The sequence below is a fragment of the Mesorhizobium sp. B2-6-2 genome, assembly GCF_006440615.1.
Lineage (GTDB): Bacteria > Pseudomonadota > Alphaproteobacteria > Rhizobiales > Rhizobiaceae > Mesorhizobium.
The window spans coordinates 223,022-277,634 of the sequence record NZ_VFUG01000005.1; the positions used below are offsets into that span (position 1 = coordinate 223,022).

55 protein-coding genes and 1 pseudogene (1 of these 56 only partly in view) are annotated in these 54,613 nt (G+C 64.2%); 28 read left to right on the top strand and 28 right to left on the bottom strand.

Translation table 11 applies throughout. The features are described 5' to 3' along the window. From FJ419_RS13580 to FJ419_RS13590, 3 genes are all read right to left on the bottom strand, one after another. Nucleotides 1-123 carry the 5' end (the start) of a DUF1013 domain-containing protein gene (locus FJ419_RS13580; RefSeq protein ID WP_140545101.1) on the bottom strand. 570 nt of this gene lie to the left of the window's left edge, so only the first 123 of its 693 coding nucleotides appear in the window; its start codon is at nucleotides 121-123; the stop codon falls past the left edge of the window. A gap of 253 nt (nucleotides 124-376) precedes the next feature. Beyond that, on the bottom strand, nucleotides 377-517 hold the full coding sequence (locus FJ419_RS13585) for a DUF1127 domain-containing protein (RefSeq protein ID WP_095767350.1): 141 nt from the start codon (nucleotides 515-517) through the stop codon (nucleotides 377-379). A 356-nt stretch (nucleotides 518-873) separates the two neighbouring features. After that, nucleotides 874-1,884, bottom strand: coding sequence for an NAD(P)H-quinone oxidoreductase (locus tag FJ419_RS13590; protein ID WP_140693170.1), 1,011 nt, complete (start codon nucleotides 1,882-1,884; stop codon nucleotides 874-876). Nucleotides 1,885-2,099: 215 nt separating this feature from the next. Between FJ419_RS13590 and FJ419_RS13595 the strand changes: the two genes are divergently transcribed. The 3 genes from FJ419_RS13595 to FJ419_RS13605 all read left to right on the top strand — a co-directional run bounded on the left by FJ419_RS13595 (nucleotide 2,100) and on the right by FJ419_RS13605 (nucleotide 3,931). Further along, nucleotides 2,100-2,294 carry a DUF1192 domain-containing protein gene (locus FJ419_RS13595; RefSeq protein ID WP_140693186.1) on the top strand — a complete coding sequence of 65 codons (195 nt, stop codon included), beginning with the start codon at nucleotides 2,100-2,102 and terminating at the stop codon, nucleotides 2,292-2,294. 81 nt (nucleotides 2,295-2,375) lie between these two features. Beyond that, complete coding sequence (locus FJ419_RS13600; RefSeq protein WP_140693195.1) at nucleotides 2,376-3,623, top strand: MFS transporter; 1,248 nt, start codon at nucleotides 2,376-2,378, stop codon at nucleotides 3,621-3,623. 32 nt (nucleotides 3,624-3,655) lie between these two features. Beyond that, nucleotides 3,656-3,931 carry a metalloregulator ArsR/SmtB family transcription factor gene (locus FJ419_RS13605; protein ID WP_140545095.1) on the top strand — a complete coding sequence of 92 codons (276 nt, stop codon included), beginning with the start codon at nucleotides 3,656-3,658 and terminating at the stop codon, nucleotides 3,929-3,931. 52 nt (nucleotides 3,932-3,983) lie between these two features. On the opposite strand, the pseudogene FJ419_RS31165 reads toward FJ419_RS13605, so the two are convergent. Both FJ419_RS31165 and FJ419_RS13615 read right to left on the bottom strand, forming a co-directional pair. Then, nucleotides 3,984-4,070, bottom strand: a pseudogene (locus tag FJ419_RS31165) (glutathione S-transferase family protein); the annotation flags it as partial. 24 nt (nucleotides 4,071-4,094) lie between these two features. After that, a complete protein-coding gene (locus FJ419_RS13615; protein WP_140693198.1) occupies nucleotides 4,095-4,922 on the bottom strand; it encodes an alpha/beta hydrolase in 828 nt (275 codons plus the stop codon). Between the two features lie 86 nt (nucleotides 4,923-5,008). Between FJ419_RS13615 and FJ419_RS13620 the strand changes: the two genes are divergently transcribed. Continuing rightward, nucleotides 5,009-5,527, top strand: coding sequence for a helix-turn-helix domain-containing protein (locus FJ419_RS13620; RefSeq protein ID WP_140693203.1), 519 nt, complete (start codon nucleotides 5,009-5,011; stop codon nucleotides 5,525-5,527). Nucleotides 5,528-5,644: 117 nt separating this feature from the next. Here the strand turns inward: FJ419_RS13620 and FJ419_RS13625 are convergent, their stop codons facing one another. The 3 genes from FJ419_RS13625 to FJ419_RS13635 form a co-directional block, all read right to left on the bottom strand. After that, nucleotides 5,645-6,046: a hypothetical protein gene (locus FJ419_RS13625; RefSeq protein ID WP_140545089.1), complete on the bottom strand. Its 402-nt coding sequence runs from the start codon at nucleotides 6,044-6,046 to the stop codon at nucleotides 5,645-5,647. A gap of 230 nt (nucleotides 6,047-6,276) precedes the next feature. Further along, nucleotides 6,277-6,459, bottom strand: a complete 183-nt coding sequence (gene rpmF / locus FJ419_RS13630; RefSeq protein WP_006203806.1) for a 50S ribosomal protein L32 — start codon at nucleotides 6,457-6,459, stop codon at nucleotides 6,277-6,279. Between the two features lie 153 nt (nucleotides 6,460-6,612). Beyond that, on the bottom strand, nucleotides 6,613-7,320 hold the full coding sequence (locus FJ419_RS13635; RefSeq protein WP_181170695.1) for a transglycosylase domain-containing protein: 708 nt from the start codon (nucleotides 7,318-7,320) through the stop codon (nucleotides 6,613-6,615). Nucleotides 7,321-7,490: 170 nt separating this feature from the next. On the opposite strand from FJ419_RS13635, the gene FJ419_RS13640 reads away from it, so the two are divergent. Both FJ419_RS13640 and FJ419_RS31170 read left to right on the top strand, forming a co-directional pair. After that, nucleotides 7,491-8,366 carry a polyprenyl synthetase family protein gene (locus tag FJ419_RS13640; RefSeq protein WP_246679207.1) on the top strand — a complete coding sequence of 292 codons (876 nt, stop codon included), beginning with the start codon at nucleotides 7,491-7,493 and terminating at the stop codon, nucleotides 8,364-8,366. Between the two features lie 218 nt (nucleotides 8,367-8,584). After that, a complete protein-coding gene (locus tag FJ419_RS31170; RefSeq protein WP_246679203.1) occupies nucleotides 8,585-8,797 on the top strand; it encodes a tautomerase family protein in 213 nt (70 codons plus the stop codon). A gap of 76 nt (nucleotides 8,798-8,873) precedes the next feature. Here FJ419_RS31170 and FJ419_RS13650 read toward each other — a convergent pair whose 3' ends face one another. Further along, nucleotides 8,874-9,848, bottom strand: a complete 975-nt coding sequence (locus FJ419_RS13650; protein ID WP_140693221.1) for an alpha/beta hydrolase — start codon at nucleotides 9,846-9,848, stop codon at nucleotides 8,874-8,876. A gap of 238 nt (nucleotides 9,849-10,086) precedes the next feature. Here FJ419_RS13650 and FJ419_RS13655 point away from each other — a divergent pair, with 238 nt between their 5' ends. After that, entirely contained in the window at nucleotides 10,087-10,659 is a 573-nt protein-coding gene (locus FJ419_RS13655; protein ID WP_140693226.1) for an HXXEE domain-containing protein, read from the top strand. Nucleotides 10,660-10,676: 17 nt separating this feature from the next. On the opposite strand, the gene FJ419_RS13660 is transcribed toward FJ419_RS13655, so the two are convergent. Continuing rightward, nucleotides 10,677-12,680, bottom strand: a complete 2,004-nt coding sequence (locus FJ419_RS13660; protein ID WP_140693231.1) for a PAS domain-containing sensor histidine kinase — start codon at nucleotides 12,678-12,680, stop codon at nucleotides 10,677-10,679. A 95-nt stretch (nucleotides 12,681-12,775) separates the two neighbouring features. Here FJ419_RS13660 and FJ419_RS13665 point away from each other — a divergent pair, with 95 nt between their 5' ends. From FJ419_RS13665 to FJ419_RS13675, 3 genes are all read left to right on the top strand, one after another. Further along, nucleotides 12,776-13,099, top strand: coding sequence for a hypothetical protein (locus FJ419_RS13665; RefSeq protein WP_140693234.1), 324 nt, complete (start codon nucleotides 12,776-12,778; stop codon nucleotides 13,097-13,099). Nucleotides 13,100-13,113: 14 nt separating this feature from the next. Continuing rightward, nucleotides 13,114-13,332: a hypothetical protein gene (locus tag FJ419_RS13670; RefSeq protein ID WP_140693237.1), complete on the top strand. Its 219-nt coding sequence runs from the start codon at nucleotides 13,114-13,116 to the stop codon at nucleotides 13,330-13,332. A gap of 186 nt (nucleotides 13,333-13,518) precedes the next feature. Further along, on the top strand, nucleotides 13,519-15,852 hold the full coding sequence (locus FJ419_RS13675) for a response regulator (protein WP_140693240.1): 2,334 nt from the start codon (nucleotides 13,519-13,521) through the stop codon (nucleotides 15,850-15,852). Nucleotides 15,853-16,085: 233 nt separating this feature from the next. On the opposite strand, the gene FJ419_RS13680 is transcribed toward FJ419_RS13675, so the two are convergent. The 3 genes from FJ419_RS13680 to FJ419_RS13690 all read right to left on the bottom strand — a co-directional run bounded on the left by FJ419_RS13680 (nucleotide 16,086) and on the right by FJ419_RS13690 (nucleotide 18,621). Beyond that, nucleotides 16,086-16,946: a lytic transglycosylase domain-containing protein gene (locus FJ419_RS13680; protein WP_140693244.1), complete on the bottom strand. Its 861-nt coding sequence runs from the start codon at nucleotides 16,944-16,946 to the stop codon at nucleotides 16,086-16,088. A 4-nt stretch (nucleotides 16,947-16,950) separates the two neighbouring features. Further along, the gene (gene ispG / locus FJ419_RS13685) at nucleotides 16,951-18,201 is read right to left on the bottom strand and encodes a flavodoxin-dependent (E)-4-hydroxy-3-methylbut-2-enyl-diphosphate synthase (RefSeq protein ID WP_140693248.1); all 1,251 of its coding nucleotides are present in this window, start codon (nucleotides 18,199-18,201) and stop codon (nucleotides 16,951-16,953) included. Nucleotides 18,202-18,441: 240 nt separating this feature from the next. Next, nucleotides 18,442-18,621 carry a YdcH family protein gene (locus FJ419_RS13690; RefSeq protein WP_042641511.1) on the bottom strand — a complete coding sequence of 60 codons (180 nt, stop codon included), beginning with the start codon at nucleotides 18,619-18,621 and terminating at the stop codon, nucleotides 18,442-18,444. 239 nt (nucleotides 18,622-18,860) lie between these two features. Here FJ419_RS13690 and FJ419_RS13695 point away from each other — a divergent pair, with 239 nt between their 5' ends. The 3 genes from FJ419_RS13695 (at nucleotide 18,861) to FJ419_RS13705 (ending at nucleotide 20,886) form a co-directional block, all read left to right on the top strand. Then, entirely contained in the window at nucleotides 18,861-19,064 is a 204-nt protein-coding gene (locus tag FJ419_RS13695; protein ID WP_040985243.1) for a DUF465 domain-containing protein, read from the top strand. A gap of 251 nt (nucleotides 19,065-19,315) precedes the next feature. Next, nucleotides 19,316-19,813, top strand: a complete 498-nt coding sequence (gene purE, locus FJ419_RS13700; protein WP_140633234.1) for a 5-(carboxyamino)imidazole ribonucleotide mutase — start codon at nucleotides 19,316-19,318, stop codon at nucleotides 19,811-19,813. Then, nucleotides 19,810-20,886 (top strand): 5-(carboxyamino)imidazole ribonucleotide synthase, encoded by a 1,077-nt coding sequence (locus FJ419_RS13705; protein WP_140693253.1) that lies wholly within the window; start codon nucleotides 19,810-19,812, stop codon nucleotides 20,884-20,886. Before purE ends, FJ419_RS13705 begins: the two co-directional genes overlap by 4 nt. 7 nt (nucleotides 20,887-20,893) lie before the next feature. Here the strand turns inward: FJ419_RS13705 and FJ419_RS13710 are convergent, their stop codons facing one another. Then, nucleotides 20,894-21,316: a lysozyme inhibitor LprI family protein gene (locus FJ419_RS13710; protein ID WP_140693256.1), complete on the bottom strand. Its 423-nt coding sequence runs from the start codon at nucleotides 21,314-21,316 to the stop codon at nucleotides 20,894-20,896. Nucleotides 21,317-21,559: 243 nt separating this feature from the next. On the opposite strand from FJ419_RS13710, the gene ykgO reads away from it, so the two are divergent. The 3 genes from ykgO to FJ419_RS13725 all read left to right on the top strand — a co-directional run bounded on the left by ykgO (nucleotide 21,560) and on the right by FJ419_RS13725 (nucleotide 23,654). Continuing rightward, on the top strand, nucleotides 21,560-21,685 hold the full coding sequence (gene ykgO / locus FJ419_RS13715; protein ID WP_006203764.1) for a type B 50S ribosomal protein L36: 126 nt from the start codon (nucleotides 21,560-21,562) through the stop codon (nucleotides 21,683-21,685). Between the two features lie 153 nt (nucleotides 21,686-21,838). Next, a complete protein-coding gene (locus FJ419_RS13720; RefSeq protein WP_140693259.1) occupies nucleotides 21,839-22,456 on the top strand; it encodes a hypothetical protein in 618 nt (205 codons plus the stop codon). Between the two features lie 136 nt (nucleotides 22,457-22,592). Beyond that, nucleotides 22,593-23,654 (top strand): alpha/beta hydrolase, encoded by a 1,062-nt coding sequence (locus FJ419_RS13725; RefSeq protein ID WP_140693262.1) that lies wholly within the window; start codon nucleotides 22,593-22,595, stop codon nucleotides 23,652-23,654. 162 nt (nucleotides 23,655-23,816) lie between these two features. Here the strand turns inward: FJ419_RS13725 and pyk are convergent, their stop codons facing one another. Further along, nucleotides 23,817-25,244 (bottom strand): pyruvate kinase, encoded by a 1,428-nt coding sequence (pyk, locus tag FJ419_RS13730; RefSeq protein ID WP_095767318.1) that lies wholly within the window; start codon nucleotides 25,242-25,244, stop codon nucleotides 23,817-23,819. Beyond that, the gene (locus FJ419_RS13735) at nucleotides 25,241-25,729 is read right to left on the bottom strand and encodes a DUF1036 domain-containing protein (protein ID WP_095767317.1); all 489 of its coding nucleotides are present in this window, start codon (nucleotides 25,727-25,729) and stop codon (nucleotides 25,241-25,243) included. The genes pyk and FJ419_RS13735 overlap by 4 nt, the downstream gene beginning before the upstream one ends. A gap of 235 nt (nucleotides 25,730-25,964) precedes the next feature. Here FJ419_RS13735 and FJ419_RS13740 point away from each other — a divergent pair, with 235 nt between their 5' ends. From FJ419_RS13740 to FJ419_RS13755, 3 genes are all read left to right on the top strand, one after another. After that, entirely contained in the window at nucleotides 25,965-26,762 is a 798-nt protein-coding gene (locus tag FJ419_RS13740; RefSeq protein ID WP_140693265.1) for an N-formylglutamate amidohydrolase, read from the top strand. A 23-nt stretch (nucleotides 26,763-26,785) separates the two neighbouring features. Beyond that, entirely contained in the window at nucleotides 26,786-27,094 is a 309-nt protein-coding gene (locus FJ419_RS13745; protein WP_140693268.1) for a DUF1244 domain-containing protein, read from the top strand. 323 nt (nucleotides 27,095-27,417) lie between these two features. Continuing rightward, nucleotides 27,418-28,599 (top strand): MFS transporter, encoded by a 1,182-nt coding sequence (locus tag FJ419_RS13755; RefSeq protein ID WP_140693271.1) that lies wholly within the window; start codon nucleotides 27,418-27,420, stop codon nucleotides 28,597-28,599. Here the strand turns inward: FJ419_RS13755 and FJ419_RS13760 are convergent. After that, a complete protein-coding gene (locus FJ419_RS13760; RefSeq protein WP_140693274.1) occupies nucleotides 28,557-29,471 on the bottom strand; it encodes a LysR family transcriptional regulator in 915 nt (304 codons plus the stop codon). The genes FJ419_RS13755 and FJ419_RS13760 overlap by 43 nt on opposite strands. Before the next feature lie 97 nt (nucleotides 29,472-29,568). Here FJ419_RS13760 and FJ419_RS13765 point away from each other — a divergent pair, with 97 nt between their 5' ends. Then, on the top strand, nucleotides 29,569-30,525 hold the full coding sequence (locus FJ419_RS13765; RefSeq protein WP_140693277.1) for an SDR family oxidoreductase: 957 nt from the start codon (nucleotides 29,569-29,571) through the stop codon (nucleotides 30,523-30,525). A gap of 369 nt (nucleotides 30,526-30,894) precedes the next feature. Here FJ419_RS13765 and FJ419_RS13770 read toward each other — a convergent pair whose 3' ends face one another. The 5 genes from FJ419_RS13770 to FJ419_RS13790 form a co-directional block, all read right to left on the bottom strand. Further along, entirely contained in the window at nucleotides 30,895-31,053 is a 159-nt protein-coding gene (locus FJ419_RS13770) for a DUF3309 family protein (RefSeq protein WP_140544656.1), read from the bottom strand. A 96-nt stretch (nucleotides 31,054-31,149) separates the two neighbouring features. Continuing rightward, entirely contained in the window at nucleotides 31,150-34,326 is a 3,177-nt protein-coding gene (locus FJ419_RS13775; protein ID WP_140693280.1) for an efflux RND transporter permease subunit, read from the bottom strand. A 74-nt stretch (nucleotides 34,327-34,400) separates the two neighbouring features. Then, nucleotides 34,401-35,567 carry an efflux RND transporter periplasmic adaptor subunit gene (locus tag FJ419_RS13780; protein ID WP_140693285.1) on the bottom strand — a complete coding sequence of 389 codons (1,167 nt, stop codon included), beginning with the start codon at nucleotides 35,565-35,567 and terminating at the stop codon, nucleotides 34,401-34,403. A gap of 86 nt (nucleotides 35,568-35,653) precedes the next feature. Then, nucleotides 35,654-35,887 carry a hypothetical protein gene (locus FJ419_RS13785; protein ID WP_140693288.1) on the bottom strand — a complete coding sequence of 78 codons (234 nt, stop codon included), beginning with the start codon at nucleotides 35,885-35,887 and terminating at the stop codon, nucleotides 35,654-35,656. A gap of 46 nt (nucleotides 35,888-35,933) precedes the next feature. Continuing rightward, the gene (locus FJ419_RS13790) at nucleotides 35,934-37,355 is read right to left on the bottom strand and encodes a coniferyl aldehyde dehydrogenase (protein WP_140693291.1); all 1,422 of its coding nucleotides are present in this window, start codon (nucleotides 37,353-37,355) and stop codon (nucleotides 35,934-35,936) included. A 293-nt stretch (nucleotides 37,356-37,648) separates the two neighbouring features. On the opposite strand from FJ419_RS13790, the gene FJ419_RS13795 reads away from it, so the two are divergent. Continuing rightward, nucleotides 37,649-38,533 carry an AraC family transcriptional regulator gene (locus FJ419_RS13795; protein WP_140693294.1) on the top strand — a complete coding sequence of 295 codons (885 nt, stop codon included), beginning with the start codon at nucleotides 37,649-37,651 and terminating at the stop codon, nucleotides 38,531-38,533. 95 nt (nucleotides 38,534-38,628) lie between these two features. Here the strand turns inward: FJ419_RS13795 and FJ419_RS13800 are convergent, their stop codons facing one another. Next, complete coding sequence (locus FJ419_RS13800; protein WP_140693299.1) at nucleotides 38,629-39,759, bottom strand: patatin-like phospholipase family protein; 1,131 nt, start codon at nucleotides 39,757-39,759, stop codon at nucleotides 38,629-38,631. 511 nt (nucleotides 39,760-40,270) lie between these two features. Then, complete coding sequence (locus FJ419_RS13805) at nucleotides 40,271-41,356, bottom strand: citrate synthase/methylcitrate synthase (protein ID WP_140693305.1); 1,086 nt, start codon at nucleotides 41,354-41,356, stop codon at nucleotides 40,271-40,273. Between the two features lie 89 nt (nucleotides 41,357-41,445). Here FJ419_RS13805 and FJ419_RS13810 point away from each other — a divergent pair, with 89 nt between their 5' ends. Continuing rightward, nucleotides 41,446-42,591, top strand: a complete 1,146-nt coding sequence (locus FJ419_RS13810) for a citrate synthase family protein (RefSeq protein ID WP_140693308.1) — start codon at nucleotides 41,446-41,448, stop codon at nucleotides 42,589-42,591. 256 nt (nucleotides 42,592-42,847) lie between these two features. Here FJ419_RS13810 and phaR read toward each other — a convergent pair whose 3' ends face one another. Continuing rightward, nucleotides 42,848-43,441 (bottom strand): polyhydroxyalkanoate synthesis repressor PhaR, encoded by a 594-nt coding sequence (phaR, locus tag FJ419_RS13815; protein ID WP_095767308.1) that lies wholly within the window; start codon nucleotides 43,439-43,441, stop codon nucleotides 42,848-42,850. Nucleotides 43,442-43,745: 304 nt separating this feature from the next. Here phaR and FJ419_RS13820 point away from each other — a divergent pair, with 304 nt between their 5' ends. The 6 genes from FJ419_RS13820 (at nucleotide 43,746) to FJ419_RS13845 (ending at nucleotide 51,938) form a co-directional block, all read left to right on the top strand. After that, nucleotides 43,746-44,933, top strand: a complete 1,188-nt coding sequence (locus tag FJ419_RS13820; RefSeq protein ID WP_140693311.1) for an acetyl-CoA C-acetyltransferase — start codon at nucleotides 43,746-43,748, stop codon at nucleotides 44,931-44,933. Between the two features lie 119 nt (nucleotides 44,934-45,052). Then, entirely contained in the window at nucleotides 45,053-45,775 is a 723-nt protein-coding gene (locus tag FJ419_RS13825; RefSeq protein ID WP_140693314.1) for a beta-ketoacyl-ACP reductase, read from the top strand. Between the two features lie 705 nt (nucleotides 45,776-46,480). Continuing rightward, nucleotides 46,481-49,885, top strand: a complete 3,405-nt coding sequence (locus FJ419_RS13830) for a helicase-related protein (protein ID WP_140693671.1) — start codon at nucleotides 46,481-46,483, stop codon at nucleotides 49,883-49,885. Between the two features lie 172 nt (nucleotides 49,886-50,057). Further along, nucleotides 50,058-50,444 carry an RNA-binding S4 domain-containing protein gene (locus FJ419_RS13835; protein ID WP_140693319.1) on the top strand — a complete coding sequence of 129 codons (387 nt, stop codon included), beginning with the start codon at nucleotides 50,058-50,060 and terminating at the stop codon, nucleotides 50,442-50,444. A gap of 203 nt (nucleotides 50,445-50,647) precedes the next feature. Then, a complete protein-coding gene (fdxA, locus tag FJ419_RS13840; RefSeq protein ID WP_095767304.1) occupies nucleotides 50,648-50,986 on the top strand; it encodes a ferredoxin FdxA in 339 nt (112 codons plus the stop codon). 370 nt (nucleotides 50,987-51,356) lie between these two features. Then, the gene (locus FJ419_RS13845; RefSeq protein ID WP_040991750.1) at nucleotides 51,357-51,938 is read left to right on the top strand and encodes a CarD family transcriptional regulator; all 582 of its coding nucleotides are present in this window, start codon (nucleotides 51,357-51,359) and stop codon (nucleotides 51,936-51,938) included. 265 nt (nucleotides 51,939-52,203) lie between these two features. Here the strand turns inward: FJ419_RS13845 and FJ419_RS13850 are convergent, their stop codons facing one another. The 3 genes from FJ419_RS13850 to FJ419_RS13860 form a co-directional block, all read right to left on the bottom strand. After that, nucleotides 52,204-52,974, bottom strand: a complete 771-nt coding sequence (locus FJ419_RS13850) for an amino acid ABC transporter ATP-binding protein (RefSeq protein WP_140544636.1) — start codon at nucleotides 52,972-52,974, stop codon at nucleotides 52,204-52,206. Further along, the gene (locus tag FJ419_RS13855; protein WP_027166691.1) at nucleotides 52,971-53,651 is read right to left on the bottom strand and encodes an ABC transporter permease subunit; all 681 of its coding nucleotides are present in this window, start codon (nucleotides 53,649-53,651) and stop codon (nucleotides 52,971-52,973) included. Before FJ419_RS13855 ends, FJ419_RS13850 begins: the two co-directional genes overlap by 4 nt. A 158-nt stretch (nucleotides 53,652-53,809) precedes the next feature. Beyond that, entirely contained in the window at nucleotides 53,810-54,583 is a 774-nt protein-coding gene (locus tag FJ419_RS13860) for an amino acid ABC transporter substrate-binding protein (RefSeq protein ID WP_140693324.1), read from the bottom strand. Nucleotides 54,584-54,613 lie beyond the last annotated feature (30 nt).

Below are 54,613 nucleotides of genomic sequence, written 5' to 3' on the forward strand. Positions count from 1 at the left end.
GGCGATCGCCTTGACCTCCAGCGGATGCAGCCCGCAGAACTGCGCGATCTGCTCGAAGGAGAGCGCGGTGTTGTCGACCAGCCAGACGGCGGTCGCCTTGGGCATCAGCAGCGAATTGGCCATATCAAAAATCCTTCTCGTTCGCCCGCGTTCCCGCGCGGGCGGTGGTTTTAGAGCCACCAAAATGGGAAATTCGCGGCCTGTATAAACGCTCCCTCCAATTTTCGCAATGTTTTTTGGGAAGGGCCGATCAAGGCCCTAAAAAGACAAAACCCGCTGGACGAGGTCCAGCGGGTTTGGAACCGGAAACAAGCAAGCGTCTCGACGGCTCTGGCTTGCATGTCGCAGCCCGACCGCGAGGCCGGGCTGCGTCTGATTACACCGCCTGGCGGGCGATACGCTCGATGTCGGCCCGGTTGATGCCGAGGTCGCTAAGCTGGCGGGCATTGAGCTTGTTCAACTCGCGCACGGTCTCGTTGTACATGCGCCACTTACGGAAAGCACTGATCGGGTTCATGATGGTTCTCCAGTCGTTTGGTCAAATCGTTTGATGCCGCGTAAATAGGCACTCCTGCCCACAAATTGAACGGACGCTTTTGCATGGCCGCAATGCGTTTTGTGCAATGCAGCATTAAGGTTTCGTTCAGCTTGGAACGGGGACACGCGCCGACGCCAGGATGGGTCGAGATTCAGGTCAGGCCGAGTCGAAAATGGTGGACTTCGAGAACCGGAGCGGAGCGTACTTCCGCATGTCCCGGAAAAGTGGTTTTCCGGTTTTCCGATCAGGACATGCGGCAGCTGGAAACCACGTGAGCACCGGAAGCACAGAAGCCCGGCATTTGCAGGCCGGCCTCACCTGAATAACGATCCATCCTACTCCACGTCGAGGACGATCTTGCCGATATGCTCGCCCTCTTCCATCCGCTCGTGCGCCCGCCAGGCTTCGGTCAGCGGAAAGATCATGTCCATCACGGGCGCCACCTTGCGGGTGCCGAGCAGTGGCCACACCTGCGCCTCGAGCGCGGTTGCGATCGCCGCCTTGAACTCGACGGTGCGCGGGCGAAGCGTCGAGCCGGTGTGGGTCAGCCGCTTCACCATGATCTTGGAGAAGTCCGCGCTGGCCACGGCGCCGGCCTGCACCGCGATCTGCACGATGCGCCCTTCGACGGCCGCGGCATCGTAATTGCGCCCGACATAATCGCCGCCGACCATGTCGAGGATGACGTCGGCGCCCTTGCCATCGGTCGCATCCTTCACGGCGGCGACGAAATCCTCCTCGCGGTAGTTGACCGCCCGGCCGGCGCCGAGCTTCAGGCAGGCGTCGCATTTCTCCTTGCTGCCGGCGGTGGTGATCACAGTGGCGCCGAAAGCCGAGGCGAGCTGGATGGCGGTGGTGCCGATGCCGGACGAACCGCCATGGACAAGCAGCGTCTCGCCTTTCTTCAGGCCGCCGCGCTCGAATACATTGTGCCAGACGGTGAAGTAGTTTTCCGGAACCGCGGCGGCTTCCGAATGCGTGAAACCCGCCGGCAGCGGCAGCACGCTGCCGGCATGAACCTTGACATATTCGGCATAGCCGCCGCCCGGCGTCAGCGCGCAGACCCGGTCGCCGATGCGCCAGCGCGATATCTCGTCGCCGAGCGCCGCGATTTCGCCTGACGCTTCGAGGCCGGGCAAATCGGATGCACCGGGCGGCGGCGGATAGGCGCCCTTGCGCTGCTGGACGTCCGGCCGGTTGACGCCGGCCGCGTGCACCCGGATCAGCACTTCGCCGGGGCCGGGCACCGGCACGTCGCGCGTTTCCGGCTTGAGCACCCTTGGCCCACCCGGTTGCGAGATCGCGATGGCCGTCATCGTCGCGGGAATCTTCTGTCCGTCTGCCATGATATTGTGTTCTCCCTGTATCCCGGTCTATCGCCGCCCGTTTGCATCGGCGCCCCTGCCTGGAGCAGTTCGGCGCTTGAAGAAGCGGCAACCTGCTCCAACTCTTTGTTCCTACGCCATTCCGGACGGAAAACCGCTACGCACTTTTCCCGGAATTGCTCTATGTATGCCGATTGCCAAATCAGGCAAATGGCCGAGTAAGAGAGGAGCGACGGATGGCGATCTTCGACGACGAACCCAGGAAAAAGCAGCGCCCGCACGAGATCGGCCAGGACCTGTCTTTGCTGTCCGTCGACGAATTGTCCGAGCGCATCGCTTTGCTGCGCGACGAGATCGCCAGGCTGGAAGCCGAGCGCAGCGCCAAGGGCGCCACCAAATCCGCCGCCGAGTCGCTGTTCCGCCGCGGATAAATTGTTCGGCGTGCTCGCTCGCCGCCGAAAAGCCCGATTACATCTGTCTTCAGGCCCTGCGTCTCGAACCCGGATCAAGCGATGTTTGCAACCTACAGACCGATCCTCTCGCTGCTGCGCGGCACTGCGTTCCTGCTCGCCGCATCCGGCCTGCACGGTCTGCTCCTGCCGCTGCGCGGCCAGGTGGAAGGCTTTTCGACCGCATCGCTCGGCCTGATGGGCACGGCCTGGGCCGGCGGCTTCGTCGCCGGCTGCTTCTTCGCACCGCGTCTCGTGCGCCGCGCCGGCCATGTCAGGGCTTTCGGCGCCTTCGCCGCGTCGGGCGCGATCGTCGCGCTGCTCACCGGCCTCATCATCGACGAATATGTCTGGATCCTTTTGCGCGCCTTCACCGGCTTCACCATGGCCGGCGCTTTCATGGTGATCGAGAGCTGGCTTAACGAGAAGGCCACCAACGAGAACCGCGGCACCGTCTTCGGCCTCTATATGATGGTCACCTATGCCTCGATCATGGGCGGCCAGATGATCGTCGCCGGCGGCGATGTTCGGTCGGCCTCGCTGTTCATGATCACCGGCATCCTGTTTTGCCTGTCGCTCATTCCGACGGCCGTGTCGACGCAGTCGCATCCCAAGCCCCTGCAGGACGTCAAGCTCGACGTCAAAGGCCTTTACGCCAACTCGCCGGTATCGGCGGTGGCTTGTCTGCTGATCGGCATCGCCAACGGTGCCTGGGGCACGTTGGGCGCCGTCTATGGCGCGCGCGTCGGCATATCGACCGCCGAGATCGCGCTGATGATGAGCCTGGTGGTCATTTCCGGTGCCGCCATGCAGCTACCGGCCGGGCGCCTGTCGGATACAACCGACCGGCGCTTCGTGCTGGCCGGCGCGGCCTTCGGCGCAGCCCTGGTCGCGATGCTGATCTTCCTGATCGCACCGCGTTCGGGCGTCTTCATCATCGTGATGACCGCCGCCTATGGCGCTTTTGCCTACACGCTCTATTCGATCGCCGTCGCGCATGCCAACGACCACGCCCGCTCCGAGGACTTCGTCAAGGTTTCGGGCGGTCTGCTCTTGCTCTACGGCTTTGGCACGATGATCGGCCCGCTTTTGGCCGCGGCCTTGATGGGCGCGGTGCGTCCGGAGGGGCTTTTCCTGGCAACCGCGCTCGCGCATCTCAGCCTTGCCGGTTACACGCTGCTCCGCATCCGCGCCCGCGCGCCGGTGCCGATCGAAGACCGCGATGCCTTCAAGACGCAGCCCGCGGACCGCGCGGTCACGCCCGAGGCCACGCGGCTCGATCCGCGCAGAAAGGTTGAAACCGATAGTTGAGATTCGCGAGACTTTGCCTCACAAATAAAGGCATGATGTTTTCTGACGCCTTTATGGCGATAGCCGATCCCAACCGGCGCCATCTCTTGGAAGAACTCCGGCGCGGCCCGAAGACGGTGAACGAATTGGCGGCCGGATTGCCCGTCTCACGCCCAGCGGTTTCCCAGCATCTGAAGGTCCTGCTGGACGCCGGCCTGGTCAATGCCAAGCCCGAAGGCACGAGGCGCGTCTATACCGTCAGCAGCGCCGGCTTCCTCAGGCTCAACATCTGGCTCGATCAGTTCTGGGAAACGGCGCCGGGAGAATAGTCCCTGGCCATCAATGCATGCCGCTCAGAAGGCGCCGTCTGCAGGGCTGCGCCGCGTCGTCATGCAGCGCTGGCATCTTGCCGGTCGGCGACACCTTCAGGAAGGCCGCGCGCGAAGCTTCATCGCCGAGGTCGACGACGGTGAAGCCGGCGTCTTGCCGGCGCTAGCCGTGTGCGGCGATGGCTTCGACGATCTGTGGCCAGTCGTTGCGATGCAGTTCGTGGCCACCGCCTTCGATCTTGACCAGCCTCGCGCCGGGAATGGCCCCAGCCAGAGCTTGGCCATGCTCGATCGGGAAGAGCGGATCGGCAGTGCCGTGGATGACGAGCAGCGGCACGCGAAGATCCCGCACCGTCCGCTGCGGGCCGCCGCCCTTGAGCAGGAAATGATTGGTCGCGCTGGCCAGCCCACCGGAACGGCCGTAGTCCTCCTCGATCATCTTGCGCGTCCGCCCCTCGTCGAACGGATGGCGAGTGCTGGCAATCGCACGGGCGTCCTTGACCATGAAGTCGATCACCTGCTCCCGATTCGACCAGTCGACATTGCCGCCTTGGGCCGAGTGCTGCTTGTAGGCCTCGGTCGTTCCGGGCAGGCCGGACGTATCGACGCCAAGCGGCGAGCAGGAGATCACGGTAAGGGCGCTGACGCGTTCGGGATATTTCAGCGCCAGGCTTTGCGCGAGCATGCCGCCCATCGACATGCCGGCGACATGCGCCTTGGCGACGCCATGGTCGTCGAGCACGCGCATGGCGTCGTCCACCATGTCCTCGAATGTGTAGGGCGGCGCGCCCGGCGGATATTTGGTCGATAGGCCCGTGTCGCGGTTGTCGTAGCGGATAACGAAGCGGCCGCGCCCGGCAAGCTGCCGGCAAAAGGATTCGGGCCACCACAGCATCGAAGCCATGGCGCCCATGATCAAAAGGATCGCTGGATCTTTCGGACTGCCGAAGCTTTCCGAAACGATGTCGGGGCGCTGCGCTGCGGTGGTCATCTGCTCCCCCATTCCGCTTGCATTTTGCAATTGGTTGCACGATAATAAAACCGATATCATAATGCAACTGGTTTTTGGAGATCGTTATGACCGCCGAGCATCGATCCGGCTGCCCGATCAATCTGTCGCTCGAGGTCTTTGGCGACCGCTGGAGCCTGATCATCCTGCGCGACATGATCTTTGGCGGCAGGCGCCATTTTCGCGAGTTGCTCAACGGCTCGCTGGAAGGCATTGCCTCCAACATCCTGGCCGACCGGCTGAAGCGGCTGATGGAGCTCGGTCTGCTGACCAAGGCCGACGACCCCAGTCACAAGCAGAAGGCGATCTACAGCCTGACCGAGATGGCGATCACGCTGGTGCCGATCATGGCGCAGCTCGGGGCCTGGGGACGCGTCTGGCTGCCGGTTACGGAAGAATTGTCGATCCGAGCCGAGCTGCTCGAAAAGGGCGGTCCGCCGCTATGGGACCAATTCATGGACGAACTGCGTCACGAGCATCTGGGCGCACCATCCAAGTCGCCGTCGGGCACGCCGACCGTGCGCCAGCAACTGCGCGCTGCCTACGAGGAAGTGGTCGCACGAAAAGCTGAGGCTACTGTGGATTGACCGCTTTCGTATCGGGGGTTTTGGAGATTAGCCGGAATGTTCCTCGCATCGTCATTCTATGGCGGAGCAAGGAGCGAAGCGACGCGCGCAGACCATGGAATGACGACATTGGAAGACCTAATTCAAATTGATATCCCGGCTGGCCGACCGCATCGACACCGAGAAGCCGGCCAGCACGTCGAACAGCGCGATGACCATCAGCGTGAAGAAGACGGAATGCGCCGCGCCTTTCACCAGCAGGAATTCGACTAGGAAGGCGATGAAGACCAGCGTCGACAAAAGATGATCGAGGATCGAGGCGTTGGTGGTGCGCACCGATTTTGAGATCTCGACGAACAGGAAGATCAGGCCGATCAGCACCATCAGGCCACCGAGCGTCATCGAGAACACGCCGCCCGACATCATGCGGAAGGAGAACATCTCGGTCGTCCAGGGATCGTCGCCGCCGCCGAACAATCCGAGCAGGCCGAGATTGTAGAGGACGAAGGGCACGATCAGCAGCGGGATGGCACCGAACATCTGGGCGACTCCAATGGGGCACCCCTTTGTAAAATCCGCGGCAGGCGCGCCGTCAAGGCTTTTCGCCGGCGGCGGCGAACACGCTCTAAGACCTAATGAAATAACAATGTCAGCCGGTTGTCCGGCTTTTCTGCGGCCTGCGAGGCCCAGGTCTCCCTCAACCGAGGGCCGCACGCAAAAAGACCGGCCAAAGGCCGGTCTTTTGAAACGTCACGAACCGCGGAAGCTTCTCAGCTTTCCTTCGGCTCAAGAACTTGGCGGCCGCGATACATGCCGGTCTTCAGGTCGATGTGATGCGGGCGGCGCATTTCGCCGGAATTCTTGTCCTCGACATAGGTCGGGGCCTTGAGCGCGTCGGCCGAGCGGCGCATGCCGCGCTTCGACGGAGAGGTTTTTCTTTTTGGAACGGCCATGGATATGCTCCACTACATGGTCAAAATGCCCCGGCAACCCTCGCGAAAGGGCCGCATCGAGGCCATAATCTGAGAAAGTCGGGTGCCTATACACGCCCTGCGCCGTTTTGGCCAGCGCCGGCGCAAATTTTTTTGAGCCGGCGCCGCTTCGTCCTAGTCAAGGCAGCCGACATAGGCGCCTGATCGGCTCGCGCGCCGCTCGATCAGCGAGGCCAGCCGCCGCAGGCCCGGCCCCGGCCTGGCGGGATTGCGCGCGATCGGGTTGGGCAGGCTGACGGCAAGCAGCGCCGCCTGCCGGCGCGACAATTGCTTGGCAGAGACGCCGAAATGATGCCTGGCGGCGGCCTCGATGCCGTAGATGCCCGGCCCCCATTCGGCGATGTTGAGATAGATTTCCATGATCCGCCGCTTCGACATCACAGCATCGAAATAGACGGCCAGGGGCAGCTCGACCACCTTGCGCACGCTGCCCAATGGCCGCGACCACAGAAAAAGGTTCTTCACCGTCTGCATGGTGATGGTGGAGGCGCCGCGCGTCGCCTCGCCGGCCAGCGCGTCGTCGACCACGCCGCGCAACTCGCCCAGATCGACGCCGCGATGAAAGCAGAACTGCCCGTCCTCCGACATGATCACCGAATGCGCCAGCACCGGCGCCACGTCATCGATCGAAACCCAGCGCCGGTCGTAGCCGGAAAAAGTCACGAGGTCCTTCAGCATCAGCGTCGAGACCGGATGCACGAAGGGTGGCAGATAAAGGAAGGTGAGCACGACCGGTATGACCGCCAGCACGAGCGCCACGACCAGGCAACGCCGGCCAAGCCGCTTGAGACCGGCGCGGTTCAGGCGCCGACGTCGCGCCATGTCCAGCCCTTCGCTTTCATATTCGACGATCGGTTCCGTCAAGCCGTCCCACCCGTGCCTCGCCTCCTCCGGCATAAAGGCGCGAGCCTGCTTGCGCAATGTCTGAGTGTCGGCTACCGCTCCCGGCCATGGGCAAAGACGACCAGATCGCCTTCGAATCCGCGCTTTTCATGCGCGCCGCTGCGGTCGAGACCGAGCTGCGGCGGATCCTCGACGCGCGTCCGCTCACCAGTGAGATCATGCGACCTGAGCGCCTCATGGCGGCCATGCGCCATGGCGTGCTCAATGGCGGCAAGCGGCTGCGGCCTTTTCTGGTCATGGAAAGCGCCGCGCTGTTTTCGGCCGAGAGCGAGGCGGCGCTGCGCGTCGCCGCAGCGCTCGAATGCGTGCATTGCTACTCGCTCATCCATGACGACCTGCCTTCCATGGACGACGACGATTTGAGGCGCGGCCAGCCGACGGTGCACAGGGCCTTCGATGAGGCGACCGCGATCCTCGCCGGCGACGCGTTGCTGACCTTGGCCTTCGACCTCGTCGCCGACGACGCGACGCTGCTGTCGGCGGAGCGCCGCGCCACCCTGGTTCTCGCCCTTGCTCGTGCGGCCGGTGCCGGCGGCATGGTCGGCGGCCAGATGCTGGACCTGGAAGCCGAGCGCGAACGGCCGGACGAGGCGGGCATCATCACGCTGCAGGCGATGAAGACCGGCGCGCTGATACGCTTCGCCTGCGAGGCCGGCGCGATCGTCGCCGGCGCGCCTGCTGCCGACCGCGAGCGGCTGGCGGAGTTCGGCTCGGCGATCGGCCTTGCCTTCCAGCTCGCCGACGACCTGCTCGACCTGACCGCCGACGCAAAGCAGATGGGCAAGGCGACGAACAAGGATGCGGCCGCCGGCAAGGCGACGCTGGCAGCACTGCACGGACCAGACTGGGCGCGCGGTCAGCTCCACGGCCTCATCGAACAGGCGCATGCGCTGCTCGAGCCCTATGGCGAGCGGGCTGAGCTGCTCAAGCAAGCGGCGACCTTCGTGGCGACGCGCAGCAACTGAACGGTGGCGCGGCGGGCGGCAATTGCCGAAGCCGACAACAGCTCCGATTGTTCGCAATGTTCGAATACTGCTGTCGATGGCCGGGTGATTATCCGGCATCCGCAGCAGCCTATATCCGCTCCAGGACAACGAACGGACATCATCGGTCCGGCCGCCGACGCCTCCCCGGCCCTTCATCCAGAGCCGTGAAATCCACCGGAAGGAACCTGGAATGCCCTTTGCCAACTTCAAGATGCCCCGAGGCCGCCCTCACAAAGGCGCAGAAGGAAGACCTCGTCCACAAGGCCACGCAGAAGTTCGTCGACTATTTCGGCGAAGCTGTACGCCCCTACACTATGGTGCTGATCGAAGAAGTTCCCGACGGAGGCTATGGCCGCGCCGACGAGGTCTTCATTCTTCCCGACGCCTACCGGGCCGAGGATAGTGCCTGACTTGAACCGGGCGAGTCGCTTGCCGAGCGGCACGCCCAACTTTCCGTGTCGGAGCCGATACTCGCTTTCCCTTGGATCAGCCCCGGTTCGGCAAGCTCCGCAGGAAATCGATCATCGCGGCGTTGACCTCGTCCGGGCGCTCCTGCTGGGTCCAGTGCCCGCAGCCGGGCAGCATCAGCGTATCGCGGATTTGCGGGACGAAGTTCCTGAGATTGGCCAACAGTTGATCCATGCCGGGGAAGGCGACCACAAGGTCGCGGTCGCCCGCTGCGTAGAGAGCGGGAACCTTGATCCGCGCGCCGGCAAAGGGCGCCATCAGTTCCCAGTTCCGGTCGATGTTGCGGTACCAGTTGAGACCTCCGGCAAAGCCGGTGCGCTGGAACTCGCCGGCGTAGAAATTGCTGTCGCTTTCGCTGAGCCAGTGCGGCAGACTTGCAGGAACCTCGGCGGCTTGCAGGAGGCCTCCGCCGTGCGGGACCATGGCAATTCTGGCACCGCCGTCCGAAGCGTCTCCCGAGACCGCGTAAAGTATGGCGCGCACCGTGGCCCGCGGGTCCCGTTCCAGCTCCGCCTCGGCAATGCCGGGTTGCTGGAAATAGAGCTGGTAGAACTGGGACTCCGCCGTTCGCGGCATGAGGCTGGTCGGACGCGCATTGCCGCGCGGCCGGAACGGCACGCTGAGGCCGACGACGGCATGGAAGCGGTCCGGCCGTAGCAGCGCGGCATGCCAGGCCACCACCGCACCCCAGTCGTGGCCGACGATGACGGAGCTGGGGACATCGAGGGCGTCGAGAAGACCCACCATGTCGCCGACCAGATGAAAGAGCGTGTACTGGTCGATCGCTTCCGGCCGGTCGCTCTTGCCGTAGCCTCGCATGTCGGGGGCGACGGCACGGAAGCCCGCCGCTGCGAGCGCGCCCAGCTGATGCCGCCAGGAATACCAGGATTCGGGGAAGCCATGGCACAAAAGCACCACCGGCCCTTCCCCCTGCTCCGCGACATTGAGGCGGATGCCGTTGGTCTCAATTATCCGCTGTATAGGTTCGCTCACGGCCGCTTCTCATGCTCGCGTTCCACCTCTGATCAATGGCGAAAGGCCAGACGCCGCAACGGGTGGCCGAGCCAGCGGGGTGCCAAGTTTTGGAGGCGCGCATCTTCCATTGACTGTCTCAGGGGCGGTCGCGGCAGTCAATATCCGACACGTAGCGCCACGGCGTCCACGCACTTGAATAGTTCTGGCGATGCGCGTCCATTCGTGCAGGATCGCTGACTGAGGAGGCGGGGAACCAATGCTTAAGCTGCAACGCTGGCTAGCCGACTATTGGGTCGTGGGCGCAGGGTTCATGGCAGCATCGCTCATAGCGGCCGCGCCGGTCGTATCGCTTCCACTGCCGGTGTTCCTGATCTTCCTGCACAGCCCGTTTTACATGGTCCACCAGGTCGAAGAGCACGCCGGCGACCGATTCCGCAAATTCGCGAACGAAAATGTCTTCGGCGGCCGTGACGCCCTTACCGTCGCCTCGGTTCTCGTCATCAACCTACCATTTGTCTGGGGCATCAATCTGCTGGCTCTTTATGCGGCGTTCCTGTGGGGACCCGCCTGGGGCCTGGTTGCCCCCTATGTCATGATCGTGAACGCGCTTGCGCACCTCGTCACATCGGCGCGGCTCGGCAAATACAATCCCGGCCTCGTCACCAGCGTCATTTTGTTTTTGCCGCTGAGCGTCGTCACGATCTGGATGATCGGCAGGACGGAAGGTCTTGTCCCGCAATTGATCGGCGCAGCTCTCGCGATCCTGCTTCACCTAGCGATCATTGCGGTCGTGGCCGCCCGATACCGCTCTCTCGTCGTCACCTCATAGCCTCTGAGGCGACGTCATCAGTCTTGATCACCGGCAAAACGGCCCCTTGTCCTCAACGGCACCACATTTGCGCTGGCCGGCTGTTCCGACTCCGCGCTCTGCACGGCGACTGCCATATCGGCCCGGGGCAGATAGATCTTCACCGTCGTGCCCTTGCCGACTTCGCTGTCAATCGTGACCGCGCCGCCGGACTGCTGCGCGAAACCGTAGACCTGGGCGAGGCCGAGGCCTGTACCCTTCTCGGGCCCTTTGGTCGTGAAGAACGGTTCGAAAACCTGCGGAAGCACGTCTGGCGCAATGCCGATGCCTGTGTCGGTGACCCGCAACGCGACGAATTCACCTTGCTGGCCGGCTGCGTTGTCCTCGCTCGACAACAGCACGTTCTCCGCCGTTATCGTTACCAGGCCACCGTCGGGCATGGCGTCCCGCGCGTTGAAGGCAATGTTGACGAGACCAAGCTCCAGTTCGCCGGGGTCGACCTTGACTGGCCAGGTTTCGGGTCCGACAGCGGCGACCAATTTCACCGATTTGCGCATGGAGCCCGCTATCATTGCGCGGACGGCTTCCACTCGCTCTGCCAGCGAGACGACCTCGGCGCGGGCAGCCTGCTTGCGCGAGAAGGCCAGCAACTGGCGTGTCAATGCGGCGCCGCGCTGGAGCGCAAGTTCCACGGATTCGGTCGCCCGCTTCATTTCGGGATCGGCGCCGACTTTCTTGCCCAGGCGAACATAGCTTTCGACCACCGTCAGGAGGTTGTTGAAATCATGCACGATGCTGCCGGTCAGTTGGCCGAGCGCATCCATTTTCTGCGTATGAACGCGTTGCGCTTGCGCCTGCCGGAGTGCGATCTCAGCATCGCGTCGATCGGTAATGTCGCGCGTGATCTTGGCGAAACCGATCAGCTCTCCCCGCTCGTCGCGGATCGGATCGATCACGACATTCGCCCAGAACAGCGTCCCGTCCTTACGGACGCGATGGCCCTCGGTCTCGAAGCGTCCATCCCGTGTTGCCGTGTAGAGCGCGCGGCCAGGTAAACCGGCGGCGCGGTCGTGCTCCGTGTAAAACCGAGAGAAGTGCTGACCGATGATTTCCTCGGCCGCATAGCCCTTGATGCGCTCCGCACCGGCATTCCAACTGGTCACCAGCCCATTTGGATCAAGCATGTAAAGCGCATAGTCGGTCACGCCGCCCACCAGAAGGCGGAACTGGCGCTCGCTTTGACGCAAGGCTTCGTGCGCCGCACGGCGTTCGGTGATGTCGCGCGTGATCTTGGCGAATCCTTCGAGCTGGCCTGCGTCATTGTGGATCGGGGTGACGACTATCGATGCCCAGAAACGGCTGCCGTCCTTGCGTACGCGCCAACCCTCGCCTTCATATCGCCCGTTCTGCACGGCTGCTTCGAGGACACGGAGCGGCGTGCCTTTTGCGCGTTCTTCACGGGTGTAGAATTTGGAAAAATGCTGGCCCACGATTTCCTCGGCAGCGTAGCCTTTCAGCCGCTCGGCGCCAGCGTTCCAATTGGTGACCATGCCGCTTGGATCGAGCGTGTAGATGGCATAGTCGGTCACGCCGTCGACAAGGATGCGGAAGCGCCGCTCGCTCTGCAGCAGCGACTCATGCGCGGCGACGCGCTCCGTGATGTCTCGCGTGATCTTCGCGTAACCCAAAAGAACGCCGTTGCGGTCCAGTACCCGTTGAACAAGGCCGCTCGACCAGAACCTGGTTCCGTCCTTGCGCACCCGCCATCCTTCGGCCTCGTATCTTCCCTCCGCCTTTGCCGCGGCAAGCATCCTGCTCGGGACCCCATTCGCCTGATCTTCGACTGTGAAAAATCGGGAGAAATGCTGCCCCAGAACTTCCGAAGCCGCGTAGCCTTCTATCTTTTCGGCGCCGGCATTCCAGCTGGTGATGAAGCCATCCGCATCGAGGGTGTAGATCGCGTAATCGGCAACAGCGTCGATGAAGAGTTCGAGGCGCCGGCTGTCGGAAAGATGTTGCGCGTCGGCTGGGGTCAGTGGCATTGTCGAACCCGCGCTACGCTCGCATTAAGCAGTTCGTCCGGTGACACGTTTGCAACATAGGCGTGCCTATCCCGCATAGCAACAAGCTTGGACCAATGGCGACATATTCATCCGCTCTCGCAGCCAATCTCGGAAACCCGGGCCATTTGTACAGCTTTGCTCCGGAAAACGAGCCTGGAGATGACGAGGAGAATCCCGTCTCTCGCGAACCCGGCTCTGCCGAGCACGACGAACTCCCGTATAGGGTCGAATTGTGGAACGCCGCCAAGAATGGTGTCGAACAAGTCCTCGCTGTCACGGCAAATGCCAGTATCGGCTACGCTGCCTATTATGCAGCGACGCGTGAGCATCCGGATCGCTACGTCACCTTGCGGCACAAGAACAATTTCGTTTCGAGATGGAACGGCCCGACGAATTAGGCAGAGGCCTGTCTATGACACGGAGCGCCAATTCTTCCCGTTCGGCTGAAGCGCTGCCCTATCGTATCGAACTCTGGCGGGCCGACACCCATGAGATCATCGAACGGGTCCTCGCACGCGCCGCTACGGCCCAGCTTGCCCGCGCCATTTTTCAAGCCGCGAGAGACGAGCATCCTCGACGCCGGATCACGCTGCGCAAGGGAAACGGGATTCTCTCCGATACATCGGATTGACGATCTGCCGTCCGGTTTCGAGGCGCTGTCCGGAAGTCCAGCGCGCTCAACCTGTCTGTTACGGACAGCGATACGTCGCCTTTGTATCAGAAGCTGCTACAAGGCCACCCTCCCTCCAACGAAATCTTAATGTAAATCAAGCGTAATCCCGACCATTAAAATTGTGCGTATGTGTTGGGGTTGCGCATGCCGGAATATTCTTCCTTCCTCCGGTCGATCCGGATCCGCTACATTTCAGGATTGCTTGTCTTCGCGCTGGCTTCGGCCGCCGTCATGTTCGCGCTCAATCGTGTGAATTCGTACCGCCACGAGGTCGATGCTCTCAGCGGCAATTTCGTCATCTTCGCCCGCGACCTGCGCAACGCCACCAATTTCGCCGAGACCACCGGCACCGCCTGGCGCAGCGAGACGCGCGATGCGTTGGCGACCGCCGCGCGCGGCCATTCCGAACGCCTGATGGGCGAGATCGGGATCCTGAACGGTCAACTCGCCGCGATCAGGCCTCGCCTGTCGAACAACACCGTCAACGCGCTGGACACCGCTTCGGTCAATGACGACCTGTTCTGGTCGGCGCGCGACATGGTGCGCAACTTCAACCTGATGGCGGTCGCCCAGAAGGTCGACGAGTGGAGCTACCGCGAGATCCGCAACCAGAACGACCTTTTCGCCCAGCCGATGCTGGTGAAGGTGCGCACCGCGCTCGACGAGGAGCGCCGCCTCGCCGATGCTTCCAGCGACCGGCTCCTCCTGTGGGCGAGCGGCCTGCTGTTCGCCGTGCTCGCAATCGCGGCGTTTCTGATCTTCCGGCCGATGGAGAATGCGATCCGCCGCGCCTTCGCCGAGACCGCCGCATCTTTGTTCAAGGCCGAGGCCGCCGACCGCGCCAAATCCGAATTCCTCGCCAATATGAGCCATGAGATCCGCACGCCGATGAACGGCGTGCTCGGCATGGCGGAGTTGCTTGCCAAGACGGAGCTGACGCCGCGCCAGAAGACCTTCACCGACGTCATCGTCAAATCCGGCAACGCGCTGCTCACCATCATCAACGACATCCTCGATTTCTCGAAGATCAATGCCGGTCAGCTGACGCTCGACCCCGCCCCCTTCCGCCTGGCGGAGGCGGTCGAGGATGTGGCGACGCTGGTGTCGGCGCGCGTTGCCGAAAAGAACCTTGAGCTCATCGTGCGCGTCGACCCGCGCCTGCCGGCCTTCGTCGTCGGCGACGCCGGGCGCTTCCGCCAGATCGTCACCAACCTGCTCGGCAACGCAGTGAAGTTCACCGAAAAGGGCCATGTCCTGATCGACGTCGGCGGCGACGTCGTCGACGGTGTGGTCCAGCTCAAGGTCCGCGTCGAGGACACCGGCATCGGCATTCCAGCCGAAAAACTGCAAAGCGTGTTCGAGAAATTCGCCCAGGTCGACGGCTCCTCGACCCGCCGCCATGAAGGCACCGGCCTTGGCCTCGCGATCGGCGCCCGGCTTGTCGACCTGATGGGCGGCAAGATCGGCGTCGAAAGCGAGATCGGCCGCGGTTCCGTGTTCTGGTTTGCCGTCCCGCTGCCGGCGCATGACCAACAGGCGCGCGACGAGCTGGTGCCGGTCGACGTCACCGGCGCCCGTGTGCTGGTCATCGACGACAATCCGGTCAACCGCGATATCCTGCTGGAGCAGCTGAGAAGCTGGAGCTTCGACTGCGCGGCCGCCGAAAGCGGCGCGGTCGGCCTCGCCTTCCTCGACCGCGCCCGCCAGCTCGGAGCCTCGGTCGACTGCATCATCCTCGATTACCAGATGCCCGGCATGAACGGCGCCGATGTCGCCAGAGCCATCGCCGCCGACAGCCGCCTCTCCTCCATCCCAGTCGTGCTGCTCACCTCGGTCGACCAGGTCGATTTCGGCAGAATGGTGATCGATTTTGGCATCGTCGCGCATCTCACCAAGCCGGCGCGTTCGGCGGTGCTGCTGGGCACCGTGATCGCCGCCATCCAGAAGGCGCGCACGCAAGGCGCCAAGGCGCATTTCGTGCGCGAGCCGGTCGCGGCCCAGGCGGCCCCGCCGGCCTTCACCGTCATCCGCGGCCCGGCCGTCCCGGTCCCGGCAGCACCGGAATCGACCGCCGCGCCGAGCGGCCCGATCGATATCCTGATCGCCGAGGACAATGACGTGAACCAGCTGGTCTTCGGCCAGATCCTCAATGGTTTGGGCCTCAGCTACCGCATCGCCGGCAATGGCCGGACCGCGGTCGAGATGTACCGCTCGTTGCGCCCGCGCCTGGTGTTGATGGACGTCTCCATGCCGGAGATGAACGGCTATGAGGCGACCCGCGCCATCCGCGCCATCGAAGCGCAGAACGGCGACCACACGCCGATCATCGGCGTCACCGCGCATGCGCTCAAGGGCGACCGTGAAAAATGCATCGAGGCAGGCATGGACGACTATCTGCCGAAACCGGTCTCGCCCGACCGCCTCGGCGCCAAGATCGGCACCTGGCTCAGCGAGACGGTGGCGGCGAAGACGGCGTAGGCCGGCAGCTGTATGGTGGCCATCGGCCGCCGCCGAGTTCCTTCGCGCCCCCCTCTGCCCTGCCGGGCATCTCCCCACTTGGAGGAGATCAGCAGTTCCGGCGCTTCGCCCGTCCGATGGAGATTGGCGAAAGCAAACGTGACGGCCAATCTCCCCCCTTGTGGGGGAGATGTCCGGCAGGACAGAGGGGGGCGCTGTCCCGCCAGCGTTTCCGAATTTCTTTGCGATGCGAGCTACCGGTTGCGCAACACCATGCAGGCGCCGCCGACGCTTTGCAGCTTGTCGCAGATACCGTTGGCCTCGCCGCGCGAGTCGGCGCCGATCCTGACCGCGTAGATGCCGCGCCGGCCGATCGGCGTGCGAACCCGGCTCACCACCGGATCACGGCTGGCGAGCAAGGCCGGGAACCGGCCCCTGACCCGCAGCCATTGGCCTATCGCCGCCGAGCGGCGGAAATTGCCCGCCACCTGCACGCCCCACGGCTTCACGTTGATCGAAGCCATGGCGACGGTCCGCGACATGATCACCGGCAGCCTGCGGCAGGCAACCGCGAAGCTCATCTTCGGGTCGAGCGGCTGGACGGTGCCGGCATAGGACTTGTCCGAGAACTTGTCGACGGGCTCGCCCATGACGTCGAAGACATAGCTTTCCGTCTCCATCGGCAGGAAGCCGCCCGAGCTCAGCCAGCGCGACACGCGGTTCTCGCCGGCATTGTAGGCCGCGGCCGCGAGCCCGAGATTGCCGTAGCTGACCTTCATCTCGGCGAGATATTTCGCCGAGGCCGGGATGGCCTGCCCGATGTCGAAGGGATCGGCGAGCCCGCGCATCTTCGCGGTGCCCGGCATGAATTGCGCGATGCCTTCGGCGCCGACCGGGCTCACCGCGCCCGGATCGAAGCGGCTCTCCTTCCAGATCAGCCGGGCGAAGAAATCCTTGGGCAGGCCGTTCTGTTGAGCCTGGGTCTCGATCAGATCGCAGACGCGCGAAATCAGGCGCTTGGCGGCCGACTTCGACTGCGGCGGATCGGCGAATGCGTGGGCGGCCGGGATCAGCACGAAAAACAAGAGCAGCGTTGCCTTTAGGAAACGCCGCATCGGTTCATTCCGCGGCGGCTTTGCCGTGTCCGTACCGCTGCTCGATATAGTCGCCGACCATCTTCTCGAAATCCTGCGCGATCGAATGGCCGCGCAGCGTCGCAGCCTTCTTGCCGTCGATGAAGACAGGCGCCGTCGGCGTCTCGCCGGTGCCGGGCAGCGATATGCCGATATCGGCGTGCTTGGATTCGCCGGGGCCGTTGACGATGCAGCCCATCACGGCGACCTTGAGGTTCTCGACGCCAGGATATTTCTCGCGCCACACCGGCATGTTCTTGCGGATATCGGCTTGGATGCTCTGGGCAAGTTCCTGGAACACGGTGGATGTGGTGCGGCCGCAGCCGGGGCAGGCCGCAACGATAGGCACGAACTGCCGGAAGCCCATGGTCTGCAGAAGCTCTTGCGATACCTGCACCTCGCGGGTGCGGTCGCCATTCGGCTCCGGCGTCAGCGAGATGCGGATCGTGTCGCCGATGCCCTGCTGCAAGAGGATGCCCATCGCGGCGGAAGAGGCGACGATGCCCTTGGTGCCCATGCCGGCTTCGGTGAGGCCCAGATGCAGCGCATGGTCGGAGCGGGTGGCAAGCTCGGTGTAGACGGCGATGAGGTCCTGCACGCCGCTGACCTTGGCCGACAGGATGATCTTTTCGCGGCCAAGCCCGATCTCTTCCGCCATCTCGGCCGACAGGATCGCCGACTGCACGATCGCCTCGCGCGTGACTTCCTGCGCGGTGAGCGGCGAGCCCTTCGCCTGGTTGTCGTCCATCAGCCGGGTCAGCAGCTCCTGGTCGAGCGATCCCCAATTGACGCCGATGCGTACCGGCTTGTCATATCTGATCGCCATCTCGACGATCGCGGCGAACTGGCGGTCCTTCTTGTCCTTGAAGCCGACATTGCCGGGATTGATGCGGTATTTGGCCAGCGCTTCGGCGCAGGCCGGATGATCGGCGAGCAGCTTGTGCCCGATATAGTGGAAGTCGCCGACCAGCGGCACGTCGATGCCGAGCCGCGACAGCCGCTCATGGATGCGCGGAACCGCCGCCGCGCTCTCGTCGCGGTCGACCGTGATGCGCACGATCTCCGAGCCGGCACGATGCAGCGCCGCGACCTGGGCGACGGTCTGGTCAACATCGGCGGTGTCGGTGTTGGTCATCGATTGCACGACGACCGGTGCGCCGCCGCCGACCATCACGCCGCCAATCGATACGCCGACCGACCGGCGACGCGGGAAGGGAGAAGAAAAATATCCGGTCATGCCGGCCGCCTTCATCTGGGAGTTTCGGCATGAGGTGGCGGAGCAAAGATGGCTTGTCAATGGCAAGCGGCCAGCCAGCCTGCAAATCGGCTGGAGCCGTGCGAAAAATAACAGCCCGGCCGACAGCAAGATTTGCGGCCGAGTTCTCCGGCGATTTCAGTTAAAAGCACCGACCCGGTGGCATTTCTTGCCACCGGAAATTCACCGCGGCGGGTTGCGATGATGGTGCCTGGAAGAACTTCAGTGTGTCGTCGGACTAGCTTTCAGCTTTTCAATCTCGTCCTTGATTGCCAGCTTGCGTCGCTTGAGATTCACGATTTCGAGGTCGTCGACCGAAGGATGGTTCATCGCATCGGTGAGCTCACGCTCGATGTCACCGTGTTTCCGCTGCAACTCATCAAGATGGGATGCAAGAGACATGAATGGTTCTCCCTTTCATGGTTTCCTCGATTGCAGCCGTCGCAGGGGCCTCCACCGCAGGTTGCGACTGTGACGGCACCATGACAGTTTGCCACCAACCGATCTCGATGTCGAATGCCACGTGGTAGCATTCCACGACAAAGTGAAATGTGGTAAGGGCTGCCCGCCGGTCACAAACCCGCAAGTCACGGCCCCGCCCAAACAGCCCGATTGGGCGATGCATTCGCAGACGGTAGATAATGTCCGAACAGGAACAGGCTGAAATACGCCTCGAATATTCCCGGCTCAAACAAGAACACGCCGATTTCGACGCCGCCATCAACGCGATGATCGCTACCGGCTGCGACCCGCTTCAGATCCAGCGCATGAAGAAGAAGAAGCTGATGCTGAAAGACCGGCTGTCGGCGCTTGAAGACCGCATCATTCCCGACATCATTGCTTAGCGCAATTCCGAAAAGCGTGAGCGGTTACGCTGGCGACGTCGCCGTAGCTTCTCGTTTGGAATTGCGTCAAAACAAAGCGATTGAGCGGTTCGCCGTTTCCGTGAAACGGTGAAACGCTCCAGAGCCGAATGCAGGATCGCGGCCACGAGGCCACGGACCGCGCCGGCAGCGAAGCGGCGGCCATTGCGACAATCCTTGCGGCCCTTGGCGAATTCCGCTAAGGCGCGCCTTTGCCGCCGCGGAGCCACACCTTGACCGATCAGCGTGCCGACGTCGCCATCATCATGGGTAGCCAGTCCGACTGGGCGACGATGCGCCAGGCGGCGGAAACGCTGGAGGCGCTGGGCATCCCGCACAAGCGGCTGATTGTCTCCGCGCACCGCACCCCCGACCGCCTCTATGAGTTCGCCAAGGGCGCCAAGGCGGCTGGCTATAAGGTGATCATCGCCGGCGCCGGCGGCGCGGCGCATCTGCCAGGCATGACGGCGGCGATGACGCCGCTGCCCGTTTTCGGCGTTCCGGTTGAATCAAAGGCGCTGTCGGGACAGGATTCGCTTCTCTCCATCGTGCAGATGCCGGCCGGCATCCCGGTCGGCACTTTGGCGATCGGCAAGGCGGGCGCCGCCAATGCAGCCCTGCTCGCAGCGGCGGTGCTGGCGCTGAACGACGACAAGCTCGCCGCCCGGCTCGACGCCTGGCGCTCGGCGCAGACCGCCAAGGTCGCCGCCGAGCCGACGGACGCGCCGTGAACCTGACGCCGGGATCGACCATCGGCATCATCGGCGGCGGCCAGCTTGGCCGCATGCTGGCGATGGCCGCGGCGCGCCTCGGTTATCGCATCGTCGTGCTGGAACCGCAGCCCGACTGCCCGGCCGCCCAGGTCGCCAACCGGCAGATCGTCGCCGCCTATGACGATCCGGCGGCGCTCGCCGAACTCGCCGGCGCCAGCGCCGTCGTCACCTACGAATTCGAGAACGTCCCGGTCGCCGCCGCCGAAACGCTGGCGGCAAAAGTCCCGGTCTATCCGCCGACACGCGCGCTCGAAGTCGCGCAGGACCGCGTGACCGAAAAGAATTTTCTCAACGGCATCGGCATCCCGACGGCGGCATTCCACCCGGTCGACAATGACGACCAACTGACCGAGGCGTTGAAGACGGTCAACGGCAGCGGCGTGCTCAAAACCCGCCGCATGGGCTATGACGGCAAGGGCCAGCGCGTCTTCCGCAACATGGAGACAGCCGGCTTTGTCGGCGTCTGCGAGGCGATGGGCAATGTGCCGCTGATCCTGGAATCGCTCGTTGCTTTCGAGCGCGAGATTTCGGTAATCGCCGCGCGTGGGCTCGACGGAAGTATCGCCGTCTTCGATCCGGCCGAAAACGTCCACCGCGAGGGCATATTGCGCAGCTCCACTTTGCCGGCGGCCATCCGCCCGGAAACGGCAGCCGCCGCCAGGGATGCCGCTTCGACAATCCTTTCCGCGCTCGGCTATGTCGGCGTCATCGGCGTCGAGTTCTTCGTGCTGGCCGACGGCGCGCTTCTGGCCAACGAGCTGGCGCCGCGCGTGCACAATTCCGGCCACTGGACGGAGGCTGCCTGCGTCGTCTCGCAGTTCGAGCAGCATATCCGCGCCGTCGCCGGCCTGCCGCTGGGTTCGCCCGCCAGGCATTTTGACTGCGTGATGGAAAACCTGATCGGCGACGACATGCTGAAAGTGCCGGCGCTGCTGGCTGAGCCCGATCTGACGCTGCATCTCTACGGCAAGGCCGAGTCGCGCCCCGGCCGCAAGATGGGCCATTTTACACGCATCATCAGGCCCCGATAACCATCGCTTACTGCATGTCCTGGTCGTCGTCCCCCTCTGGGCCGGCGCAGCTCGGATCGCTCAGCTTGCAGTTGGCGTCGGATGTCAACTGCTTGATGCGTTCATTGGTCAGCGTCGTCAGGCACTGCGAAACCTCCATCGGATGAATGGAGCCGCCCTCGCTGTCGGCAGTCGAATAGGCGCATTCGGCGTCGCGAAAGCCGATCCAGGCGCGTTGCGCCGTCTGCAGGAGCTTGTTCGAGGCCTGATCGTTGCTGCCGACGATGTTCTTATAGGCGGCATTGAGCTTGGCATCGGCGGCCTGATAGTCGGCATCGGAGCAGATGTTGAGCATCGACTGGCTGTCGTCATTGCGGTCGCAGTCCTCGGCAAAGGCTGCCGGGGCCGTTGCGAGCAAGGCAAGACAGGCAGGCAAAAACAGGCGGCGCATGTGCAATCTCCGGTCGTTTCGGCGAGACCGCACCATCTCAGCCGCCCTTGAGTCGCGCAATGCCGTGCTGCCGGATGGCGAATATTTGATCTGCCGGCCCACTTGTGGCATTCGGGGCACGCGCACGTGGTTGACACGGGCAAGGCACCTCGTTTATGAGCCACGCAAGTTCAAAGGCGCGCTTTTTCCGGGCGCGCCTTTAAAATTCGGCCCGGGACGGGCCCTGACCGAACAGGCAAGACCATGAAGATCAAGAATTCGCTCAAGGCGCTCAAGGCGCGTCACCGCGACAACCAGCTGGTTCGCCGCAAGGGACGCATCTACATCATCAACAAGACTGCTCCGCGCTACAAGGCGCGCCAGGGCTGAGACTTGAGCGCAGCTTGCTGTCGCTTGAGCGCAGCTTGCTTGCTGTCGCTTGCTGCGCGGCGTCTACGCCGCGCTGATGTTGACTGCCGGTTCGCCGGCGCTCTCACGCTAAAATCACTTTGACGATCCGCCGTCCGGGACTAGATTCCGGCGATGCGGATTCGTTTTGCATTTCTCGCCGCCCTTTTGCTCTCCGGCACGGCTTTGCCGGCAGGGGCAGAAACGGTGCCAGGCGCGCTGCCGCCAGATGCCGCGCCGCCCGCCGCGACGCCGCCGGCCGCTCCGACCAGGCAGGGCCGCCTCGACCAGCTCTTCGCCGAGTTGAAGCGCGAGCGCAATGAAAAGGCTGCCGAGCGCATCGCTGGCCGCATCTGGAACGAGTGGAACCAGTCGGGCAGCGCCTCGATCGACCTGATGATGCGATGGGCGCAAAAGGCGACGGAAGACCAGAAATTCGACGTCGCCCTCGACTTCCTCGACCAGGTCGTGACCTTGCAGCCCGACTATGCCGAAGGCTGGAACCGCCGCGCCACCGTCCATTTCATGATGAAGAATTACGGGAAGTCGATGGCCGACATCGACCGCACCCTAGAGCTCGAGCCGCGCCATTTCGGCGCGCTCTCTGGCCTCGCCCAGATCATGGCCGAAACCGGCCACAAGCAGTCGGCGCTGGAGGCCTGGCAAAAGGTGCTGGCGATCTACCCTATGATGCGCAGCGCCCAGAACCAGGTCTCGACGCTCTCGGAAGAGCTGGCCGGCGAGGGGATTTAGGCAGTTGGAATTGGGCAGTAGGCAATAGGAAAGAGAGCAACATACTGCCTACTGCCTACTGTCTACTGTCTACTGCCTACTCCCCTACTCCCCTACTCCCCTAAACTAATTCCGCCCTACCCCCGTATCTCCCCGCATGAACCTCATCTGCGCCATCCTCCTTTTTCTGGTCGCTCTCCTCTTTGCCTTCGCCGGCTTCACCCGCGCCGGTGTCTGGCTGGTCGAGCGACGCAGTCCGCCTATCGGCGCGTTCGCCGAGATCGATGGCGCGCGCATCCATTACGTCCATATCCCGGCGCCCGCCGGCGCCGAGCTGCCGCCGGTCGTCTTCATCCATGGCGCGAGCGCCAATCTCAAGGACCAGATGCTGCCGCTGAGGCCACTGCTCGAGGGTCGCGCCGAAATGCTGTTCCTCGACCGCCCGGGGCTCGGCTGGTCGGAGCGCGGAGACAATGAGACGTTGGCGACGCAGGCGGATACTATTGCCGCGCTGATGGACCGGCTGGGAATCCGCGACGCAGTCATCGTCGCCCATTCCTTCGGCGGCGCGATCACCACGGCCTTCGCCCGTCAGCATCCGGAAAAAACGCTTGGCCTCGTCTTCCTTTCGCCCGCCACGCATCCCTGGCCGGGCGGCGCGACCGCCTGGTACTACAAGCTCACGGCCACGCCGGCGATCGGCTGGCTGTTTTCCGAAACGCTCGCCTATCCGGCCGGCATGCTGCAGATCGGCGGCGCGACGTCTTGCGTCTTTTCGCCAAACGATGTGCCGAACTCCTATGTCGACAATGCCTCGATCCCGCTGGTGCTGCGGCCATCCGCCTTCCGCGCCAACGCCCGCGATGTCGCCCAGCTCTACGACTATGTCCGCGCCGCCTCGCCTGGCTATCGCGAGATCAAGGCGCCGACGGTCGTCATCTCGGGCGATCGCGACAAGGTGGTCTATGCAACAATCCATTCCATCGGCCTGGAACGCGACATTCCCGGCGCCGAATTGGTCTGGGTCCACAATCTCGGCCACAAGCCGGACTGGATCGCGCCCGACCTCGTGATCGGCGCGATAGCGAAAGTGGCCGGCGCGCCGATCGACCTGCAGGCGATGGCCAAGACCGTGGAAGGCCGGATCGCCGGCGATGCGCAAGGCGCCGGTAGATGTCCTGAGCTCCGAGTGCCAGACGCAGAACTCGCGCCAGGCTGAACTCGAAGGTTCAAGCGCCAAGGGCTTGTTGAGATTCGGGTCAGGCCGAGCCGAAAATGGCGGGTTCCGAGAACCGGAGCGCAGCGTACTTAACGTACGTGAGCACCGGAAGCGCAGGAAACCGGCATTAGCAGGCCGGCCTCACCCGAATATCAACACGCCCTAATGGGTCTCCGACCCCACATAGGCAATCCGCAGCATATTGGTCGAGCCGGGCGTCCGCAGCGGCACGCCGGCCGTGATGATGACGCGATCGCCCGGCTTGCCGAAGCCTTCCTCCAGCGCGATGCGGCAGGCCCGATCGACCATGTCGTCGAGGTCGGTCGCGTCCGGCGAGACGACGCAATGCGTGCCCCATAGGAGCGACAGCCGGCGCGCCGTGTTGACGATCGGCGACAGCGCCACGATCGGCACCTGCGGGCGCTCGCGCGCGGCGCGCAAGCCAGTGGTGCCCGACGCGGTGTAGGAGATGATCGCCGACAGTTTCAGCGTCTCGGCGATCTCGCGCGCGGCCAGCGAGATGGCGTCGGCGCCGGTGGCTTCCGGCTCCGAACGCTGCGCGTTGATGATGCCGGCATAGGTCGGGTCGGTTTCGACCTTGGTGGCGATGCGGTTCATCATGGCGACCGCCTCGACCGGATAGGCGCCGGCCGCCGATTCGGCCGAAAGCATGATCGCGTCCGCGCCTTCGAAGACGGCGATCGACACGTCGGAGACCTCGGCGCGGGTCGGCACGGGCGCGGTGATCATCGATTCCAGCATCTGCGTGGCGATCACCACCGGCTTGCCGGCGCGGCGCGCCGCGCGCGTGATCTGCTTCTGGATGCCAGGCACGGCTTCCAGTGGCATCTCGACGCCGAGATCGCCGCGGGCGACCATCAGCGCGTCGGAGAGCTCGATGATCTCGGGAAGCCGGGCCACCGCCTGCGGCTTCTCGATCTTGGCCATGATCAGCGCGCGGCCGCGCGCGATCTTGCGGGCCTCAGCCAGGTCCTCCGGCCGCTGCACGAAGGACAGCGCCACCCAGTCGACGCCGGTGGCAAGCACCGCGTCGAGATCGGCACGGTCCTTCTCGGTCAGCGCGCCGACCGGCAGGTCGGTATCGGGCAGGCTGACGCCCTTCTTGTCGGAAATACCCGAGCCGGCGACGACCGTGCAGGTGATCGACTTGCCGTCGCTCTTCAGCGCCTTCAGCTCCAGCTTGCCGTCGTCGATCAAAAGACGGTGACCGGCCTCGACCGAGCTCAGGATTTCGGGATGCGGCAGATATACCCGCTTCGACGTGCCGGCTTCGGGATTGTCGTCGAGCGTGAAAGTCTGGCCGACAGCCAACGCTTCCTTGACGTTGGCGAACTTGCCGACCCTGAGCTTCGGGCCTTGCAGGTCGGCCAGGATGCCGATCGGTCGGCCGACGGCCGCCTCGACGGCGCGGATGCGGCCGACCAGCGTGCGCATCAGCTCGTGGTCGGTATGGCTCATATTGATGCGGAAGACATCGGCGCCCGCTTCGAAGAGCTTTCTCAGCATCTCCTCGGAGGAGGAAGCCGGACCGATGGTGGCGAGGATCTTGACCTTGCGGCTGCGTCTCATTGACTGTTTGTTCCCGGAGCGGGGGTCGCTGGCGCGCCTCCCGTTGCGGGCTCGTCGGTCAGCTGGACCATCCAGCTGGCCTGCTCGCCCGTGTCATATTCCTGAAATCCGGCGCGTTGGAAGCCCCGGGCGACGCAATCATTCACGCCGGCTATCTTGAACTCTTTTTCGGCGACGCACATGTTGATCGGGCCGTCCCAGCGCCCGCCACGTTCGGCGTCTTCTGCATAAAGATAGTAAAACCTTGATGACAGCGGACCCTCGATCAGCGTCTTGCAGGTCGATCCTTCGATGTGCCACCAGCCCTCGGTGATCCAGCCGGCCTTGGCGCGATAGCCGATGCCGACGCCCACCAGATTTTGCGTCGCGTTGCAAACGCGGAAGTCGGCCCGGGCCGGCGAGGTCGCGGCTATCGCGAAAAATCCCGCGCCGACGATCAGCAACGGCACGGCCAGGCGCTTGCGCAACCGGCCGGCAAAACCCATCGCAGATCCCCTTGCGAACCACATTTGCATCTCTCGAAGCCCTTTTCAGCAAACTCCGGGCGCATGTCAACGCGCCGTTTTGTTCAATTCCAATCGATTTAGAAGGGCCCGTCGCGCAAATTCTCCCTCGGCCGGGGATTTTTTGCGGAAACCTTGGCCAAACAACGGCATTGCGCCGGCGTCCTCTTCGTGGAATGACGATAGCACATCGCAGCCGCCATCCCCTTTTCAGCCGATGACCCGATCCACAGTTTTCACGCCGTTCGACATAGTCGAGGGCGACCGCAAGAAAGGCGTCGTGCTTCTCGCCGACCACGCCCGCCGCGATCTCCCCGACGAATATGGCAGTCTCGGCTTGCCGGCGTCCGAATTCGACCGTCACATCGCCTATGACATCGGCGTCGAGACGGTGACGCGCGAGCTCGCCGCTGCTCTTGACGTGCCGGTGGTGCTTGCCGGCTTCTCGCGGTTGCTGATCGACCCCAACCGGGGCGAGGACGACCCGACCATGATCCGCCAGCTCTATGACGGGACCGTGGTGCCGGGAAACTATCCGATTGCCCGGGAGGAGCGCGAGCGGCGGCTTGACCGTTTCTACCGGCCCTATCACGACGCCGTCGGCGCGATGATTGCCTCCGTCGCCCATGCTTCGGGCAAGGCGCCGTTCATCCTCTCCGTGCATTCCTTCACGCCGGCGATGCAGGGTTTTGTCCGCCCCTGGCATGTCGGCGTCCTGTGGGATCGAGACGACCGCGTGGCGCGGCCGCTGATCGACATGCTGGCCGAGGACAAGTCCCTCGTCGTCGGCGACAACGAACCCTATGACGGCGCGCTGCGCGGCGACACCATGTTCCGCCATGCCATCGTCAACGGCTATGCGCATGCACTGATCGAGATCCGTCAGGACCTGATCGCCGACCGCGCCGGCGCCTTGGCCTGGGCCGAACGCCTGGCGCCGATCGTTGACGCCATCGACCGGCGCCCCGATATACATCAGGTGAAGATGTTCGGCTCGCGCACCGGGCCTGTGTGACGAGACCGACCGGGAGTTCCCCAATGACCGAACTCAACGACGACCAGAAACGCGACTTCGAGGCAGCCGCCTTCCGCCGGCTGGTGCAGCATCTGCGCGAACGCGGCGATGTCCAGAACATCGACCTGATGAACCTCGCCGGCTTCTGCCGCAACTGCCTGTCCAATTGGTATCGCGAAGCCGCCGAAGCCGAGGGTGTGGCATTGTCGAAGGACGCTGCGCGCGAGATCATCTACGGCATGCCCTATGCCGAATGGCAGGCGCTCAACCAGACCGAGGCGTCGGAAGCCAAGAAGGCCGAGTTCGAGGCGCGGCGGCCAAAGGATCACTAAGCTAACGGCGAGGGCATAAGAGCGAGCGCTGGCGGGACAGCGCCCCCCTCTGGCCTGCCGGCCATCTCCCCCACTTGGGGGGAGATCAGACGTCGCGTCGGCTTTCGCCAATCTCCAATGCCGCAGGATGAAGCGAGGCGCCCGAACAGCCAATCTCCCCCCTTGTGGGGGAGATGTCCGGCAGGACAGAGGGGGGCGCGAAGGATCGCTACCGAACGATTTTTCATCGCCTTGGTCCAAGCACTTCCTCACTGCGGTCCTTGACTACGAATTGAATCGATTTAATTTGCCGCGCGAATCCTTTGCGTGGCGGATTTCAGACCATGAGCGTGCAAACCACGATGCAGGCCGCGGCGCGCGGCCGCTGGGCCGTTGCCGGTATTTTCCTCGCCAATGGTTTTCTCACCGGCAGCTGGGCGCCGCAGATCCCGGTGTTTCTTACCCGGCTCGACATCACCCGATTCACCCTCGGCCTGCTGATCCTCCTGTTCGGCGTCGGCGCGGTCATCGCCATGACCTGGTGCGGCCATCTGATCTCCCGGCACGGCTCGCGCAGTGTGACGCGCTGGTTCGGTGTCTGCGGCAGCTTCGGCCTGCTGATCGTGGCGCTCGCCCCCAACGTTCCCCTGGCTGCCATCGCCATGCTCGTCTTCGGCGGCTCGATCGGCGGCATGGACGTCGCCATGAACTCCAACGCCGTCGTGGTGGAAAGGCGGCTTTCGCGCGCGATCATGTCGTCGTCGCACGGTTTCTGGAGCCTCGGCGGCTTCGCCGGCGGCGCGCTCGGCGGCTTCTCGATCCAGAATTGCGGCTATCTTGCCCATGCCGTCGCGGTGACAGTGATCGCCTTTGCCATCATCGCCTTTGCCATTCGCTATCTCATCGCCGAGGGCCGGCCGCAGGCGGTCGAGCACCGGAAATTCACGCTGCCGCGGCACATGGCCGTCTATCTGGTCGGGCTGATGGCGCTGCTCACCATGATCTCGGAAGGCGCGGTGCTCGACTGGGCGGCACTCTTCCTCAATCAGGAGCTGGGTGCCGATCTCGCAGTCGCCGGCCTCGCCTATGCCGCCTTCTCCGGGGTCATGGCGCTGATGCGTTTCCTGGGCGACGGCGTGCGCAACCGCTTCGGCGCGGTGTCGACCTTGCGCGGCTCCGCGCTCGCCGCCGCCGCCGGCATGCTGGTCGCCGGCCTCTCGCCCTCGCCTTACCTTGCCATCGCCGCCTTTGCTTTCTGCGGCTTCGGCATCGCCAACATGGTGCCGATCATCTTTTCGGCCGGCGGCAACCAGGAAGGCATGTCGTCCGGCACCGGCATGAGCGTCGTCACCACCATGGGCTATTCCGGCATATTGGTGGCGCCGTCGGCAATCGGCTTCGTCGCCGAGCAATCGAGCTTCGGCCCGATCTTCGTCGCGCTTTCCGGATTGTTGGTCGTCGTCCTCTTGATGGCCGGCCTCGCTCACCGGGCCGAATTCGCGCCTGAACCGATCCCAGCCGAATAGCGCTTCAGTTCCTCATGCAGGAAATCCGCCACGCGGCGGATGCGCATGCTGGTGCGCACGTCTCGATGCATGGCAAGCCAGACCGGCAGAACCGGCAGAGGCACATCGGGCAACAGCTTTTCCAGGTCGGGGTCGCGGTCGGTCAGCGGTTCCTGGCCGATGCCGATGCCGTTGCCGGCCCGCACCGCTTCCCAAAGCACGATCTGGTTGTCGGTCCTGAAGCGGAAATGGCTGCGGCCGACCGGGATGCCAAACGCGGTGAAACCGCGAATGATTTCGTCGCTGCGGTCGAAGCCGACCAAGGCGTGCTCGGCAAGGTCGGCGGGTGTTTCGGGCCGGCCGCGCCGCTCGAGATAGGCGCTGGCGGCACATAGGCACAGTGGGATGTCGGCGACCTTGCGCGCCACCAACTCGTTTTGCGCCGGCCTGACCATGCGGATGGCGATATCGGCATCGCGGCGCAAAAGGTTCTCGACCTGATTGGAAGCGACGATCTCGACCTCGATGCCTGGCTCTTCCTCACCGAGACGCGCCATCATGCTGGGTAGCACGAAGGCGGCGACAACCTCCGAGGCGGCGACGCGCACCGTGCCCTCGATCGCTTCGACCGAACCTAGCGCTAGCAACGAGAACGCGTTGGCCTGCTCGCTGACCGCCCGGCCGCGCTCGTAGAGCGTGCTGCCCGCCTCGGTCAGCTCGTAGCCGCGCCGCCCGCGTCGGAACAGCGTAACGCCCAGCGCCTGCTCGAGCTCGGCGATGTGACGGCCGAGCGTCGGCTGGCTGGCCGCGAGCCTGCGCGCCGCGCCCGAAAGACTGCCGGTCTCGGCGACCGCGACAAAACTCTTGATCAGGTTCCAGTCGAATTCCTTCATTCATTTTTGAATAACAGATCGCCAATCACAGTCAATTTCAATTCACTGGCGAAGGCATCAGATTGGTCGGGCAAACGCAAAACAACGGAGCGAACAAATGACCAAGATCGCAATCCTCGGCGCCAATGGCCGGCTCGGCCGCGTGGTCGGCAAGGCTTTCATCGATGCCGGCTTCGACGTCCGCGCCGTCACCCGCACCGGCAAGGTGCCGGCGGAACTGAAGGGCGCCACGGCGGTTGCCGGCGATGCGCTCGACCGCGACTCCCTGATCCATGCAACGGAAGGCGTCGACATCGTCTTCAACGGCCTGAACCCGATCTACACCGACTGGGGCAAATGCATGCCGATGGCCGAGAACGTTATGGCTGCCTGCCGCGAAAACGGCGCGCTGCACCTCTTCCCGGGCACGGTCTATAATTACGGCTCGCCTATGCCGCAGGTGATCGACGAAACAACGCCGTTCCATCCGACCACCGAGAAGGGCCGCATCCGCTGTGCCATGGAAGCGCTCTTCCGCAGCGAGGCCGACGCCGGCCGCGTGCGCACCATTGTCCTGCGCGCGGGCGATTTCTTCGGCGGCACCGGCTCAGGCTCCTGGTTCGACCTCGTCGTCGCCGCCAAGATGGAGAAAGGCGTCTACACCGCGCCCGGTCCGGCCGACCTCGTGCATGAATGGGCCTATCTGCCGGACTTCGCCGTCGGCTTCGTCGGCCTGGCGAAGAACCTCGACAAAACAGGCTTCTACGAGGCCATCAATTTCCCCGGCCACGCCATCACCGACCTCGACATGAAGGCCGCGGCCGAGAGGGCGCTGGGCCGCAAGCTGAAGCTCTCCTTCATGCCCTGGTGGGTGCTGCGCGCCGGCAGCCCGTTCGTGGCCATGTGGCGCGAGATCGTCTCGATGTCCTATCTGCGCTTCGAAGCGCACCGGCTCGTCTCGACGCGGCTGGAACAGGTCATCGGCGAAGTCCCGCACACCCCGCTCGACCAGGCGGTGAAGGAGGCCATGCAGGACATCGGCATTGCCGTGGAGCCGTCGCGTCTCGCCGCCTGATCGCAGCGTGCCAAAAGCGGCCGATCCGGCAGCCCGGCTGCGAACGACAAAGATCGATCGGCTATGTCTGCGTTGCCAGGTCGTATGCCTTGGAGACTGGCCGAGGCCTCCCAACCTCGTCATCCACGGGCAGAGCAAGGAGCGAAGCGACGCGCGCAGACCCGAGGATCCTGTGACCTCGAGACGTAGCGAGGGTGCAGAATTCTGCTTCGCCGCATTCCACGGCCCAGGTCGCGGAATGGATTCCAGGGTCTCCGCGACGCCGCTTCGAGGCTGCTTCGCCCTGGAATGACGAGGTTGGGCAAGCTTCAGCTAATTCCCAGCGTTTGCGCTGGCTGCGGCCTTCAAATCCCTAGGTCGAGGAACCGGTCAGATCCTGCCCAGCAACAAGAGTATCAACAGCACGACCAGGATGACGCCAACGATCCCCGACGGCCCGTAGCCCCAGGAGCGCGAATGCGGCCAGGCCGGCACCGCGCCGATCAAAATCAGGATCAGGATTATTACGAGAATTGTGCCGATCGTCATGAGAAACCCTCGCCGTCTGGTTGAACTTGAAGGCACAATGCAAAAAGCCGCCCGGTTGTTCCCGGGCGGCTTTTGTCCTTGGGGTTGTGAAACGCTCTATTCCGCGGCTTTCGGAAAGGCGACTTCCGGCTCGGCGCCGGTCTCCTTGGCTGGTTCGTCGGTCGCGATCTCGCCCTTGCCGCGCCGGAACAGGCGGCTGACCCAGTTGCGCCGCTGGCCGGGCTTCACCTTGGCGCGGGTGAACACCATCAGCATCGAGGGCGTCACCACCAGCGTCAGCAGCGTGGCGAAGGACAGGCCGAAGACGATCGCCGAGGACAGCGAAATCCACCATTGCGTCGACGGCGCGTTGATCGTCGTCTCATGATGGAAGATTTCGAGACCGAGGCCGAAGGCGATCGGCAGCACGCCGAGGATGGCCGACACCGCCGTCAGCACCACCGGACGGGCGCGCTCGCGGCAGGTCTGCAGCACCGCGTCCATCTTGTCCCAGCCTTCCTCGCGCAACCGGTCGTAAGTGTCGATGAGCACGATGTTGTTGTTCACCACCACACCGGCCAGCGCGATGACGCCGATGCCCGACATGACTATGCCGAAGGCTTCGCCCGTCAGAAGCAATCCGAGGAACACGCCGATCGTCGCCATAACCACGCAGGACAGGACGAGCCACACGCTGGTGAACTTGTTGAACTGCGCGAGCAACACCAGGAAGATGAGGAAGATCGCCGCGCCAAAGGCCTTGCCGAGGAAGGCGCTGGCTTCCGCGCTGTCTTCGTTGGAGCCGGCGAGCTTCCAGCGAATGCCGCTGCCGAGGTTCATATCGGCAACCGCCTTGGTGACTTCCGCCTGCACGGCCGCCACCTGAGCGCCGGCGCTGACATTGGCCTGGACGACCACGGTGCGCGCGCCGTCGATGCGGTTGAGGATGCCGACGCTGGGCTTTGCCTTGCGGATGACGAAATTAGAGATCGGCACAGCCCCTTGCGAGGTCTGTACCCTCAACTCGTCGAGCGTCGACAGCGTGCGCCGATCCTCCGGCAGGCGCAGCCGGATATCGACTGCCTTATCGGCGCCGGCCGGCCGGTATTCCGACAGCTTGAGACCGTTGGTCACCAGTTGCACCACCGTGCCGACCGAAGTCGGGCTGATGCCGTATTGCGCCGCCTTGGCGCGGTCGACCTCGATCGCCCAATCGACGCCGGGCGGCGGCAGGCCGTCCGAAACGTCGATGACGTTGGGAATCTTGGCGATGCGTGCCGCGACCGCGCGCGCCTTGTCGTCGAGCCCGGCCGGGTCGACGGCCGACAGCCGGATCTGGATCGGCTTGCCGGTCGGCGGGCCGGCCTCCGGCACGCGCACTTCGACATCGACGCCGGGAATGCCGGCCATCACGCCGCGCAGGTCGTCGAGGATCTGGTTGGCCGACTTGCGCTCGCGCCAGTCGACGAACTCGTACTGGATGACGCCGACCACGTCTTCCGGGATGTCCTGGCCGCCGCCTTGCGTCTTGCCGACGCGCGTATAGACCGACTTCACGCCGGGCCAGCCGAGCAGGCGGTTTTCCGCCGTTTTCGTCGCGGCGTCCATTTCCGCCAGCGAAAGATTGCCGCGGGCATGCACATAGAGCAGGCCGTAATCCGGCTCGACGCTAGGGAAGAACTCGACGCCGGCGCCATATTTCGAATAGGCGAAGCCGACGCCGACCAAAAGTCCGACGGTGAGCAGGATCACCGTGATCGGGAAGCGCACCGCCTGCTTGACCACGGCCATGTACCAGCCGTCGCGGTTGCCTTCCTCGTGATGCTGCGGCGCCTTAGCGAAGATCGCGCCCAAAGTCGGCGCGAAGACCAGCGCGTAGAGCATCGAGGCCGACAGTGTCACGATCAGCGTGATCGGCATATATTTCATGAAGTCGCCGATGATGCCGGGCCAGAACAACAGCGGCGAGAAGGCGGCGATGCGCGTCATCGTCGCCGCGATGACCGGGCCGGCCATGCGCTTGGCGGCCAGCGCGAAGGCGTCCGCCTTCGGCATGCCCTCGCTCATGCGCCGTTCCGCGAATTCGGTGACGATGATGGCGTCGTCCACCAGCATGCCGACGGCCAGGATGAGGCTGAACAGCACGATCATGTTGATCGTGTAGCCCATCATGGCAAGCAGCAGGATGCCCATCAGGAACGATGACGGGATGGCAAGCCCGATGAGCAGCGAGGCCCGTCCCGACAGCGCGTAGAGGATGACGATGAACACCAGGATGACGGCGATCATCACATGGTTCTGCAGGTCGCCCAGCAGCTGGTTGACGAAGACCGACTTGTCCTGCGTGTAGGTGACATGCATGCCTTCCGGCATGGTCTTGATAAAGGTGTCGGACACTTCCCTGACGTGGTTCAACATGTCGATCAGGTTGGCGCCTATGCGCTTCTTGACTTCGATGGCGATCGCAGGCTTGCCGTTGAGGCGAGTGACCGTCTCGGCGTCCTTGAAGGTCGAGCGTATGGTGGCGATGTCCTTGGCCTGGACCACGGCGTTCGGCGTGGCGACCACCGGCAGGTTGGCGACATCCTCGGGCGTCTCGATCAGCGACGGCACCTTGACCGCGTATTTACCTTCCGAGCCTTCGAGATTGCCGGCCGCGACCAGGCTGTTGGAGGAAGCGACGCCCTGGATCACCTGGTCGAGCTGCAGCCCGTAGGAGGACAGCTTCACCGGATCGACGACCACCTCGACAAGGTCGTCGCGCGCGCCCTGCAGCGAGCCTTCGAGCACGCCGGGCACCTCCTCGATGCGGTCGCGCAACTCGCGTGCGGCCGACGTCAGCACGCGCTCCGGCACATCGCCGGAAAGCGTGACGACCAGAACCGGGAATTCCGAGACGTTGACCTCGTTGACGGTCGGCTCCTCTGCCGCCTGCGGCAGGTCGGCCTTGGCGTCCTGCACTTTGCTGCGCGTATCTTGCAGCGCCGTCGCCAGATCCGTCTGCGGCTGGAATTCGACCAGCACATAGCCGCCCCCCTGGAAAGCGGCCGAGCGCATCTCCTTGAGCCCCTTGAGGCTCTTGAGCTTGCTTTCCATCGGCCTGAGCAGCAGGCGCTCGGAATCCTCCGGCGAGATGCCCTGGTAGATCAGGCTGACATACATCATCGGAATCGGAACGTCGGGCTCCGCTTCCTTCGGCGTCGACTGATAAGCGATCCAGCCCGCTATGATCAGGAACATCAGCGCCGATATGGTGAGGCGGGCGTTATTGATGGCGAGTCTGACGATATCCATGACTTCGGCCTGTTATTGCTTCGGGGGCTGCGGACTGCCATCGCCGGATTGGTCCGGCGACGGACGCGTCCTGCTTACTGCGTGCCGGCGGTGGCTTCGCCGATCAGCTTGTTGATGGTCGCCTGGTCGGCCTCGACGGGCTTCACCAGGTCGCCCTCCTTCACCAGTTCCTGGCCGGCGACGATGATGCGCGCATCCTGCGGAATGCCGCCCAGCACCAGGCCGTGCGGCGTGTCGTCGACGAGGTCGATCGGGAAGAACGCCACCTTGTCGTCGTTGCCCACGGCGCGAATGCCGAGGTCGCCCTTGTCGCCCAGCGTCACCACCGAACGTGGCAGCATGACCGCATTGGTCGGCTCGGCGCTGAGCGCGATCTCGGCCGTCATGCCGGCGGGGATGGAGCCGTCGGGATTGGGGATCGCCACCTCGACGCGGAAGGTGCGGGTCTGGGCCGAGGCATCGCGGCTGATGTAGCGCACGGTGCCGGTGACCTTCTGGTCGTTGACGAGGCGGACATCGGCCTCGTCGCCGATCTTGACGTAGCGCAGGTCGCGCTCGCTGATCTCGCCGCGGGCGATGGCCGGATCGAGCTTCAGGACCGTCGCCACCTCGCCACCCTGCATCACCGAGCTGCCGAGCTCCACCGGGATGCGGTCGATGACGCCGTCGAACGGCGCCTTGACCTCATTGCGGTCGAGCTCCGCCTGCGCGGTGTCCAGCTGCGATTGCGCCAGCGTCAGGTTGGAGCGGGCGGTGTCGAGCTGCAGCTTCGGCAGATTGCCGGTCTTGGCCAGCCGCTCGGCGGCATCGAGCTCGGCCTTGCGCTGCGTGAGCAATTGCTTGGCATTGTCGACGTTGGAGATCTTCTCCTCGGCCGCGAGCATCAGCACAAGGTCGCCGGTCTTGACGCGGTCGCCCTGCTTGACCGGCAGCTTCTCGATGACACCGGCGACGCGCGTCGCCAGGACGGCGCGCTTGTCGGCCTCGGTCAGGCCGGAGATGCGGATGGCGCGCGCATAGGTCTTGCGCGGCGGCGTCACCACGGCGACCGTGCGCGACGCGGCCTTGGGCTCGGCTTGCGCGGCGTCTGGCTTGGTGGCCTCTGCCTGTGCGGTCTTTCCGGCGTCAACGTGCTTGTCGGCGGCGCTACCGACGGACGAAAACTCACCCGTCCCCATCCAGGCCGCGAATCCGATGAGCACCACAATGGCTGCAAGCTTGTGAAACCTGATTTTCGGCATCGTCATTTTTTCCGTTGCAGGGCCTGGCGAGGTCGGCGCTTCCGACTTCAGGCGCGCGGCCGATATGGGTGTGCGCGGGGCCTAGTTCAATTTGCCGTGATCGGCGAAGCGCAGCTTCTACCTGAAAGTTGCGGCGCAATATAGTCGGAAAAGTTGCGGTAGCATTGCGAAGTGGAACGTTGTTCCTCGACAAATCCAAGCTTTTCTGCCAGACGGCTGCGCTTTTTTCCGGCGCGCCGATAGTTTTCCATGGCTTCCCTAACGTTACTGGCAACAGCCGTCAGGATGATGCGGAAGCTCCTATGTGAAGCGCCGATCATCCGGGTTGACCGCGGTTCCGTCCCCGCCATTCCCGGGCTGAAGCTGTCAAGTGATGAGCTTCAGCAGCCGGAAAAGACGCTCGAATGTCCTGCCATAGGGCGGGCGCAGCAGGCCGCCGGCGCTGAGCTTCGACTGGATGAAGATCGGCTTTTCCTTGCTGAACGTGCGAAAACCCCACTCGCCGTGATAGGCGCCCGTGCCGCTGTCGCCGACGCCGCCGAAGGGTTGCCGCTCCTGCGCCAGATGCATCATGCAGTCATTGACCGTGACGCCGCCGGCCACGGTTTCCCGCATGACCCTGCGGCGATTGGCGCTGTCGCGGCCGAACCAGTAAAGCGCCAGCGGCCGCTCGCCCCGGTTCACATGATCGATGGCCTCGTCCACGCTGCCATATTCGACGATCGGCAGCACCGGTCCGAAAATCTCCTCGCGCATCAGCCGCAGAGTCTCGCCGGCATTGCGCACCAGCACGGGCGCCATCTTGCGGTCGCTGATGCCGAGCTTCTCGTTCGCAGGATTGACCTCGATGATGTCGGCGCCGCTGTCGCGCGCCTCGGCGACCATGTCGCTCAGCCGCCGGTGATGCCGCTCGCTGACGATCGCCGTGTAGTCGCGATTGTCGCCGAGGCGCGGATAGAGCTTTGCGATCGCCGCCGCGAACTTGGCCGCGACCGCCGCGCCCTGGCCTTGCGGGACCATCAGATAGTCGGGCGCGATGCAAGTCTGGCCGGCATTGAGCAATTTGCCATAGGCGACGCTGGCGACCGCCGCGTCGAGATCACAGGAGGGATCGAAGATCGCCGGCGACTTGCCGCCGAGCTCGAGCGTCACCGGCGTCAGATTGGCCGCGGCGGCCAGCGCAACCTGGCGGCCGACGGCGGTCGAGCCCGTGAATAGGAGGTGGTCGAACGGCAAGGACACGAACGCCTTGCCGATCTCGGCGTCGCCGACCATCACGCTGACCTCGTCGGCGGCGAAATATTTTTCGACCAGGCTGGCGAGCAGGTCCGAAAATTTCGGCGTCAGCTCGGAAGGCTTGATCAGCACGCGGTTGCCGGCGGCCAGAGCTTCGGTCGCCGGCGCGATGGCGAGCTGGAAAGGATAGTTCCAGGGCGAGACGATGCCGACGACGCCGAGCGGCTGCGGCAAGAGGCGGTTGCGGCCGGGCAGGAAGGGAAGGCTGGTGGCGACGCGGCGCTCGCGCATCCAGGCGCCGAGATGCGACAGCGCATGCCTGATGCCGGCGCGCACGACGAACAGTTCGGCAAGCCGCGTTTCCTGAGCCGAACGGGCGGAAAAATCGCTGTCGATCGCCGCGCAGATCTCGGCCTCGTGCTTTTCGGTGAGCGCCAGCAGGCGCTTCAGCCGATCCTTGCGCACCTCGATGCCGGGGAAGGGTTCCGTCTCGAAAGCCCGGCACTGCGCCTCGAACCTGACCCCGAGATCGTTCTGTCTGGCCTGCAGCATCGCGACCTCCCCTTTACGTTCAGGTAAGTTACATCGCCCCGACAACCGAATCCAGCATTGCCCCGGTTCCGTTGGGGAATGCTCCAGCAATTGCCCCGATCCAAGCGCCTCAAATGTGCCGTTTGCTCCCGTCATTGACATAGGAACCCCACCGGTCCGCAAACGGCCTTTTCGCCGTTCATGCATGCGTAAACGGTCCTTGGCCACGGCGCGGCTCACGACAAAAACCGCAAGATCGGTCGAGCGCGTCATGTCCGCGCGGCTTAGCTGGTGCTGCCACGGAGAATAAAACGATGAAGGCGGCAGCTCAAAATCACCATGCCCGGATGCGGCGGGTGCTGGATCATATAGACCGGCATCTGGACGACGATCTGGACCTGGACGCGCTGAGCAGCGTCGCGGCCTACTCGAAATATCATTTCCACCGGCAGTTCACGGCGACCTTCGGGCTGTCCGTGCATCGCTACATCCAGCTCGCCCGCATGAAGCGCGCTTCATCCCGGCTGGGCTACGCGGACGCCGAAAGCGTCACGGATATAGCGATGGATGCCGGTTACGACGCACCGGATGCCTTCGCCCGCGCCTTTCGTCAGCGGTGCGGGCAATCGCCTTCGTCGTTCCGGAGATCTCCCGATTGGGGGTCGTGGCTGATGGCCTTCGGGCCGCTCGACAACGCGAGGAGAAAGCTCATGCAGATAATCTTTACGCCGGAAGACGTGGCGATCCGCGACGTACCGGCCACGCCGGTGGCGATCATGGAACATCGCGGGGATCGGGCCACGCTCGGCGACACCATCCAGCGGTTTGTCGCCTGGCGCAAGGCAGCCGGCCTGTCGCCCGAAGCGAGCCCGACCTTCAACGTCTTCCGTTCCGAGAGATGTCCCGCTGTCGCGGCCGACTACAGCATGGACATTTGCGTCGGCACCGACCAACCGATCGACGCTGGCGACAAGCAGATGAAGGCCGGCGTGATTCCCGGCGGACGCTGCGCCGTGCTGCGCTATCCCGGCAACACCAACAATCTGGAGCCGGCAGCACTCTATCTCTATCGCGAATGGCTTCCGGCCAGCGGCGAGGAAGCACGCGATTTTCCGATCTATTGCCAGCGACGACTGTCCCTCCTTCCGGAGCTCTCGGTGCCCGAGATCGTCGTCGAGCTCTTTCTGCCACTGAAATAGCGCCGCCCTCTGACAACGGATTGTCCCCTGCGATCGCAAGGGACGGACCGGCAGCTGTCCACGTGCCTCGGCCTCCTAGGTTCAAGGCCTTGCAATCACGCCCGCCGCCGCGCGGATTCCGGCTTGAGTCGTGCGGCGAGGAATTCCTTGACGCGACGCCCCGGCGCCGGGCCGCGCATCGGCCTGAAGCCGTCGCCGAGCTCGCCCGACAGGTCGAGCGTCGCTTGGCTGCCGACGGCGTCGTAGTTCTCTTCCAGCCAGTCGCTGGCGGCGCTGCGGCCGAGGTCGCGCAGATAGGCGATGAAAGCCCATTCGGCATTGACCTTGGACGACGCGGAGAGGTCTTTGAAAGCCTCGTCGGCATCGATGCGGTGCATGCGGATGTCGCGGTATTCGCCATGCGGCAGGCGTCCGGCCGCGATCAACTCCTTGACGAAGGCGATCGAGCGGAATTCACGCAGGAGCCCGGCGTTGAAGGTGATCTCGTCGATGCGGTTCTGGATCTCGTTGGCGCTCTTCGGCGTGCCTTCGCGCACCACCGGATTGATCTGCACGAGAAGCACGTCCTCGGTCGCCGCCGTCTTGAAGAACGGATAGAGCGCCGGATTGCCGCCATAGCCGCCGTCCCAGTAGGGCACGCCCTTGATCTCGACGGCGCGGAACAATTGCGGCAGGCAGGCCGAGGCCATCACCGTGTCGAGGTCGATCTCGCCGTCGGAGAAGACGCGCAGCTGTCCGGTCTCGACATTGGTCGCCGAGATGAACAGCTCCATCGACTTGCAGGCGCGCACATTGTCGAAGTCGATCTCCTTCGCCACCACATCGCGCAGCGGGTTGAGGCCGAGCGGATTGGCGACATAGGGCGAGAACACCCGCGACATCGTGTCGAAGAAGACATAGCCGGGCGTGTTCTCGATCGACCAATTGCCCCAGACCACGTCCCACGGCATGCGCTGCACCGGGCTGAAACGGCCCTTCGAGGCCACCGCCCGCCAAAAATCCTCGAGCTTCTTGCGCGCGCCTTCCACGCCGCCCCGGACAAAACCGTCGGCCAGCGCCACCGCGTTCATGGCGCCGGCGCTGGTGCCGGACACCGCCGCGATCTCCAGCCGCCCGTCCTCCAGCAGCCGGTCGAGCACGCCCCAGGAAAAGGCGCCATGCGAGCCGCCGCCCTGGAGCGCGATGTTGATCTTCTTCTTTTCCTCCGCCTTGCCGTTCTTCGCCATGGCGTTCCTTGTCTCGATGCGCCGGCCTACCGCAGCGTTGTTTGCACGGAGACGGCGCAGTCAGCCTATGTTGCAGCGCAGCATATAAGGGCGAACCAAGGCAAGAACACGAACACACAAGCGTGATCGGTTGAAATTTCGGCCACGAGTGAGTTCTTTCCTCGCCCCCGGGACGTGGCTACGGCCACGGCATGCGTGACTGGCGTGACCGATCAGACCGAGGCTTGATTGCCACGTGGTTCCCCCAATCCATCGCTGCGTCGCAGCGCCACCTTTCCCCTCCGGAGGAAGGGGGCGTTACTGGACGAGCGTTGACGGCAAAAAGCTTGGCGCCTTTCCTCTACCCCGTCGATCGGGGGAGAGGTGGCTCGGCGAAGCCGAGACGGAGTGGGGGTCGACCAGCGCTACATTGGACAACGCATGCGCCAAGCTGCAATGCACGCTATCGCCAAAGACCAGCCGCTTGGAAATGGGTGCATGCCCTAACCGAGGTGGGGCGAGGAACTACCTCTTAGGCAACCAGGTCGGGCACCGGCCCGACATAGCGCGACTGCGGACGGATCAGCCGTCCGGTCGCCTGCTGCTCGCGCGCGTGCGCAATCCAGCCGGCAACGCGGCCGGCGGCGAACACGTTGGAGAAGGCCTCCTTCGGGAAGCCGACCGCTTCCAGGAGGAGCGCGGTGTAGAATTCGACATTGGTCTGGATCGAGCGCTGCGGCTTGGCGATACTGAGCACCTCGAGCGCCGCCTGCTCCACCGCTTCGGCGAAGGCCAGGCGGCTACCGGTTTCGCTGCGCGAACCGAGCTGCCGCACGACAGTCTTCAGCGCGTCGGCGCGCGGGTCGCGCACGCGATAGATGCGATGGCCGAAGCCCATGATGCGCTGGCCATTGGCGATCTCGTTGCGCAGCCATGCCGTGGCGTCGCCGCTGGCCTCGATGGCGTCCAGCATCTCGATCACCGGCCCCGGCGCGCCGCCATGCAGCGGGCCTTTCAGCGCACCGAGCCCGGCCAGGATCGCCGAGGTCAGTCCGGCCTGGGTCGAGGCCACCACGCGGGTCGCGAAAGTCGAGGCGTTGAGCCCGTGGTCGCAGACCGTCACCAGATAGCTGTCGAGCGGCTTGGCGAGCGCCGGCGAGGCGGCGCCGGAGAGCATGCGCAGCATGTCGCCGGCATGATCGGCTTTTTCGTCGGGAGCGACCGGCGTCTCGCCCCGGCCAAGGCGCAGCAAGGCCGGCGTCAGCACCGCAGGCGCCGCGATCAGTCGCAGCGCATCGGCAAGCCGGTCGCCGTCCGGCAGGATGGCCATGCCGGCGCGCATGCTGCTGTAGATGTCGAGCGGCGCCAGATGGGCAAGCATTGGCTGCACGCGGTCAAATACTTCAACCCGCGCCTTGCCGATCGCCTTCTCCAGTTCGGCATCGCTCGGAAGATCGTCGAAGAAGCCGTCGAACAGCAGCCGCACCACCTGCGCGTAGCGCCGGCGGCCGGCCAGTTCCATCAGCGAATGGCCGCGGATGGTGAGGTGCCCGCCCGCACCATCGACATCGGAAAGCACCGTGTCGGCCGCCACAACATCATCGAGCCCATTTGCCATGATCGCCTCCTTGACCTTTGGTGCACGACAATTAATGCTGCGCAATCAATGCATCAATCTTGATCAAGATAATCAACGTAAGGCGGCAAATGACGGAGTGGCTGACGCGGGATGAGGCTCTGGAGCGGCTCAACGTCCGTCCGCAGACGCTTTATGCCTATGTCAGCCGCGGCCGCATCGGCATGAAGCCGGACGAAGCAGACCCGCGCCGCAGCCGGTACCGCGCCGACGACATCGCCGCGCTCGCCACGCGCCGCGACCGCGGAAGGAGTCCGCAGGCAATCGCCGAAAGCGCCATCGCCTGGGGCGAGGCGGCGATTCCCACTTCGATCTCGACGGTGCTGCATGGCCGCCTTGTCTATCGCGGCAGGGACGCGGTGGAGCTTTCGGCGACGGCGACGCTCGAGGAGACCGCCGAACTGCTATGGGCTTCTGTCCGTCCGGTATCGTTCGCCTCGCTGACCCCTTCGGCCGCCCGGCAAAGCGGCACGCCCACCGCCTTCGCCAGGCTTTCGGCGCTCGCTGCCGGAGGCTGGTCCTCGCTCGGACGCAGGCCGGCGATGCTGCAGCAGGACGGCGCCGCCGCGACCAGCGCGCTGGCAACCGCGCTCGGCGCGTCGCCGGGCTCCGAACCCGTGCATATCAGGCTGGCGCAGGGCTGGTCGGTGGAAGCCACCGGCGCCGATCTCATCCGCAAGGCGCTGGTGCTTTTGGCCGACCACGAGCTCAACGCCTCGACCTTCGCCGCCCGCGTCGCGGCCTCCACCGGCGCGCCGGTCGCCGCCTGCCTGCTCGCAGGCCTTGCGACGCTGACCGGCCCGCGCCACGGCGGCGCCGGCGCGGCGGCGATCACCCTTGTCGAGGATGCCGAGCGGCTGGGTCCGGACGAGGCGATTGCCCGCTGGCTCGCTCACGACCGGCCGCTGCCAAGCTTTGGCCACCCGCTCTACCCGGAAGGCGATCCGCGCGCGCAAGCACTGCTGCCCGAGCTGGAGATCGATGACGGGATCGTGGATCTTCGCGACGCCGTGCTCGCCGCGACCGGGCTGCATCCGAACATCGATTTTGCGCTGGCCGCGATGACCTGCAGCCTCACCCTGCCGGCCGATGCGCCGTTCCGCCTGTTCGCGCTCGGCCGCAGCGTCGGCTGGACGGCGCATGCCATCGAGCAGGCGGCCAGCAACAGGCCGATCAGGCCCCGCGCCCGTTATGATGGGCCTATTAGCGTGGGTTGATGACCTTGCAGATTGGCCGGAACGCGTTTGAGGTCGTCATTCTAGGGCGGAGCAAGGAGCGAAGCGAAGCGCGCAGACCCTAGAATCCATTCCGTGACGCTAAGGCGTTGCAACCTTTACAGAATTCTGCACCGCTGCGCCCGACGGCGTCGGTCACGGAATGGATCCTCGGGTCAAGCCCGAGGATGACGACGGGATGATGGGCCTTTGCGCCAATCTCCAACGTTCGCGACCGCCGCCAGACGGCGGCACACCCTCAGGACATCGTGTCCAGCTTGCGCTGCATGGCCGCAATCTGCGCCTTCAATTCCTGCAGATCGTCGCCCTTCTCTTCCTTCTTCGCGGGCTCGGCGGCCGGCGCTGAATTGCCGCCGGCGGGCGGGAACGGCGTGAACATGCGCATGGCGTTCTGGAACATCTCGACATTGCGTCGCGTCTGTTCCTCAAGCGCCTTGATCGGCGTCTTCATCATGTCGATCGGCGTTTTCCCGAAGGTGCCCTTGAGCTGCTCGCGAAACCGCTCCTGCTCCTTGGAGAAGGCGATCATCGATTGTTCGAGGAAGCTCGGCACGATCATCTGCATCTGATCGCCGTAGAAGGAGATGAGTTGGCGCAGGAACGGGATCGGCAGCATGTTCTGCCCATCCTTGTTCTCCAGCTCGAAGATGATCTGCGTCAGCACCGGATGCGTGATGTCGTCGCCGGTCTTTGCGTCCTGGACCGTGAACTCCTCGCCCTTCTTGACCATCTCGGCCAAGTCCTCGAGCGTCACATAGGTGCTTGTGCCGGTATTGTAGAGCCGGCGATTGGCATACTTCTTGATGACGATCGGGTCGTCTTTTGCGGCCATCCGTATCCTCCCCAGGACACCGGCACCTCTAGGAGTAAGCGGCCGGTAACGATTGCGCCCTTTATCGAGGATACGCGCAAAAGCCTCACAATTCCAAGCGGTTTGTGCACTGCGGCATCAATTAATGCTGCAGGGCATGACAAAATTCGCCGCGCGGTCAACGTCATGTTGCCGCAACCGGCGCGCGCTCTGCTTGCCGCGCATGGCGGCCATGCCCATTTCCGGTTTGACTCGGCTGCCTGAACCGGCAAGAAAGTCTTCAAGGATAGCTTAAAACACGACACCTCGAAGTCTGGAGAAGAAAATGTCCGCTTCCAATTCCATCGTCGTCGCCAGCGCCGCTCGCACCGCGGTCGGATCCTTCAACGGCAGTTTCGCCGCCACGCCGGCGCATGAGCTCGGCGCCGCCGTCATCAGGGAATTGCTGGCGCGCGCGAACGTCGAGGCGGCGGAAATCGACGAGGTCATCCTCGGCCAGGTGCTGACCGCAGCGCAGGGACAGAACCCGGCTCGCCAGGCCTCGATCAATGCCGGCCTGCCGAAGGAGACCACGGCCTGGGGCCTCAATCAGGTTTGCGGTTCGGGCCTGCGCGCCATCGCGCTCGGCATGCAGCAGATCGCCACCGGCGACGCCAAGGTGATCATCGCCGGAGGCCAGGAATCGATGTCGATGTCGCCGCATGCCGAGCACCTGCGCGCCGGCGTCAAGATGGGCGACTACAAGATGATCGACACCATGATCAAGGACGGCCTGTGGGATGCCTTCAATGGCTACCATATGGGTAACACCGCCGAGAACGTCGCCCGTCAGTTCCAGATCACCCGCGAAACCCAGGACGAGTTCGCGCTCGCCTCGCAGAACAAGGCGGAGGCTGCGCAGAAAGCCGGCCGGTTCAAGGACGAGATCGTCGCCTTCACCATCAAGGGCAAGAAGGGCGACACAACAGTCGATCAGGACGAGTACATCCGACACGGCGCGACGCTCGACGCCATGACCAAGCTGAAGCCTGCTTTCGACAAGGACGGCACGGTCACCGCCGCCAACGCGTCGGGCATCAATGACGGCGCCGCCGGCGCGCTGCTGATGACCGAGGCCGAGGCCGCGCGGCGCGGCATCACCCCGCTGGTGCGCATCGCCTCCTGGGCGACCGCCGGCGTCGATCCGGCAATCATGGGCACGGGGCCTATTCCCGCTTCGAAGCGGGCGCTGGAGAAAGCCGGCTGGTCGGTCAAGGACCTCGACCTGGTCGAGGCCAACGAGGCGTTCGCCGCGCAGGCCTGCGCCGTCAACAAGGGCATGGGCTGGGATCCCTCGATCGTCAACGTCAACGGCGGCGCCATCGCCATCGGCCACCCGATCGGCGCTTCGGGCGCCCGCGTCTTCAACACACTGGTCCACGAGATGCGTCGCCGCGGCGCCAAGAAGGGCCTTGCCACGCTGTGCATCGGCGGTGGCATGGGCGTCGCCATGTGCGTGGAAGCGCTGAACTGAGCGAATAGCGAATAGGGAGTAGCGAATAGGGAAAACGGCGTCGGCGCAGCAGGCTTCAATCCCCTACTCGCTATTCGCTACTCCCTACTCGCTCCTCCGATCAACAGGGAGGAGCACACATGAGCAAAGTAGCAATCGTCACGGGCGGAACGCGCGGCATTGGTGCTGCGATATCGGTCGCCTTGAAGACCGCCGGCTATTCGGTCGCGGCCAACTATTCCGGCAATGACGAGGCGGCCCAGAAATTCAAGGCCGAGACAGGTATCCCCGTCTACAAATGGTCCGTCGCCGACTACGAGGCCTGCGCCGCCGGCATCGCCCAGGTTGAGGCCGATCTCGGCCCGGTCTCAGTGCTGGTCAACAATGCCGGCATCACCCGCGATGCCATGTTCCACAAGATCACGCCCACGCAGTGGAAGGAAGTGATCGACACGAACCTGTCCGGCGTCTTCAACATGACGCATCCTTTGTGGAGCGGCATGCGCGACCGCAAGTTCGGTCGCATCATCACCATTTCCTCGATCAACGGCCAGAAAGGCCAGATGGGCCAGGTCAACTATTCGGCCTCGAAAGCCGGCGATATCGGCTTCACCAAGGCGCTGGCTCAAGAGGGTGCTCGCGCGGGCATCACCGTCAATGTCGTCTGCCCCGGCTACATCGCTACCGACATGGTCATGGCCGTGCCGGAAAAAGTACGGGAGTCGATCATCGCTCAGATCCCGGTCGGCCGCCTCGGCGAGCCGGAAGAGATCGCGCGCTGCGTCGCCTTCCTGGCTTCCGATGAGGCCGGCTTCATCACCGGCTCGACCATCACCGCCAATGGCGGCCAGTATTTCGCCTGATCGCCTGACACCATTTGTCGCCAGGCGGCTCCGGCACCGGAGCCGCTTTTTTGTCCCGCCGGCAGGCCGGCGCGACACCTTGCCTCAATTCGGCACGCAAAAGTTAACGGCCGCAGCCACGTTCTGTGCATAACCCCTGCGACAAGCTGTGAATTCTCGGTGGGCAAGCTGTGGATAACACCATATCTGGGGGTGAACAAACCGGGAAAACCGCCGGATCGCTGATTCGTCGCCGATTCGTTCTGGCTTTGGCCGGAAAGTTAATGCGAGACGGCGCAAACGCCACTGAACTCGTTAAAAGCGATTAAGAAAAGCCAACAATTTCATAACCTTGAAGTCTGCCCTCAGGTCGAGCGTGACCATTGCCCGGCAAAGGTTAACGACGACCCGGGTCCGGCCGAGGCCAAGCAGGAATCGGGCCAGTTCAGCGATTCAGCATGTGGTGAGACTCACCGTCAAAAAATCCACATATAGCCGTGAACAAAACCTGAATCAGAACGAGTCACCGATTCGTCGCTGATTCGTTCCAGACTCGTTCCAGCTGTTAACAAGCAGCCGATTTTGGCTGCCCCCTCCGGCATAGCCAGTTCGCGAGGGAACATTCCGCTTTCGCTTCACGCCCGAAGTCCCTATGTGTCGCCTGTCACACGCGGCGGCAGCGCCGTGCTTCAGACTACGAGCGGCAGAAACCTTATTTCCGAGCCGATGAACATCCAGCCGAAACACTCCCAGCCGCTGATCCTTTCGGGCCGCGACGTGACGGCCGTGCTAGGCCCGACCAACACCGGCAAGACCCATCTCGCCATCGAGCGCATGGTCGCGCATGAGACCGGTGTCATCGGCCTGCCGCTGAGGCTGCTTGCCCGCGAGGTCTATGCCCGCGTCTGCGAGAAGGTCGGCGCCCACAAGGTGGCGCTGATCACCGGCGAGGAGAAGATCGTGCCCGCCGGCGCAAGATATTCGGTTTGCACCGTCGAGGCGATGCCGCGCGAGACCGACGCCGCCTTCGTCGCCATCGACGAGGTGCAGCTCGCCGGCGATCTCGAGCGCGGCCATATCTTCACCGATCGCATCCTGCATCTGCGCGGCCGCCAGGAGACGCTGCTCCTGGGCGCGGCCACCATGCATGGCATCCTGCAGCGGCTGTTGAAGGGCGTCTCGGTGGTGACGCGGCCGCGGCTGTCGCACCTTGCCTATGCCGGCTCGAAGAAGCTTACCCGGTTGCCGCGGCGCACGGCGATCGTCGCCTTCTCGGCCGACGAGGTCTATGCGATCGCCGAGCTGATCCGCCGTCAGCAGGGGGGTGCTGCCGTCGTGCTCGGCGCTCTTTCCCCGCGCACCCGAAACGCTCAGGTGGAGATCTTCCAGTCCGGCGATGTCGACTATCTCGTCGCCACCGACGCCATCGGCATGGGCCTGAACCTTGACCTCGATCACGTCGCCTTCGCTCAGAACCGTAAGTTCGACGGCTATCAATACCGCAACCTGACCGCCGCCGAGCTTGGCCAGATCGCCGGCCGCGCCGGGCGGCACCTGCGCGACGGAACGTTCGGCGTCACCGGCCAGGTCGACCCGTTCGACGAGGAACTGGTCGCCAAGATCGAGGGACACGATTTCGATCCGGTGAAGGTGCTGCAGTGGCGCACCGCCGATTTCGACTTTTCCAGCCTCGATGCGCTGAAGCGCTCGATCGAGGCCAATGCGCCTGTCGAAGGGCTGACCCGCGCTTTGCCGGCGGTGGATGCGCAGGCCCTGGAGCAGCTGTCGCGCGACGGCGACATCCGCGCTTTGGCCACCGGCAAGGAGCGCGTGGCGCTGCTTTGGGAAGCCTGCGCGCTCCCAGACTATCGCAAGATCGCGCCGGCACAGCACGCCGATCTTATCGCCTCGATCTATATGGACCTTGCGCGTCACGGCCATGTCGATGAGAATTACATGGCCGAGCAGGTGCGGCGCGCCGACACGACCGAAGGCGATATCGACACGCTGTCGCACCGGATCGCGCAGATCCGCACTTGGACTTTCGTCTCCAACCGCCCCGGCTGGCTGGCCGATCAGCTACACTGGCAGGAAAAGACGCGCGAAATCGAAGACAGATTGTCGGATGCGCTGCATGAGCGGTTGACGAAACGCTTCGTAGACCGCAGGACTTCCGTCCTCATGCGGCGCCTTAGAGAAAATACCATGCCTGAAGCCGAAATCAGCCCGTCCGGAACCGTCCTCGTCGAAGGCCATCACGTCGGCGAGTTGCAAGGGTTCCGCTTCACCGCCGACCAGAGCGCCGGCGGCGAGGACGCCAAGGCGGTGCGCACCGCCGCCCAGAAGGCGCTCGCGGCCGAGTTCGAGGCGCGCGCCGAGCGTTTTGCCGCCTGCGCCAATGGCGACCTGGCTTTGGGCTCGGACGGCGTCCTGCGCTGGATCGGCGCGCCGATCGGCACGCTGGTCGCCGCCGACGAGGCGCTGAAGCCGCGCCTGGTCCTGCTTGCCGACGAGCAGCTGACCGGCCCCGCCCGCGACAAGGTCGCGGCGCGCGCCGACCGTTTCGTCAATTTCCAGATCGAAACGCTTTTGAAGCCGCTGGTCGACCTGAAGAATGCCGACCAGCTCGCCGGCATCGCGCGCGGCATCGCCTTCCAGCTGGTCGAGCATTTCGGCCTGATCAATCGCCGCGACATCGCGGAGGAGATGAAGTCGCTCGACCAGGAAGGCCGCGCAGCGCTTCGCCGCCTCGGCGTCCGCTTCGGCGCCTATCATGTCTTCGTGCCGGCGCTGATCAAGCCGGCGCCCGCTGGCCTGGTGACGTTGCTGTGGGCGCTGAAGAACGACGGCAAGGACAAGCCCGGCTTCGGCGATGTGGTGCATGCGCTGGCCTCCGGCCGCACCTCCGTGGTCGTCGACCCGGCCTTTGACAAGACCTTCTACAAGCTCGCCGGCTACCGCAATCTCGGCCGCCGCGCCGTGCGCGTCGATATCCTCGAGCGGCTTGCCGACCTCATCCGCCCGGCGACCAACTGGAAGCCCGGCCTCGGCCAGCGGCCGGACGGCGCTTATGACGGCCACGCCTTCATGGTGACGCCGCCGATGATGTCGATCCTCGGCGCCACGGCCGACGACATGGAGGAGATCCTGAAAGGTCTCGGCTATCGCTCGGAGGCCAAGCCGGCGGCCGAGGTTAAGGCGAAGCTCGACGCGCTGGACGACGCCGCCCGCGAAGCGGCCGCGGCCAAGCTCGCCGCGGATAATGCCGCGCGCGCCGCGCGGGAGGCAGAGGCGCAAGCTGCGGCGACTGATACGGTCGCGGAGGCAACGGTCGAGGGGTCGGAGCCGGCTGCCGCCGAAGCTCCGGCCGAAGCCGTCGCGGAAGCGGCCGCGGAACCTGCCACGGCAGAGCCGGCAGAAGCTCCGGCCGAGGTTACGGAAGAGACCGCAGCGGCGGACATTGCGGCACCGCCCGCGTCGGCCGAAAGCGCCGACGTCCTTACCTCGCCCTCGATGGGAGAGGTCACGGCGCCAAGCGACGCCGGTGACGGTGATAACGCCGGCGATACGGAGAGCATCAGTACCGCTGGCGCTCCCCCCGCCGCGGCGCTACGCGCCGAGCCTCCCTACCAGGCGGAGGATAGTGCCGGCGGCGAGGCGCCAGCCGAGGCCGAGGAACCAAAACCTGTGCTCCTGTGGCGCCAGGCGCGTTTCGACCATCAGCGTCCGCGCCATCGCCACGACAACCGTCGCGACAATCGCCCGCGCGGCGCCCAGCCCGCAGGCGAGGCAGGCGCCGCAAGCGGTCAGCCCGGCGATCGGCCGGCCCAGGAAGGCCGCCGCGAGCAGCGCGAAGGCGCCGGCAAGCCGCGCTTCGACCGCTCGAAGTTCAAGCCGAGGCCCGAGACGGGCGACCGGCGTGAGGGTGCTGAACGGCGCGAAGGCAAGCCGCAAGGCGAACGCCGCGAGGGCCGGCCGGACTGGAAGGGCGGCAGGCAGGACGGCAAGGGCAACGCCCCGGGCGGCAAGCCAGCCTTCCAGGGCAAGGCGCGCGAGGAACGCCCGCAGCGCTTCGATCCGGATTCGCCCTTCGCCAAGCTCGCCGCCTTGCGCGACCAGCTGAAGAAATAGGCTAGAGCATGATCCCGAACCGAAGGACCGCGTTAGCGAAAAGTGGGAACCGGTTTTCGGGCGAGATCATGCTCCATCAAAGAGACAGCATGATCCCGAACCGAAGGACCGCGCCAGCGAAAAGTGGGAACCGGTTTTCGGATAAGATCATGCTCCAACAAATCTAGCCGCGATGGTTGGAGAAGGCCGCCAGCGCATCGACAAATGGCTGTTCTTCTCGCGCGCGGTGAAGTCGCGGTCCTTGGCGGCGAAGGTCGTCGTCGCCGGACGCGTGCGCATCAATCGCGACAAAGCAGCGCAGGCGTCGGATCTGGTCAAGCCCGGCGACGTGCTCACCATCACGCTCGAGCGCCGTATCCTCATCTGGAAGGTGCTGAGCTGTGGCGCCAGGCGCGGCCCGGCCGACGAGGCGCGGCTGCTTTACGAGGACATGTCGCCGGCGCCGGCGCCCAAAGGCGAGGCGGTTCCGGACGCCATTCCGGCGCTGCGCGAGGCCGGCAGCGGCCGCCCGACCAAACGCGAGCGGCGGCAGACGGACCGGCTGCTCGGCGACGACTGAGATATAGCCGGGCCGCGGCGAGGCTGCAGCAATTCCAGGAAAACTGCGCGACGGTTGGGCTGGACGACTTCGCCGAAGCTTTCCGGCTGGAATTCCATTCCCGCGACACCGGCTCCGCCTGCAATCCCTGCCCTTGCATGCGGCGGGCAAAGGCGTTACCTCAGCCGAAAAGCCCAGCAAAATGGGACGTTCCGGAGCCTGCAATGACCTATGTCGTGACCGACAATTGCATCAAATGCAAATATATGGACTGCATCGAGGTCTGTCCGGTCGACTGTTTCTACGAGGGCGAGAACATGCTCGTCATCCATCCTGACGAGTGCATCGACTGCGGCGTCTGCGAGCCCGAATGCCCGGCCGACGCGATCAAGCCGGACACCGAGGGCGGCCTCGACAAATGGTTGCAGATCAATTCCGAATACGCCGAGAAGTGGCCCAACATCACCGCCAAGAAGGAGCCGCCGGCGGACGCCAAGACCTTCGACGGCGAGACCGGCAAGTTCGAGAAATATTTCTCGGCGGAGCCCGGCGAAGGCGATTGATATAGCGACCGGGAACACCGGCATGACGCGGCGTAACCGGACCGATACAATTGCCGTCTTGACGGGCAGCGCTGCCGCTTGGCGTTAGCGAATGCAGCAAAACCTTGATTCTTCCGACTTTTTGTGTTACATCAACGAAACATGCCGGTGACACAACGTCGATTTATGGCGCTAACGCCCCAAATCACTGAAAGGTGAGCTTTTAGATCCGGACCAGAGCGATCTGGGGCAGGCGGTCGCATTCGTGCGATATGCCGGCCCTTGGCTTTCCGGTGGTTCATCCTGTTGCGCGGCTAACGGTCGGCTTTGCCGACCTCGTGGGTTCGAGCCGGCATGATGCCGGCTGCACAACTAAGGAGTTCAGGGCGTAATGGCAACGATCACCCCGCAGAAGAAGTCCAACGCGGCTCGCCACGGGTTCAAGACCGGCGAATTCATTGTCTATCCGGCGCATGGCGTCGGCCAGATCGTGGCGATCGACGAGCAGGAAGTTGCGGGTCACAAGCTGGAACTGTTCGTCATCGATTTCCAGAAGGACAAGATGCGGCTGAAGGTGCCGGTCGCCAAGGCGACCTCGATCGGCATGCGCAAGCTGTCGGAAGAGGATTATGTCGACCGCGCGCTGAAGGTCGTGCAGGGCCGCGCCCGCATCAAGCGCACCATGTGGTCGCGCCGCGCCCAGGAATATGACGCCAAGATCAACTCGGGCGACCTGATCTCGATCTCGGAAGTTGTGCGCGACCTCTACCGCGCCGACAACCAGCCGGAGCAGTCCTACTCCGAGCGCCAGCTCTACGAGGCCGCGCTCGACCGCATGGCCCGCGAGATCGCCGCGGTGAACCGCATGTCTGAGACCGAGGCGGTGCGTCTCATCGAGGTTAACCTCAACAAGGGTCCGAAGCGCGGCGCCAAGGCCGACAACGAGGAAGCCGAGCAGGAAGAAGCTGCCTGAGCTTTTTCGCTTTTGAGTTTACGAAGAACCCGGCCTCGCGCCGGGTTTTTTGTCTCCGGCGGCTTGCGAGGCATTAAAATACCTTTTCAGCATCCCCATTCTGCGCCGTCATCCTCGGGCTTGTCCCGAGGACCTGCCGTCTCATGAAACAGGATCGCCGTCAGTCCTGGTAACTCGGCAGATTCTCGGTCCCGAGGATGACGGCGGCGCGGATTGCGTTATCGGCTGGCGCTTCGGGCTGACTTCCCATGAGGGAGGTAACAACTCACCCGCCGCCTTCCTTCTGCGCCTCCTCTTGCCTGAGCGAGGCGATGAAGCGCTTGGTTCGCGCGCGCTCCGGATTGTCGAACACGACCGAAGCCGGGCCTTTCTCGACGATGACGCCGGCGTCCAGGAACACCACCTCCTGCGCGATCTTCGAGGCGAGCCTGAGATCATGCGTGGCCATCACCATGGTCGTGCCTTCGCGGGCAAGCTGTCCGAGCACGTCGACCACTTCCTGCGCCAGTTCCGGATCGAGCGCAGAGGTCGGCTCGTCGCAGAGCAGCACGCGCGGCGACGGCGCCAGCGCCCGGGCGATCGCCACGCGCTGCTGCTGGCCGCCGGACAGCGTCGCCGGCCAGGCGTCGGCCTTCTCCACCATGCCGACCTTTTCGAGCAGCGCCATCGCCCGCTCGCGCGCCCTCGGCTCAGGCCATTTCAGCACCGTCACCAGCCCTTCCATGACATTCTCGATCGCTGTGCGATGCGGGAAGAGCTGGAAATTCTGGAACACCATGCCGGTCTGCAGGCGGATGCGCTGGATATCCTTGGCCGGCACCTTGCCGCCCGGATGGAACGCAAGCGTCTCGTCGCCGATGCGCAAGGAACCGGACGTCGGGATTTCCAGCAGGTTGATGCAGCGCAAGAGCGTGCTTTTGCCGCCGCCGGAAGGGCCGACCAGCGCAGTCACGCTGCCCTCGTCGAGGGTGACGGTCACGCCCTTCAGCACCAGATTGTCGCCGAAGCGCTTTTCGATGTTGCTGAGGCCGATCATGCGTTGGCCTCCAGGAACCCGCCATAGCGGTTGAGCCGCACTTCCAGCCGCGCCTGCAGCGCCGACAGAACCGAGCTCAGCGCGAGATAGAGCGCGGCCGCCTCGACATAGAGGATCAGCGGCTCATAAGTAGTGGCGACGATGCGCTGCGCGGCCTGGAACATCTCGGGCACCGTGATCGCCGCCGCCAGCGAGGTGTCCTTGACCAGCGAGATGAAGGTGTTGGAAAGCGGCGGAACGGCAACGCGGCCCGCCTGTGGCAGAATGGTGCGCCGCATCGCCTGGCTCCAGGTCATGCCGATCGAATAGGAAGCTTCCCACTGCCCCTTCGGCACCGAGCCGATGACGGCCCGGATGATCTCAGACGTATAGGCGCCGATGTTGAGCGTGAAGCCGATCAGCGCGGCGGGAAAGGCATCGAGCAGAATGCCGACCGACGGCAGGCCGTAGAAGATCAGGAACAACTGAACGAGCAGCGGCGTGCCGCGAAAGATCCAGACATAGAAGCGCACCAGCGCGACCAGCGGCTTCGGGCCGAACAGCCTGATCAGCGCCGTCACCAGTCCGGCGATGAGCCCGAGCGCGAAGGACAATAGCGTCAGCGGCACGGTGAAGATCAGCGCCGCCCACAACAGCGTCGGCAACGATTCCAGCATCAATTGCAGCCAGTGCGGCACGGCGCGCTTCTCCCTTCCAGATACGGCGGCGCGTCCCCCGTATGGACCGACTATCTTGCAAAAACCGGCGGGCCGTCAAAGACGGCCCCCCAAAGCTCATGCAAAAATGGCGGGCCGTCTTAGACGGCCCGCCGGTATCCGAACAAAGGACGATTGCCTTACTTCGAAACGTCCTGGCCGAAATACTTGTCGGCGATCTTCTGGTAGGTGCCGTCGGCCTTGATGTCGGCCAGCGCCTTGTTGATGGCCGCGACCAGCTCCGGATCGCCTTTGCGCACGATGACGCCGGAATAATCGGCATTCTCTTCCTGCGCCGCGATCTTCACATTGGCGTCCGGCTTGTGCTTCTTGAAATCGAGGAAGGACAGGCTGTCATTGATCGTGGCGTCGGCGCGGCCGGTAAGCAGAAGCTGGATCGATTGGTCGAACCCGTCGGTGCCGACGAGCTCGGCGCCGTTCTTCTCGGCGAGCTTGCCGAAATTGGAGGTCAGCGACTGCGCCGACTTCTTGCCCTTGAGATCGGCGAAGGTCTTGATGTCGGTGTTGTCACCGCGCACGATCAGCACCGCCTTCGAGGCGATGTAGGGATCGGAGAAATCATACTTGGCCTTGCGTGCATCGGTGATGCCGACCTCGTTGATGACGGCGTCGTAGCGGTTGGCGTCGAGGCCGGCGATCAACCCGTCCCACTTGCCTTCGAGGAATTGAACCTTGACGCCGAGCTTGTCGCCGATGGCCTTGGCGATCTCGACGTCGAAGCCGACCAGCGCGTTGGATTCGTCGTGATAGGTGAAGGGCGCATAGGTGCCTTCAGTGCCTACCTTGAGCACCCCGGCCTGCTTGATCTGATCGAGATTGGCGCCGGCATAGCTGGCGGTGATCGCCAGAACCTGCAACGTTCCGGCGATAAGAAGCGGTTTGAGCCATTTCATTTTTCTGTGATCCCGTTTTGACCGGTGCCC

What these genes read in the sequence shown, in the direction of transcription:
- FJ419_RS13800 (WP_140693299.1), bottom strand. Translation starts at nt 39,759, where the DNA reads ATGGCGAAGAACGGCAAGGCGGAGGAAAAGAAGAAGATCAACATCGCG.
- pyk (WP_095767318.1), bottom strand. Translation starts at nt 25,244, where the DNA reads ATGAGACGCAGCCGCAAGGTCAAGATCCTCGCCACCATCGGTCCGGCT.
- FJ419_RS13795 (WP_140693294.1), top strand. Translation starts at nt 37,649, where the DNA reads ATGAAGGCGGCAGCTCAAAATCACCATGCCCGGATGCGGCGGGTGCTG.
- FJ419_RS13845 (WP_040991750.1), top strand. Translation starts at nt 51,357, where the DNA reads ATGGCAACGATCACCCCGCAGAAGAAGTCCAACGCGGCTCGCCACGGG.
- FJ419_RS13600 (WP_140693195.1), top strand. Translation starts at nt 2,376, where the DNA reads ATGTTTGCAACCTACAGACCGATCCTCTCGCTGCTGCGCGGCACTGCG.
- FJ419_RS13720 (WP_140693259.1), top strand. Translation starts at nt 21,839, where the DNA reads ATGCGGATTCGTTTTGCATTTCTCGCCGCCCTTTTGCTCTCCGGCACG.
- FJ419_RS13760 (WP_140693274.1), bottom strand. Translation starts at nt 29,471, where the DNA reads ATGAAGGAATTCGACTGGAACCTGATCAAGAGTTTTGTCGCGGTCGCC.
- FJ419_RS13595 (WP_140693186.1), top strand. Translation starts at nt 2,100, where the DNA reads ATGGCGATCTTCGACGACGAACCCAGGAAAAAGCAGCGCCCGCACGAG.
- rpmF (WP_006203806.1), bottom strand. Translation starts at nt 6,459, where the DNA reads ATGGCCGTTCCAAAAAGAAAAACCTCTCCGTCGAAGCGCGGCATGCGC.
- FJ419_RS13745 (WP_140693268.1), top strand. Translation starts at nt 26,786, where the DNA reads ATGACCGAACTCAACGACGACCAGAAACGCGACTTCGAGGCAGCCGCC.
- FJ419_RS13585 (WP_095767350.1), bottom strand. Translation starts at nt 517, where the DNA reads ATGAACCCGATCAGTGCTTTCCGTAAGTGGCGCATGTACAACGAGACC.
- FJ419_RS13820 (WP_140693311.1), top strand. Translation starts at nt 43,746, where the DNA reads ATGTCCGCTTCCAATTCCATCGTCGTCGCCAGCGCCGCTCGCACCGCG.
- FJ419_RS13620 (WP_140693203.1), top strand. Translation starts at nt 5,009, where the DNA reads ATGACCGCCGAGCATCGATCCGGCTGCCCGATCAATCTGTCGCTCGAG.
- FJ419_RS13765 (WP_140693277.1), top strand. Translation starts at nt 29,569, where the DNA reads ATGACCAAGATCGCAATCCTCGGCGCCAATGGCCGGCTCGGCCGCGTG.
- FJ419_RS13810 (WP_140693308.1), top strand. Translation starts at nt 41,446, where the DNA reads ATGACGGAGTGGCTGACGCGGGATGAGGCTCTGGAGCGGCTCAACGTC.
- ispG (WP_140693248.1), bottom strand. Translation starts at nt 18,201, where the DNA reads ATGACCGGATATTTTTCTTCTCCCTTCCCGCGTCGCCGGTCGGTCGGC.
- FJ419_RS13675 (WP_140693240.1), top strand. Translation starts at nt 13,519, where the DNA reads ATGCCGGAATATTCTTCCTTCCTCCGGTCGATCCGGATCCGCTACATT.
- FJ419_RS13850 (WP_140544636.1), bottom strand. Translation starts at nt 52,974, where the DNA reads ATGATCGGCCTCAGCAACATCGAAAAGCGCTTCGGCGACAATCTGGTG.
- FJ419_RS13615 (WP_140693198.1), bottom strand. Translation starts at nt 4,922, where the DNA reads ATGACCACCGCAGCGCAGCGCCCCGACATCGTTTCGGAAAGCTTCGGC.
- FJ419_RS13655 (WP_140693226.1), top strand. Translation starts at nt 10,087, where the DNA reads ATGCTTAAGCTGCAACGCTGGCTAGCCGACTATTGGGTCGTGGGCGCA.
- FJ419_RS13640 (WP_246679207.1), top strand. Translation starts at nt 7,491, where the DNA reads ATGCGCGCCGCTGCGGTCGAGACCGAGCTGCGGCGGATCCTCGACGCG.
- FJ419_RS13660 (WP_140693231.1), bottom strand. Translation starts at nt 12,680, where the DNA reads ATGCCACTGACCCCAGCCGACGCGCAACATCTTTCCGACAGCCGGCGC.
- FJ419_RS13735 (WP_095767317.1), bottom strand. Translation starts at nt 25,729, where the DNA reads ATGGGTTTTGCCGGCCGGTTGCGCAAGCGCCTGGCCGTGCCGTTGCTG.
- fdxA (WP_095767304.1), top strand. Translation starts at nt 50,648, where the DNA reads ATGACCTATGTCGTGACCGACAATTGCATCAAATGCAAATATATGGAC.
- FJ419_RS13780 (WP_140693285.1), bottom strand. Translation starts at nt 35,567, where the DNA reads ATGCCGAAAATCAGGTTTCACAAGCTTGCAGCCATTGTGGTGCTCATC.
- ykgO (WP_006203764.1), top strand. Translation starts at nt 21,560, where the DNA reads ATGAAGATCAAGAATTCGCTCAAGGCGCTCAAGGCGCGTCACCGCGAC.
- FJ419_RS13725 (WP_140693262.1), top strand. Translation starts at nt 22,593, where the DNA reads ATGAACCTCATCTGCGCCATCCTCCTTTTTCTGGTCGCTCTCCTCTTT.
- FJ419_RS13590 (WP_140693170.1), bottom strand. Translation starts at nt 1,884, where the DNA reads ATGGCAGACGGACAGAAGATTCCCGCGACGATGACGGCCATCGCGATC.
- FJ419_RS13755 (WP_140693271.1), top strand. Translation starts at nt 27,418, where the DNA reads ATGAGCGTGCAAACCACGATGCAGGCCGCGGCGCGCGGCCGCTGGGCC.
- FJ419_RS13770 (WP_140544656.1), bottom strand. Translation starts at nt 31,053, where the DNA reads ATGACGATCGGCACAATTCTCGTAATAATCCTGATCCTGATTTTGATC.
- FJ419_RS13835 (WP_140693319.1), top strand. Translation starts at nt 50,058, where the DNA reads ATGGTTGGAGAAGGCCGCCAGCGCATCGACAAATGGCTGTTCTTCTCG.
- FJ419_RS13785 (WP_140693288.1), bottom strand. Translation starts at nt 35,887, where the DNA reads ATGATCGGCGCTTCACATAGGAGCTTCCGCATCATCCTGACGGCTGTT.
- FJ419_RS13635 (WP_181170695.1), bottom strand. Translation starts at nt 7,320, where the DNA reads ATGGCGCGACGTCGGCGCCTGAACCGCGCCGGTCTCAAGCGGCTTGGC.
- FJ419_RS13710 (WP_140693256.1), bottom strand. Translation starts at nt 21,316, where the DNA reads ATGCGCCGCCTGTTTTTGCCTGCCTGTCTTGCCTTGCTCGCAACGGCC.
- FJ419_RS13830 (WP_140693671.1), top strand. Translation starts at nt 46,481, where the DNA reads ATGAACATCCAGCCGAAACACTCCCAGCCGCTGATCCTTTCGGGCCGC.
- FJ419_RS13690 (WP_042641511.1), bottom strand. Translation starts at nt 18,621, where the DNA reads ATGTCTCTTGCATCCCATCTTGATGAGTTGCAGCGGAAACACGGTGAC.
- FJ419_RS13790 (WP_140693291.1), bottom strand. Translation starts at nt 37,355, where the DNA reads ATGCTGCAGGCCAGACAGAACGATCTCGGGGTCAGGTTCGAGGCGCAG.
- FJ419_RS13670 (WP_140693237.1), top strand. Translation starts at nt 13,114, where the DNA reads ATGACACGGAGCGCCAATTCTTCCCGTTCGGCTGAAGCGCTGCCCTAT.
- FJ419_RS13605 (WP_140545095.1), top strand. Translation starts at nt 3,656, where the DNA reads ATGATGTTTTCTGACGCCTTTATGGCGATAGCCGATCCCAACCGGCGC.
- FJ419_RS13625 (WP_140545089.1), bottom strand. Translation starts at nt 6,046, where the DNA reads ATGTTCGGTGCCATCCCGCTGCTGATCGTGCCCTTCGTCCTCTACAAT.
- phaR (WP_095767308.1), bottom strand. Translation starts at nt 43,441, where the DNA reads ATGGCCGCAAAAGACGACCCGATCGTCATCAAGAAGTATGCCAATCGC.
- FJ419_RS13775 (WP_140693280.1), bottom strand. Translation starts at nt 34,326, where the DNA reads ATGGATATCGTCAGACTCGCCATCAATAACGCCCGCCTCACCATATCG.
- FJ419_RS13825 (WP_140693314.1), top strand. Translation starts at nt 45,053, where the DNA reads ATGAGCAAAGTAGCAATCGTCACGGGCGGAACGCGCGGCATTGGTGCT.
- FJ419_RS13860 (WP_140693324.1), bottom strand. Translation starts at nt 54,583, where the DNA reads ATGAAATGGCTCAAACCGCTTCTTATCGCCGGAACGTTGCAGGTTCTG.
- FJ419_RS13805 (WP_140693305.1), bottom strand. Translation starts at nt 41,356, where the DNA reads ATGGCAAATGGGCTCGATGATGTTGTGGCGGCCGACACGGTGCTTTCC.
- FJ419_RS13665 (WP_140693234.1), top strand. Translation starts at nt 12,776, where the DNA reads ATGGCGACATATTCATCCGCTCTCGCAGCCAATCTCGGAAACCCGGGC.
- FJ419_RS13740 (WP_140693265.1), top strand. Translation starts at nt 25,965, where the DNA reads ATGACCCGATCCACAGTTTTCACGCCGTTCGACATAGTCGAGGGCGAC.
- FJ419_RS13680 (WP_140693244.1), bottom strand. Translation starts at nt 16,946, where the DNA reads ATGCGGCGTTTCCTAAAGGCAACGCTGCTCTTGTTTTTCGTGCTGATC.
- FJ419_RS13695 (WP_040985243.1), top strand. Translation starts at nt 18,861, where the DNA reads ATGTCCGAACAGGAACAGGCTGAAATACGCCTCGAATATTCCCGGCTC.